The organism is Aromatoleum toluvorans (assembly GCF_012910905.1).
Classification (GTDB): domain Bacteria; phylum Pseudomonadota; class Gammaproteobacteria; order Burkholderiales; family Rhodocyclaceae; genus Aromatoleum; species Aromatoleum toluvorans.
In genome coordinates this window covers 1-57,671 of record NZ_WTVN01000024.1, presented here as the reverse complement: position 1 = coordinate 57,671, position 57,671 = coordinate 1, and the positions used below count along the sequence as shown (strand labels likewise).

Here is a 57,671-nt window from a genome sequence, read left to right as displayed (position 1 = left end):
TTCGAGCCCGATGACCGTCCCGAAAAATGCGCAGATCATCAGCGCGGCGTGCCAGCCGGCCAAGCCGGCGGCCAGGTCGGGCACTGCGGTCCCCAGGCGCGCGAGCCCGGATGCAACCCCGACGACGAGGGACAACATCGCCATCACGAGGCACAGCACACGGGGGAGGATCTTCGGCTCTACCGCCACGACGCCCGCCCCCCTTTCGGCGGGCCGATCAGCGGTCATCGTGCCCCTTCCAGCCGAAATGTCCGCGCGCCTCCTTGTTCATCATCTCGGGCGTCCAGGGAGGATCCCACACGAGATTGACCACGACGCCGATTTCGGGCGGCAGGGCCGCGTCGAGTGCAGCATCGATGTCGCCCATGATCATGTCGCCCATGGGACACGCGGGAGACGTCATCGTCAGCCGGATCGAGATCTGGTCCGGCGTGATGTCGATACCGTAGACCAGGCCGAGATCGACGATATTGACGCCCACCTCGGGATCGATGACCTGGCGAAGCACTGCCTTGACGGATTCCACATCGGGCATTGCGGGCATTCCGATATCTCCTTGTCCGCGGTTTGGAGGAGCCGATTATGAACGCAAAATCGGTTGCGACTCCAACCGGGTCGCATTCGGCATTTCTTCCGGCCCGCGCCTGCGGGCCGACCGCGGACTCGTTTCGCCCGGCAGCACCTCCCGCCCCTTAAAGCACCCGAACGCCACTGCCCCGATGAAGGTTCGCAGGGACACCGGACATTGCTCGCATTAATTCCACAAATGATTTCATTTCAACTATCAAAACTGGAAATGCCGCCGAGCAATTACGATGCGACCCGTTATCCGAGGCCCGGCATTGCGGCCACCCACATACGCATCAAGGAAGACACCATGAGCACGATCAAATACACCGAAGACCACGAGTGGCTGCGCGTCGAGGGCGATGTCGCGACCGTCGGGATCACCGACTATGCGCAGAACGCGCTGGGCGACATCGTCTTCGTGCAGCTGCCGGACGTCGGCGCGAGCTTTGCGGCGGGCGACGAAGCGGCGGTCATCGAGTCGGTGAAGGCTGCCGGCGAACTGAAGATGCCGCTGGCGGGCACCGTCGTCGAAGTCAACGCCGCGCTGGCCGATGCTCCCGCCACCGTCAACGAGGATCCGCAGGGCGCGGGCTGGTTCATCCGCATCCGCCTCGACGACGCGTCCGCGCTCGAGAGCCTGCTCGACCAGGCCGCCTACGACAAGCTGACCGCCTGATCGACCCCCGCCCCCAACGGAGACAGCCCCCGCCATGAACATGAACGATACCCGCTTCCCCGCGACGCTCGCGCAGCTCGAGCAGCGTGACGATTTCGTCGGCCGCCACGTCGGCCCCGACGCGGCCGAGACGCAGGCGATGCTCGCCGCCCTCGGCCTCGATTCGCTCGACCAGCTCATCGACAAGGTGATCCCGGCCTCGATCCTGTCGCCTTCGCCCCTCTCCCTCCCCGAAGGCCTGACCGAGGCCGCTGCGCTCGCGAAGCTGCGCGAGATCGCGGGGAAGAACCGGGTATTCCGTTCGTTCATCGGCACCGGCTACTACGACACCTACACCCCGGGTGTCGTGCTGCGCAACGTCCTCGAGAACCCGGCCTGGTACACGGCCTACACGCCGTACCAGCCGGAGATCTCGCAGGGCCGCCTGGAAGCGCTCTTGAACTTCCAGACCATGATCACCGACCTGACCGGCATGGAGATCGCCAACGCCTCGCTGCTTGACGAAGCGACCGCGGCGGCCGAGGCGATGACCTTCTGCCAGCGTCTCTCCAAGAACCCGGCCAAGGCCTTCTTCGTCTCGAGCGACTGCCACCCGCAGACGATCGAAGTCGTGCGCACCCGCGCCGAACCGCTGGGCTTCGAGGTGATCGTCGGCAACCCCGCGACCGAGCTCGACCAGCATGAATTCTTCGGCGTGCTGCTGCAGTACCCGGCCAGCACCGGCGAAGTCGTCGACTACGCCGCGATCGTCGCCGCCGCCCACGCCAAGAAGGCACTGGTCGTCGTCGCCGCCGATCTCCTCGCGCTGACGCTGCTGAAGTCGCCGGGTGAACTCGGTGCGGATGTGGCGATCGGCACGACGCAGCGCTTCGGCATCCCGCTGGGCTTCGGCGGCCCGCACGCCGCCTACTTCGCCACGCTCGACGCGCACAAGCGCGTGATGCCGGGCCGCGTCGTCGGCGTGTCGATCGACAGCCACGGCAAGAAGGCCTACCGCCTCGCGATGCAGACGCGCGAACAGCACATCCGCCGCGAGAAGGCCACCTCCAACATCTGCACGGCGCAAGTGCTGCTGGCCGTGATGGCGAGCCTGTACGCGTGCTACCACGGCCCGAAGGGCCTGACGACGATCGCACGCCGCGTGCATCGCCTGACCGCGACGCTCGCTGCCGGCCTGCGCCGCGTCGGTGCGGAAGTCGTCACGAAGTCCTTCTTCGACACCATCGCCGTGCGCGTCGCCGACGCCGCGACCGTGCATGCCGCCGCTCGCGCCAAGGAAATGAACCTGCGCGAGATCGACGCCACGACCGTCGGCATCTCGCTGGATGAAACCACGACCCGCGCCGATGTCGAGGCGCTGTGGGCGGTGTTCGCCAACGGCGCGGCAGTCCCCGTCTTCGCCGACGTCGAGCACCTCGAGCCGGAAGCGCTGCCGGCCGGCCAGCTGCGCAGCTCCGCGTTCCTGACGCACCCGGTGTTCAGCATGTACCAGTCCGAGACCAAGATGCTGCGCTACCTGCGCGCGATGGCCGACAAGGACCTGGCACTCGATCGCACGATGATCCCGCTGGGCTCGTGCACGATGAAGCTGAACGCCACCACCGAGATGATCCCCATCACCTGGCGCGAGTTCGGCGGCATCCATCCCTTCGCGCCGGCCGACCAGTCGCAGGGCTACGCGCAGCTCACCGCCGAGCTGGAGCAGATGCTGTGCGCCTGCACCGGCTACGACGCCGTGTCGCTGCAACCCAACGCCGGTTCGCAGGGCGAGTACGCGGGCCTGCTGGCGATCCGCGCCTACCACGCGAGCCGCGGTGAAGCGCAGCGCGACGTGTGCCTGATCCCGAGCTCCGCGCACGGCACCAACCCCGCCACCGCCAACATGGCCGGCATGCGCGTGGTGGTCGTCGCCTGCGACGACAAGGGCAACGTGGACGTCGCCGACCTCAAGGCGAAGGCCGAGCAGCACAGCGACAAGCTCGCCGCGCTCATGATCACCTACCCCTCGACGCATGGCGTGTTCGAGACCGCGATCCGCGAGATCACCGAGATCGTGCATGCCAACGGCGGCCAGGTGTACATCGACGGCGCCAACATGAACGCGATGGTCGGCCTGTGCGGCCCGGGCAAGTTCGGCGGCGACGTGTCGCACCTCAACCTGCACAAGACCTTCTGCATCCCGCACGGCGGCGGCGGACCGGGCGTCGGCCCGATCGGCGTGAAGTCGCACCTCGCGCCCTTCCTCCCCGGCAACACCACGGGCGGCCTCAAGGGCATCGGCGCGGTCGCGGCCGCGCCCTACGGCAGCGCCAGCATCCTGCCGATCACCTGGACCTACATCGCGCTGATGGGCCGCGACGGCCTGCGCCACGCCACCGTGATGGCGATCCTCAACGCCAACTACATCGCCCAGCGCCTCGACGCGCACTACCCGGTGCTGTACCGCGGCGAGAACGGCATGGTCGCGCACGAGTGCATCATCGACCTGCGTCCGCTCAAGGACTCGACCGGCGTCACCGTCGATGACGTCGCCAAGCGCCTGATCGACTTCGGCTTCCACGCGCCGACGATGTCGTTCCCGGTGCCCGGCACGCTGATGATCGAACCGACCGAGAGCGAGTCGAAGGAAGAGCTCGACCGCTTCTGCGACGCGATGATCGCGATCCGCCAGGAGATCGCCAAGGTCGGCAGCGGCGAGTACGACGCCAAGGACAACCCGCTGGTCAACGCCCCGCACACCGCGGAAGCGATCGCCGGCGAATGGACCCACCCGTACAGCCGCGAAGAGGCCGTGTATCCGCTCGCGAGCCTGCGCGCGAACAAGTACTGGTCGCCGGTCGGCCGGGTGGACAACGTGTATGGCGACCGCAACCTGGTGTGCGCCTGCCCGCCGATGTCCGACTACGAACAGGCCTGAGGCGCGCGCCCAGCGCAGCCCTTGTCCTCACTCACCCTGAGGGGCGATGTCCGGCGCGTGCCGGCGTCGCCCCGCTGATCCCCAGTTTCGGAGAATTCCCCATGTTCGACACCTCCATGCAGATCGCCGGTTTCGACCCCGAGCTGTGGGGCGCGATCGAGTCCGAGCGTCACCGCCAGGAAGACCACATCGAGCTCATCGCGTCCGAGAACTACGCCAGCCCGCGCGTGATGCAGGCGCAGGGCACGGTGCTCACCAACAAGTACGCCGAGGGCTACCCCGGCAAGCGTTACTACGGCGGCTGCGAGCACGTCGACGTCGTCGAGCAGCTCGCGATCGACCGCGCCAAGCAGCTCTTTGGCGCCGACTGGGCCAACGTGCAGCCGCACTCGGGCTCGCAGGCCAACGCCGCGGTGTATTTCGCGCTGCTGCAGCCCGGTGACACGATCCTCGGCATGAGCCTCGCCCACGGCGGCCACCTCACGCACGGCGCGAAGGTGAACTTCTCCGGCAAGGTCTTCAACGCGGTGCAGTACGGCGTCACCGACGACGGCGTGATCGACTACGACGCGCTCGAGGCGCTCGCGGTCGAGTCGAAGCCCAAGATGATCGTCGCCGGCTTCTCGGCCTACGCCCGTCACCTCGACTTCCCGCGCTTCCGTGCGATCGCGGACAAGGTCGGCGCGCTGCTGTTCGTCGACATGGCCCACGTCGCCGGCCTCGTCGCCGCGGGCCTCTACCCGAGCCCGGTGCCCTTCGCCGACATCGTCACCAGCACCACGCACAAGACGCTGCGCGGCCCGCGCGGCGGCATCATCCTCGGCCGCGCCAATGCAGACATCGAGAAGAAGATCGCCTCGATGGTCTTCCCCGGCACCCAGGGCGGCCCGCTGATGCACGTCATCGCGGCGAAGGCGGTGGCCTTCAAGGAAGCGCTCGATCCGTCCTTCAAAGCCTACCAGCAGCAGGTGATCGCCAACGCGCAAGCGATGGCGGGCGTGTTCGTCGAGCGCGGCTACAAGATCGTCTCCGGCGGCACCGACGACCATCTCTTCCTGGTCGACCTGATCGCCAAGGGCATCACCGGCAAGGCCGCCGATGCGGCACTCGGCGCCGCGCACATCACGGTGAACAAGAACACCGTGCCGAACGACCCGCAGTCGCCCTTCGTCACCAGCGGCATCCGCATCGGCACGCCGGCGGCGACCACGCGCGGCTTCGGCATCAATGAAGTCAAGGAGCTCGCAGGCTGGATCTGCGACGTGCTCGACGCCGTCGACAACCCCGCGGTGATCGAGGCGGTGCGCGCGAAGGTATCCGCGCTGTGCGCACGCTTCCCGGTGTACGGCCGGTAAAACAATAAAAGACAGGCAGCACGGGGGCGCGAGGGGCGCCCCCTTTTTCCGCACCAGAGAGAGACGTTTTTTCAAACTACAGAGGAAGGGACTGAAGGATGACACGCGTCAGTGACATGCTCGACGAAGAGCAGCGGCACGAAGGCAAGGACCTCGAACGAGGCCTCAAGGATCGGCACATCCAGCTCATCGCCATCGGCGGTGCGATCGGGGTGGGCCTGTTTCTCGGCTCGGCGAAAGCCATCAGCAAGGCGGGCCCCGCGCTGCTGGTGACCTACGCGTTCGCGGGCCTGGCGATCTTCTTCATCATGCGCGCGCTGGGAGAGCTGCTGATCCACCGTCCGGTGGCGGGCTCGTTCGCGACCTACGCCGAGGAGTACGTCAGCCCGTGGGCCGGCTACGTCACCGGCTGGACCTACTGGTTCACGTGGATCGTCACCGGCATGGCCGAGCTCACCGCAGTCGGCGTGTATGTACACTACTGGTTCCCCGACGTGCCGCAGTGGATCCCGGCGCTCGTCACGCTGCTCGTGCTCTACGGCGCCAACCTCATCGCCGTGAAGGTGTTCGGCGAGATGGAGTTCTGGTTCGCGATCATCAAGGTGGTCACGATCGTCGCGATGCTCGTGATCGGCCTCACGATCATCCTCTTCGGCGTGAGCGACCTGGGCAAGACCGCGAGCTTCTCCAACCTGTGGTCGCACGGCGGCTTCGCACCGATGGGCGTGGTCGGGGTCATCCTCACCTTGCAGATCGCGTGCTTCGCCTACACCGGCGTGGAACTCATCGGCGTCACCGCGGGCGAGGCGCAGAACCCCGAGAAGGTGCTGCCGCACGCGACCAACAGCGTCACCTGGCGGATCCTGATCTTCTACATCGGCGCGCTGATCGTGCTGATGTCGCTCGTGCCGTGGAACGAACTCAACCCCAACATGAGCCCGTTCGTCACCGTGTTCGAGAAGATCGGCATCCCCGCGGCGGCCGGCATCATCAACTTCGTCGTCATCACCGCGGCCGCCTCGTCGTGCAACAGCGGCATCTTCAGCACCGGCCGCATGCTCTACACGCTCGCCCAGTTCAAGCAGGCCCCGGCCGCGCTCGGCAAGGTCAGCAAGAGCCACGTGCCCGCCAACGCGATCACGCTGTCGGCCGCCGCGATGCTGGTCGGCGTCGCGCTGAACTACATCGTGCCCGAGGAAGCCTTCGTCTATGTCACGAGTGTCGCGACCGTGGGCGCCGTGTGGACCTGGGGCATCATCGTGTGGGCGCACCTCAAGTACCGCCAGGCGGTCGCGCGCGGCGAGGCCAAGGCGGTGTTCTTCCGCATGCCCGGCGCGCCCTACGCCAACTGGTTCGTGCTCCTCTTCCTGGCGCTCGTCGTCGTCTTCCTCGGCATGGATGCCGGGACCCGCGTCGCGCTCTATGTCGCGCCGGCGTGGTTCGCGCTCCTCACCGTGGGCTTCCTGATCTCCAGGGCGCGTAACGGCAACGGCAACGCGCTCGCCGCCGAAACCTCGAGGTAATTTCAATCATGGCCATCAGCGTTTTTGACCTGTTCAAGATCGGCATCGGGCCGTCGTCGTCCCACACCGTGGGGCCGATGCGCGCGGCGCAGGTCTTTGCGAACGGCCTCAAGGAGTCCGGCCTGCTCGCGCGGGTCGCAAGCGTGAAGGCCGAACTCTATGGCTCGCTCGGCGCGACCGGCAAGGGGCACGGCAGCGACAAGGCCGTGCTCCTGGGCCTCGAAGGCGAGGCGCCCGATCTCGTCGACACCGAGCAGGTGGAGGGCAAGCTCGCGCGCATCCGCGGCGAGCAACGCCTGCAACTGGCCGGCGAGCACCCGGTCGCCTTCGTCGAGCGCGAGCATCTCGTGATGCATCGCCGCCAGTCGCTCCCCTACCACCCCAACGGCATGCGCATCGCGGCCTTCGACGCGGCCGGCGAGACACTCGTGAGCAAGGTGTATTACTCGGTGGGCGGCGGCTTCGTGGTCGACGAGAGCGCCGCCGGCGCCGACCGCATCGTCGAGGACGCTACCCCCCTCGCGCATCCGTTCAAGAGCGGCGCGGAGCTCCTCGCGCAGTGCCGCGCGAAGGGGCTGTCGATCAGCCAGCTGATGCTGGAGAACGAGCGCGCGTGGCGCACGGACGCGGAGACGCGCTCGGGGCTGCTGCGCATCTGGGACGTGATGCAGCTGTGCGTGCGCCGCGGCTGCGAGAAGGAAGGCATCATGCCCGGCGGCCTGCACGTGAAGCGCCGCGCCGCCGAGATGTACCGCAAGCTCTCGAGCGCCCCCGAGGCGAGCATCCGTGATCCGCTGACGACGATGGACTGGGTCAATCTCTACGCCCTCGCCGTCAATGAGGAGAACGCCACCGGCGGGCGCGTCGTCACCGCCCCGACCAACGGCGCCGCGGGCATCGTGCCGGCGGTGCTGCACTACTACAGCCGCTTCATCCCCGGCGCGAGCGAGGAGGGCGTGATCCGCTTCCTCCTCACCGCGGCCGCGATCGGTATCCTCTATAAAGAGAACGCCTCGATCTCGGGCGCCGAGGTCGGCTGCCAGGGCGAAGTCGGCGTGGCGTGCTCGATGGCCGCGGGGGCGCTGGCCGAAGTGCTGGGCGGCACCCCCGAGCAGGTCGAGAACGCCGCCGAGATCGGCATGGAGCACAACCTCGGGCTCACCTGCGACCCGGTCGGCGGGCTCGTGCAGGTGCCCTGCATCGAGCGGAACGCGATGGGCTCGATCAAGGCGATCAACGCCGCGCGCATGGCGCTGCGCGGCGACGGCAAGCACTTCGTGTCGCTCGACAAGGTCATCAAGACCATGCGCGACACCGGCGCCGACATGAAGCTGAAATACAAGGAAACGGCCCGCGGCGGCCTCGCCGTGAACGTCATCGAATGCTGATGACCCCCTGACACCCAGACAAAGGAAACATGATGAGCGACACCCATTCCGACGCACCGCTGCTGCGCACCCCGCTGTACGACCTGCACGTCTCGCTGGGCGCCAAGATGGTGCCCTTCGCCGGCTACGAGATGCCCGTGCAGTACCCCGCGGGCATCATCAAGGAGCACACCCACACGCGCACCCAGGCGGGCCTCTTCGACGTCTCGCACATGGGGCAGGTGTTCCTCGTCGGCCCCGAGGCCGCTGCGGCACTGGAGACCCTCGTGCCGGTCGACATCCTCGACCTGCCGCAGGGCATGCAGCGCTACGCACTGTTCACCAACGAGACCGGCGGCGTGATGGACGACCTGATGGTCGCAAACTTCGGCGACCGCCTCTTCGTGGTGGTGAACGCCGCGTGCAAGGCGCAGGACATCGCGCACATGCAGAAGCACCTGTCCGGCCGCTGCCAGGTCGAGGTGCTCGCGGACCGCGCGCTGCTCGCGCTGCAGGGCCCCGCTGCCGCGACCGTGCTGGCGCGCCTCGCGCCCGAGGTGGCGAAGATGGTGTTCATGAACAGCATCACCGTGAACCTCCTCGGCGTGCCGTGCTACGTGAGCCGCTCGGGCTACACGGGTGAGGACGGCTACGAGATCTCGGTGCCCGCCGACAAGGCCGAGGCGCTCGCGCGCGAGCTGCTGAGCCACCCCGAAGTCGCCCCGATCGGCCTCGGCGCGCGCGACTCGCTGCGCCTGGAAGCGGGCCTGTGCCTGTACGGCCACGACCTCGACGTGAACACCTCGCCGGTCGAGAGCAGCCTGCTTTGGGCGCTGTCCAAGCCCCGCCGTGCGGACGGCGCGCGCGCGGGCGGCTACCCCGGCGCGGAGGTGATCCTCGGCCACATCGCCAACGGCGTCTCGCGCAAGCGTGTCGGCCTGCGCCCGAACGCCCGCGTGCCGGTGCGTGAAGGCGCCGAGATCGTCGACGCCAGCGGCACCGTCGTCGGCGTCGTCACCAGCGGCGGCTTCGGCCCGACGCTGGGAGCCCCGGTCGCCATGGGCTACGTCAGCACCGCGCTCGCCAAGGTCGGCACCCAGCTCTCCGCCATGGTCCGCGGCAAGCCCGTCCCGATCGAAGTCGCCGCCACCCCCTTCGTGCCGCAGCGCTACTACCGCGGCTGATGCCCCACCGGGCGCCCCGCATCCGCCGGGGCGCCCGCCTCTCATGCAGACCTGCGGGCGAGGACCTCACCTACATCGGCAAGGTGAATTGAAAGCGCGACCCGCCCTTGCCGATCCTCGAATACGAAAGCTGTCCGCCGTGCGACTCGACAATCGAGCGGCAGATCGTCAGGCCGATCCCCATTCCGTTGGTCTTGGTGGAAAAATAGGGCTCGAATACCCGCTTCGCGGAGCGCTTCTCGAGCCCCGTGCCGTGGTCCTGGACGAACACCTTTATCGCCCCGCCCCCGTCGATGATCTCGCTGCCGATGACGAGCTTGCGCGCCCCGGGCGGCAGACCCGTCATCGCCTCCATGCCGTTCTTCATCAGGTTGAACAGCACCTGCTGAATCTCGACCTTGCATAGCGGCACCAGCGGGGGGTCCTGCAGCAGCCGCAGGTCGACGCTGACGTCATGGCGGCGGACCTCGAAATTCAGGAACGCGAGCGCGTCCTGGATCACCTCGTTGATGTTCTCGGGCTCCTTGTCGGGCTTGTGCTTGCACACGAACTCCTTGACGTGACGCAGGATCTCGCCGGCCTGCTCGAGATACTTCAGCGCGAGCCCCATGGACTCGGAAATCTCGCCGACGCCGTCGACGCGCTCGAGACGCAAGCGGCAGCCGTTCAGGTAATTGACCGCGGACACCAGCGGCTGCCCCATCTGGTGCGCGAGCGCGGCCGCCATTTCGGCCATCGAGTTGATCCGCCCCAGGCGCGTGAGCTCGGCGTGGCGCAGCCGTTCGAGCTCTTCGATGCGCTTGCGGTAGGTGATGTCGGTGAAGGCGGCAACGACGTACTGCTCGTCCTTGCGCTCGATCAGCGACGAGCTGACGCTCAGCCAACGCAGCTTGCGCCCCTTCTCGTCGCGCATCCCGATTTCGATGTTGTCGATCGAATCCTTCTGAAAGTCGCGGATCTGCCAGGGCAGGCGATCCCTCGGGATCTCCGTGCCGTCGTGCAGGAAGAAGCGCAGCGGCAGTTTGCGCCAGTTCTCGGGCGAAGCGCGCCGAAGGCCGACCATTTCGGCGAATTGGCAATTCGCCTCGAGGATGCCGCCGTGCGTATCGGTGATCGAAATGCCGATCGGCAGCATGTGGAAGAGCTTCTGGTATTTCTCGCGGTTTTCGTTCGCGACCTCCTCCGCGCGCTGGCGCGTCGCGACTTCCTCCTCGAGGCTCGCGACGTGCCGGCTGAGCTCCACGGTCCGCTGCTGCACGACGAATTCGAGCTTCTCGACGTCGGCCTTCAATTCGTCCTCGATCCGCTTGTGCTCGGAGATGTCCTGCACCACCCAGATGCTGCCGAGCTTCGGCCTGGCCGGATCGAGCAAGGTGCCGGTGACGATGCACCAGATCAGCGTGCCGTCCTTGCGCACGAACGGACGCTCGTCCTTGAAGGTGTGATGAGACTCGAAGAAGTGCCCGAATTTCCGGCCGATCGTCAAAAACGAGTCCTCGCTCGGGTAATGCACGCCGACCGACTGGTTGTCGAGTTCGCCGGGTTCGTATCCGAACAACTCCTCGTAGCGCCGGTTACAGCGCCGGATCCTGCGGTTGAACAGGTGGCAGATCGCCACGGGCGTATTGCGAAAGATCGACTCATAGCCGACCGAGGCATCCTCAACCGGCTCGTCGTTCAATTCAATGTCGAACACCTCATCGCTCATGCGCACTACCTCCCCGCATCCACGGATATCAGGCTATTTGAACCAGCGCCAGCCGAATTGTCGGGTGATCTGACGTTCGGGTCCGAGCCTGATCCGATTGTGCGCCTGCGATGTGGCGCCCGCATTAGGGGCAACCCCCCATTTCGTTAAGTGTTCGCACCAATTGGTTTGGTTAAACGGGTGGTGCTTAATTCAATCCACGGTCGCCGGCCATGAGTGCATCGAAACCTGCGTCCTCCATAGCGTGATCGTCGCACCACTCATTGTTTGAAGTGCAACAAACCGCAGAGGCTGTCGTGAGAATTCCTCTTGTTACCGAAATACAGAGGTTCAGCCTGCAGGACGGGCCCGGGATCAGGACGACCATCTTCCTGAAGGGCTGCCCGCTACGTTGCCCGTGGTGCCACAACCCCGAAACCCAGGATGTGCGACAGGAGTTCTACTATTACCCGGCGCGCTGCGTCGGCTGCGGCCGCTGCGTGGCAGTCTGCCCCGCGGGAACGTCCCGCCTGGTGCTCAACCCGGACGGCCGCACGATCGTCGAGATCGACCGCACGGACTGTCAGCGCTGCATGCGTTGCGTCGCTGCCTGCCTGACGGACGCGCGTACCACCGTCGGGCAGCGCATGAGCGTCGACGAAATCCTGCGCGAAGCCCTGTCGGACTCCCTCTTCTATCGTAATAGCGGCGGCGGAGTCACCATCAGCGGTGGCGATCCCCTCTTCCATCCCGCATTCACGCTGGAACTGGCGCGCGGAATAAAGCAGCGCAACGTCCATGTCGCCATCGAGACGTCCTGTTTTCCAAAGAACTGGGCGGTTATTCAACCGCTGCTGGAAGTTGTCGATCTCTTCATCGTCGACCTGAAATCCCTGAATCCCAAAAAACATGAAGAAGTCGTCGGCTGGCCGCTTCAGCCGATTCTCGACAACATCGAGCGCCTCATTCAATCCGGGGCCAATATCCGCATCCATATTCCCGTGATCCCCGGATTCAACGATTCCTCCCAGGATTTCGACAACTACATCAGTTATCTGAGTCGTCATGCCACGCACCTGGAGGGGGTCGATATTCTCAATTACCACGTCTACGGAGAAGGGAAATACCTCTCCCTGGGCAGGGAAAAGGAATACCAGTACTTGGGCGTGGAAGAGAACCCGCCCGAGACGGTATTGCCCCTGGCAAAAGGCCTGAAGCTCGCGGGCATCAAGAGCGTGACGATCGGCGGGTTGGTTGGTATCACGACGGACAGACACGAGACGGTTCGCGATGCCGGGATCGGGTGTATGACATGAATCTAAGGAGACATATCCATGAAAACGACCACATGCAAGCAGTGCGCAAATTTCTTTCCTGTCCCCCCAGGCGCAGATGACTACGAAGCGGGCAAGGCAGATTGCGTGCGGCAAAAGGAAGATGAAAAAGGCAAATACTGGCTCTCCAGGCCGATCTTCGAGAACAGCACGCAATGCGACGCGTTTTGCGCGAAGCGATAAACATAATATTGGAGGAGACGGAAATGAATGACATCGCAAGCGCCAAGGTTCTGGAATACAAGGGGAAGGCGCTCCAGTTCACGCCGGAAAATCCGGCAGAAGCGAAAATTCCGGTCGACGAGCTGCACGAGCATTTGCAAAAGCCTTCGACCGCAAGAACCAAGCGTCTGAAGGAGCGTTGCCGCTGGAAACATGCATCCGCCGGCGAGTTCATCGAAAAGAGCGTCACGGCCGGCATCGAGCGCATGCGCTATCTGACCGAAGCGCACAAGGCCAGCGAAGGCCAGCCGGAAGCGATCCGTCGCGCGCTCGGCCTGGCGAACGTCCTGAACAAGTCGACCCTGGTGCTCCAGGAGGACGAATTCATCGTCGGCTACCACGCCGAAGATCCCAACATGTTCCCGCTGTATCCCGAACTTTCGCACATGGCCGTGCAGGACTACCTGCGGAGCGATTACTCGCCGCAGCCGGCCGACGAGGCGGCGGCGATCAACGAGTACTGGAAGCCGCATAGCCTGCAGAGCAAGTGTCAGCCCTATTTCGATCCGGCAGACCTCGGGCGCATGTACCAGGTGAGCAGCATGGAGGCGCCGTCCTTCGCTTCCGGTTACAACAGCATCGTGCCGCCCTACGAAACCGTGCTGGAAGACGGGCTGCTGGCGCGCATCAAGCTCGCCGAGAAGCATATCGCCGAAGCCCAGGCCGACATGTCCACCTTCCCGTGGGACGGCACCAAGGGCCTCGACAACATCGCCAAGATCGACAACTGGAAGGCGATGGTCATCGCCTGCAAGGCGGTGATCAGCTGGGCGCGCCGGCAGGGCCGCCTATGCAGGATCGTCGCCGAGAACTTCGAGACCGATCCGAAGCGCCAGGCCGAGCTGCTCGAAATCGCCGACATCTGCCAGCGCATTCCCGCCGAGCCGTGCAAGGGCCTCAAGGACGCGATGCAGGCGAAATTCTTCACCTTCCTGATCTGTCACGCCATCGAACGTTACGCGAGCGGCTACGCGCAGAAGGAAGACACGCTGCTGTGGCCGTATTACAAGGCCTCCGTCGTCGACAAGAAATTCCAGCCGATGAGCCACATGGATGCGGTGGAACTGGTCGAGATGGAACGGTTGAAGATTTCCGAGCACGGCGCCGGTAAGTCGCGCGCCTACCGCGAAATTTTCCCGGGCTCGAACGATCTGTTCATCCTCACCGTCGGCGGCACCAACGCCAAGGGCGAGGATGCGTGCAACGACATGACCGACGCCATCCTCGAAGCGGCCAAGCGCATCCGCACGGCCGAGCCCTCGATCGTTTTCCGCTATTCGAAGAAGAACCGTGACAAGACGCTGCGCTGGGTTTTCGAGTGCATTCGCGACGGTCTCGGCTATCCGTCGATCAAGCACGACGAGATCGGCACGGCGCAGATGAAGGAATACGCCAAGTTCAGCCTCAACGGCAACGGCGCCACCGACGAGGAAGCCCACAACTGGGTTAACGTGCTGTGCATGTCGCCCGGTATCCACGGCCGGCGCAAGACGCAAAAGACCCGTTCGGAAGGCGGCGGCTCGATCTTCCCGGCCAAGCTGCTCGAAATCACGCTCAACGACGGCTACGACTGGTCGTACGCCGACATGCAGCTGGGCCCGAAGACCGGCGATCTCTCGTCCCTGAAGACTTTCGACGACGTCTGGGAGGCCTTCCGCGAGCAGTATCAGTACGCGATCAACCTGTGCATCAGCACCAAGGACGTGTCGCGCTACTTCGAACAACGCTTCCTGCAGATGCCCTTCGTGTCCGCGATCGACGACGGCTGCATGGAACTCGGCATGGACGCCTGCGCCCTGTCCGAGCAACCCAACGGCTGGCACAACCCGATCACGACGATCGTCGCGGCGAACTCCCTCGTGGCCATCAAGAAGCTGGTGTTCGAGGACAAGAAGTACACGCTCGAACAGCTCAGCCAGGCGCTGAAGGCGAACTGGGAAGGCTTCGAGGAGATGCGCGTCGACTTCAAGCGGGCACCGAAGTGGGGCAACGACGACGACTACGCCGACAGCATCATCACGCGCTTCTACGAGGAAATCATCGGCGGCGAGATGCGCAAGATCACCAACTATTCCGGTGGTCCGGTGATGCCGACCGGTCAGGCTGTCGGACTGTACATGGAGGTCGGTTCACGCACCGGCCCCACGCCCGACGGCCGCTTCGGGGGCGAGGCGGCAGACGACGGCGGCATTTCTCCCTACATGGGCACCGACAAGAAGGGGCCAACGGCGGTGTTGCGCTCGGTGTCCAAGGTACAGAAGAACCAGAAGGGCAATCTGCTGAACCAGCGTTTGTCGGTACCGATCATGCGCTCCAAGCATGGTTTCGAAATCTGGAACTCGTACATGAAGACCTGGCACGACCTGAATATCGACCATGTTCAGTTCAATGTCGTCAGCACGGACGAAATGCGTGCCGCGCAGCGCGAACCCGAGAAGCATCACGACCTCATCGTTCGCGTCTCGGGCTATAGCGCCCGGTTCGTCGATATTCCGACCTATGGGCAAAACACGATCATTGCCCGTCAGGAACAGGACTTCAGCGCATCCGATCTCGAATTCCTGAACGTCGAAATCTGAGACAAGCCATCAATCAGAGGGGCAGCGTTCCGCTCCCCTCTGTCTTGAATCGCACAAAAAGATATTGGAGACAAATCATGCAAGCAGAAAAGAGCCTACAAAATCAGCCGCACACGGAAGCCGGAACAGCCAGGCCGTGCCGGAGCTGCAAGTGGCAAACCCCCGATCCCACCGATCCGCACCGCGGCCAATGCACCGCCAACCGTCACGCGATGGGGGGCGTCTGGAAACGCTGGCTGAGGGACGTCGAGAACACGACCTGTTCCCGGCATGAGGAAGGAAAACTGAGCTTCCGCGACCACGTCTGAACATCGGACGAATGTTGCTCACCTCTCGATGAGAGTAAGAAAAGATCATGAAAACTTCTTCTAGCGCAAATGGCCTGTTCGTCCCGGAAGTTGACCCTTACTACTATGTAAGTACGGAAAACCAGAGCTTTCTCGATAAATTCTCGAAGATATCCAAAAAGCATCCCGTCAATGTCCTGGTGGTCGGGAAGCAGGGTTGCGGGAAGTCTTCGCTGGTACGGCAATACGCTGCCGTCAATGGGCTGCCTTTGGCGACTTTCCAGATCGGCATCCTGTCCGAGCCGGGGCAATTGTTTGGTGAATACGCGCTCGAGAACGGGGAGACCCGCTACAAGCAGTTCCTCTTCCCTCAGGCGATCCAGACACCCAACTGCGTCATTCATCTCGAGGAGATCAATCGCCCCGAGCACCCGAAGGCGTTGAACATGCTGTTCTCGATCCTCTCCGATGATCGTCAGGTGTGGATGGACGAACTGGGACTGCTGCAGGTGGCGCCCGGGGTGGTGTTCTTCGCGACCCTCAACGAAGGCGCCGAATTCGTCGGCACCGAGCTGCTCGACCCGGCCCTGCGCGACCGCTTCTATGTCACGACGATGGATTTCCTGCCGAACGAAGTGGAAATCGAGGTGCTGGAAAAGAAGACCGGCGTGACGCATGAACAGGCGAGGGAAATCATCACGGTGGCGAACAGCATTCGCGCCAATGCCGACCTCGGCGTCGACGTTTCCACACGCAAGATCCTGATGCTCGGCGAGATGATCGCCGCCGGCGGCACGCTGCGCGAAGCCATCGTAACGAGCCTGCAGACCGACAAGAAGACGCTCGAATCGGTCCTGCTGTCGCTGCACGTGAATCAGGGGAAGGTGGAAAAGAGCAAGACGGAATACGTTCAATACATCGCCGCCTAGGGTCTTCCTGCCATGAGCTACGACACCACGCTCCGCCTGATGAACGACGCCGGGGACGTCAAGCGTTTCGTCATTCCCGGCGAGGAGGGCTATTCGGATTTCTGGCGTCGCGACAAGTCGCCGATCGAATCCGTCGAGTTGGTGAAGCTATTGGTCGCCATTCGCAAACTGTCGACTTTCATCGGCCGCAACGTCGGAGAGATCGTCTGGTCGGGAATGGAGCGCGACAACGCGCTCGCCCTCGATCCGACACCGATCATGGGGACGTATCCGGTGCCGGCGGGAAAGACCGATCTGATGGTCGGCATCATGGTGCAGGAAGCCTACAAGCGCGTCGAATGGTCCGAGCGGCTGCACGAAATGTTGAGGCTGCGCGTGCAGCCGCCGACGCAGTACGAATACAAGTTCGACATGTTCTTCAGCGTGTGCGAGTCGGTCTACGTGGACGGCCTGGCGAACAAGAGCGTGCTCGGCTATTACGCCGAGGTGGCACGCGACTGGCGTATCACCAAGACGCTGAAGAGCCTGATCAAGCCCCCCACCCTGTCCGAGATGCTGCACCTGTGGTGGCGTCTGGCGGCCCACCGCGATCCGGAACTCTACAAGAACGGCCACAGCGATCTCACGCTGGGCGGCCTGGTCATGCGCGGCAGCCTGGACCAGTACTACAGCAAGCCGATGCAGACCATGAACAGCATCGTGCCGGCGCTGCGCGAAGACTGCCCGGCCCTCCCGAGCGTGAGCGACCGCTGCGATCTCCGCCTCGATCTCTATGAACAGCTCTGGCGCGAAGTGCTTGGCCACATCCGCTTCTGGCCCGGCGACCGCAGCGACCGCTTCATGATGCCCGACATGGGCGAAGACGAGGAACTGGCCCGGGAAGAGGCCGAGCAAGCGGCCGTCAAGGCCACCATCGTCAATTACGCCAACCTGATCGAGGCGGCGCTGCCGCAGAAGAACCGCGATTACACCGATCAGATCAAAGGCAACGTCGCAAACTTCGAGAACGTCGCGCGCGTCGAGGGCAACGACATCGTGATGCTCGCGCGCAACCGCGTCGATCGCCAGCTGTTGCACAAGCTCGAGCAGGTGGTGCGGAACGCCACCGATCGCCGCAGCGTTTTCAACCGCGGCCTCAGTTCGGGGAAGATCCACAGCCGCCGGCTTTACCGCGCCCACACCACCGGTGCGGTATTCCAGCAAAAGAAGCACGAGTTCGACATGCGCAAGAATGTCGTTCTGCTGGTCGACGCGACCGGGTCGATGGCCGACCCGACTCATTGGGACCAGGCGGAGATGATCTACCAGACGCTGTTCACGGCGATCCTGGAGTACACCAGCAACGCGCGGCTGTTCGCCTACAACGAAGTCAGGAACGCCTGCCGCATCACCGAGATCTATCGTGGCGGCCGCATGCTGACGGTGCTGCCGCACGGCAGGACGGCGTCCGGGGAAGCCATCATCGCCACGGCCTTGAAGACCCGCATCCCGGGAAAGAAAACCCTGCTGGTGCATATCACCGACGGCGCCTCGAATTGGGGTTGCGGCGTGGCCGATGCCATCAAGTACTGCAAGGGCAACGATGTCAGCCTGCTCACACTGGGCGTCAGCTGCAGTCTGTCGGCCAAACAGTCACTGCGCGACGAATACGGCAGCCTCGTGAAGTTCGTCGACAAGACCGAGCAATTGCCCAAGTTGTTTGGCGAATTGATCATCAGCGAGATGCGTGAGTCGAGGGCGCAGCAGCAATGAACGCGTCCCTGCTCGACCACATCCTGGCAGCCGAGTGGCAGATGTTCGTCCGTGTCAGGAGCGCGCGGCACGCCCCCTGCCAGAGCGCCCCCGACAACTTCAAGACAATCCGTTCCAGCCTGTTCGAGACCTGGACGCGGCCAATGCTCGCCTCCTATCTGGCCGACCTGGAACAGGCCGAGGCCGCCGGACGTAACCTGCTCGCAGAAAAATACGCGCGCATGGACAAGCTGATTCCACCACTGTCAGACAATCCGTTGATCGACATCATCGTCACCGTGGAAAGTAATTGGCAGGAAGAGTTGGAACGCCGCTATCCCGCCCTGTATCGGCGCTGTTGCCGCAGCATGGATGAAACCGGCGACGGCCGGAACTTCGGAATCTATCTCGGCTGCGAACTGGAAACCTACGGCGACCATACCTTGCAGCTGTATTTCGAGAATATCGAGGCCGCCGTCGCCGCCAACCGCAATCTCGCGGTCGAGGCTCTGCATCGGCTGGTCTGCAAGAACGGCTATCGCGACGTGGATCACGCCGAGAGCGTGCTGAAATACGGAGAAACGGCATGAACATCGACGTCAGGCTGAATCTGCTCGGCGTACTGGGCATCAAGCAAAGCGAGCTCGCCCTCGACACCCCGGCGGACGCCACGGTCGCAACATTGATCGGCTTGATCGATCAGCATAATCCGGGCTTCGCTGCGGCGCTGTCGAACGCCGACGGCGGCCTCTCACCCCAGTTCGTCGTCTTCATCAATGGTCGCAATGCTGTTCACCTCGAAGACATGAAGACCCGACTGAACGCCGGCGATGTCGTCAACGTGATTCCGGCCATTGCCGGCGGCTGAGCGGGAGGCGCCACATGATCGTCGATCGGCCGGAATCGCACTTCATCTTCGTCGTTCCCCTGGATCACATCGAGTACCGATACAACTACATCGCCCTGCGCGGCGAGCCGCTGACCAACAAGCAATATCTCGAGCACTGGGGAAAATGGCTCGTGTTCGGCCTGCGCGAGGAAGTCGAGGAACTGGCGAGGAAGCTCGATCCCTATGTCGAGGAAAAGAAAATTCCCGCTGTCAAATACGACCGCAAGCTGATCACCGAATTCCAGCTCAACCGCTGCGTCATGTGCGTCTATTGCCACGACGAAACCAGGGACGAGGTCTGGGAAATCCTGGCCGCATTGGGCGTAAGGGACAAGGCCTGGATGTATGAACGGGAGACGCTGGAGAAATGGCTGCCCGGCGGCGTCAATCTGGAGAAATGGATTGAGGGGCGCGGGCTGGATCATGAACATGCCGAACGCGTGCGCGCGGATGCACGCGCGAAATTTAGGAAGATGTTTGCCGACGAGAATGAAATTTTCACCGGCGTCTATCAATAATCTGAACCGCGTTCGGCCCTCGGCCCGCTGAAGGCCCGGACGCCGCTTTGCCTATGCCCCTTCCCACCCCCGGCCGAGAAACCGCGTGGATCGCCGCACGCGCCGGCGAATCGCGCTACGTCCTGTCCGAGCACGTGATCCGTTCGCTGATGGCGGGGCACATTGCCGTGCCGCAAATCGAAACAGCCCTGCGCTCCGGCCGCATCATCGAGGAGCACCGGCACTCCGGGCGGGATCCGGCCTACCTCCTGTGCGCGGTCCACGAGCGCAAACCGGTGCATGCAGTCGCAGCGCCACGCACCGACGGCTGGCTCGCTGTCATCCATGCCTACGTGCCCGCGCCCCCTTTCTGGCGCACGGCCCTGCAGCGTTCCCCCGGAGATCCGGCGATGTCCGATTCGACCACGACCTGTTATTTCTGCGGCGGCGCCATCAAGCAGGTGACTGTCGGCAATTTCGACTACCGTCTGGAAGGCCGGATGTATGTCATCAAGAAGGTGCCCGCCGGCCTGTGCGAGCAGTGCGGCGAGAAATACGTCGCTGCCGAGGTCGGGCGACGCCTGAATGCGCTGATTGCCGAGCAGGCCTTTACCGGCAGCGAGACAGTTGAAGTAATCGATTACGCGATTGCGCCATGAACGGTTTGACGCTCGCCGAACGGTATTTCGACCGTTACGGCCGGGACCTGCTAGCCGGCGAATTCGCCGCGTGGCGCGACCGCATCGCTGCCGGGCTCTCCGGCGACGGCTCGGACTGCCTCGGTTTCGACGACGAGCAATCGCGCGACCACGATTGGGGGCCGGGATTCTGTCTGTGGCTGAGCGAAGACGATTACGCGGCGATTGGCGCGTCGCTGCAGCAAGCCTACGACCGTCTGCCGAAGTTCTTCGACGGCTTCGCACGCTCGACCACCGAATGGGGCGAAGGGCGCGTAGGCGTGCTCCAGACCGGAACCTGGTACAAGCAGTACCTCGGCCATCCGGACGGCCCACAGACGCTTTTCGATTGGCTGCGCATCCCGGAAAAGTACCTCGCGGCCTGCACCTCCGGACGCGTCTTCCGCGACCCGCTCGACGATTTCTCGCAGCGTCGGCGGCGCTTGCTCGCGTTCTATCCCGACGACGTCCGGCTCACGAAGATCGCCGCGCGCTGCATGTCGATCGGCCAGGCGGGCCAGTACAACTTCACGCGCGCGCTCGTCCGCGGCGAAGCGTTCGTCGCGCAATATGCGGAAACCTCGTTCTGCAACGATCTGATGTCGCTGGTCTATCTGCTGAACCGTCGCTATGCGCCGTATTACAAGTGGCGGCACCGCAGCCTGCCGGCACTGCCGCGACTGGGCCGCATCGTGCATGAGCGGATCGCCGCGATGATGTCCACGGCCGACGCGGACGAGAAGCGCGAGCACATGGACGCGCTGTGCGCAGTGACCGTGGCCGAACTGCAGGCCGAAGGGCTGACCGGTTCCGACAGCCCCTTTCTCGTCGATCACGGTCCGCTCATCCACGAACACATCCAGGATCCGGCCCTGCGGCGCCTGAGCGTACTGGTGGGCTGAAGCACCACCGGGGGAGTCCCATATGTCTAAACGGGTATTGGTGATCGGGGGCAGCTATTTCTGCGGGCGCGTCTTTGTCGAGGAAGCGCTGAAGCTCCCGGGCGCGGAGATTCATGTGTTCAACCGCGGCAACCTGCCCTTGCGCATGGACAGCGTCACCGAGCATGTCGGCGACCGCGAGCGGGCGGGACAGGTGCGCGACGGGATTCCGGCTGGCGAATGGGCCGCGGTCGTCGACTTCTGCGCCTACACGCCGGCGCACGTGGAGACCCTGCTCGACAACCTGCGCGGAACGGTGCGGCAGTATCTGCTGGTCAGCACCACGACCGTCTACCGCAAGGGGGGGCGCCTGCCCTTGGACGAGAACGCGCCGACTCTCGACGGTCCGCAGCCGGAACTGGGCGAATATGCCGAGTACGGTTATCAAAAATGCCTCGCCGAGCAGGCCGCGCACCGTGCTTGCGAGCGGCTCGGCATCGCACTGACGGTGCTACGGCCGGCCATCGTCTACGGCTATTACAATTACGCGCCGCGCGAGACCTACTTCTTCGACCGCCTGCGCAACCGCGAGCCCATCGTCGTTCCCGAACCGGATACGTCCGTGTTCAACTTCGTCTGGGTCGTCGACATGGCGCATCTGATCTGGCAGTGCATCGGCGAGCCGCGCGCGTTCGGCGAAACCTTCAATCTGGCCTCGGGCGAGCCGGTGTCCTACGCCCGCATCGCCGAAGTGCTGGGCGAAATCACCGGCAAGGCGGTCGAGACGCTCCACCTGCCTGTCGCGGAGATCGCGCGCCGGAACCTTACGCTGCCCTTCCCCATCGACGAGGATCTGGTCTATGACGGCGCAAAGATCGACCGCCTGTTCGACTTCGAGCACACCCCGTTCCGCACCGGGCTGCGCGAAGCCCTCAAGTACTACTTGACGGTAAAACGGCGCGAGGCGGCCGCAGCCGGCGTGCAATGAACGCCGACCTGATCCTGGACAACCTTGTCGCCTTCACGCCGGAGTGGATGGCCGGGAGACGCGGCGATGACCTGATCGCGATCCGGGACGGCCGCATCCTGTACGTCGGCGACCGCGCCGCGCGCCCCACCCTCACCGGGCCGCACACGAAACTCGTCGACTGCCGGGGCGCGACCGTCATTCCCGGATTCAACGACGCGCACTGCCATCCGGTCGCCTTTGCGATGACGACGCGCTACATCGATTGCTCGCCGCTGCGCGACATCGCCGGCCTCATCGACGCACTACGATCCCGTGCGGCCACGACGGGTTACGGGCACTGGCTGCGGGCGGCCAATTGCGACCCGGCCCGCCTCGCCGAGCAACGGCTTCCGACGCGCTGGGAACTCGACCTCGCCGCCCCGGGGCAGCCGGTGATCGTGGTGGAGCACGCCGGGCAGCACTGCGTGCTCAACAGCCGGGCACTGGCGCTGTGCGGCATCGACGAAACGGCGGAGTCCTCCGATGCGGGGAGCGTACACCGCGATCCAACAACCGGCCGCCTCAACGGCATCGTCTCGGGCAACCATGCGCAGGTGGCCGCCGCAATCCCACCCCTTGCCTCCGATGAGATCGAAGCGGGCCTGCGCACGGCCGACCGCATCTTCCTCGAATCCGGCATCACGTCCTTGCAGGACACGAGCTGGTCGAACACGCCCGCACACTGGCACGCGATGGCCGATTACAAACGCCGCGGCCTCGTCAGCCCGCGCGTATCGCTGTGCGCGGGCGCCGACAGCGTGGCCGAATTCGCCGCGTCGGGGATGCGTACTGGCAGCGTCCATCCCGACTGCCCGCCCGGCGAGTTGCGCCTAGGCGCAGCGAAAATCGCGCTCGACGAAAGCACGGGCGACGCGAACCCGCCGCAAGACCTGCTCGACGCGGTCGCGCTGGCCGCCCACGGCGCCGGCTTCCAGCTCGCCTTCCACGTGCCGGACCCCACGCTGCTCGACCGCTCGCTGAACACGCTCGCGTGGCTCGACGCCGCCGGCCTCGCGCCCCGCCTGCGCCCGCGCTTCGAACACTGTCCCGCCTGCCCGCCCGAATGGATGGACCGCGTCGCCGCGAGCGGTGCGGTCGTCGTCGCGCAGCCCGCACTACTGCCGCTGGCCGCGCCCGCGCTGCACGCGCGCGCACCGGACCCGGCACGGCCCCCGCTGTTTCCATTCCGTTCGTTCCTGCATCACGGCATCCCGCTCGCGTTCGGCTCCGACGCGCCGCTCGTCCCCTGCGCGCCGCTCGAAGGCCTGAAAGCGGCCGTCACACGACGTGACGCTGCGGGGTACTGCGTTGCGCCGGAGGAATCAATCCCCCTCGCCGACGCGCTGCGCCTCTATACCTGGGGCGGAGCGTATGCGGCCGGGGAGGAGGATGCGACGGGAACGATCGAAGCGGGCCGGCGTGCCGACCTCGTCCTTGTCGAAGGCGCGGGAGAGTGGGCGACGCCCGACGATCTCTCGCGTGCGCAGATCGTCATGACGCTGATCGGCGGGAAGATCGTCTGGGCGCGATAACCGCGCCCAGCATCGGAAGATTCGGAGAGCGCTCACGGGACGATGACGAAATCGGGATTGGCGACCGCAAAAGCCGCCTCGCGATCCGGAGCCGGCGGATAAATCCATTTCGTCGTGATTTCGCGCTTGAGTGACTTGGCATCGTCCCGCACCAGGGAGACTTGCTGGTCCCAACCCTCGGTGTAGAGTGCACCCCAAGGGCCCAGGTCCAGGCACGTCACATACTTCGGCTGGCTATAGGCGTGCAGCGGCAGACCGACCAGTTCCGCGGCCGCGTTATGACCGGCGACGCGGCCGAGACTCATCGCGTGCTGGCAGGACATCAGGGCGAAGTGGCCGAGATCGTCCGAGGCCGCGCGGGCGACATCGCCGGTCACGAAAATATCGGCCGTACCGTGGGCATGCAAGCAGGCGTCGGCGACCAGCCGGCCGAGTCGATCATGTTCTCCGGGTATCTGAGCGGCCAGGGCATGCGCCCTTGCACCGGCAGTCCAGACAATGGTGTCGCTCTCGACACGCTCCCCCGACGACAGCTCGATGCCCTGCGCGTCGATCGACGCGACGGCGGCACCGACCTTGAACTCGACGCCGCACTCGCCAAGCGCCTCCTCGACCACGGCGCGGGCGGCGGCGCTCAGGTGCGGGGCGATAGTCGATGCCTGCTCGACCAGAATGACCCGGATTCCCGCATCGTCACCCAGCACTGCCTTCAATCGCCCCCCCATGTCCGCCGCAGTCTCGATGCCGGTCAACCCGCTTCCTGCGATCACCACGGTGTTGCGCGCCTTGGTCGGCGAACGGGTCGGCAGCGATTTGATGTGGGCTTCGAGTTTCCGCGCATTTTCCAGTTGGTCCACGTTGAACGAATGTTCGTGGAGGCCCGGAATGGGCGGTGTGAACAGCTGGCTGCCCGCGGCAAGCACGAACTTGTCGTAGTGCATCGGCACCGCGTGGCCATCGGCCCCGGCAACGGTGACCTGGTGCGCGTCAGACCTGATTTCGGTCACGGTGCCCGCCACGTGCTGCACGCCGACCGCGTCGAGCAAAGGCTTGATGTCCGGGTTCATGTCCTCGATCGCCGCCTCATAGAGACGGGGGCGGATCACGAGGTTCGCGGAAGGTGAAACGACGGTGATGGCGACCTCCACTTCCTTCCCCGCCAGCGCGACCGCGCGAGCAGCCGAGATCGCGGCCCAGGTGCCGGCGAAGCCCGAGCCGGCGATAAGGATGTGTTTTCGCATTGCTGTTTTCCTTTTCAGAATTCCGGACGAAGGAATCCCTGCCGCGTAGGCGCGACAGCACGCTCACGGCCCGTCCGGCGAAGGACCGTGACTCAGATCTGAACGGTGTTGTTGGGGGAGCCCCGCCTGGGTCGTGTCAGGAAGGCGGCTTGGAGGCCTTGGGGGGACGTCCCGGTTTGCGGCTCTCGATACGGTCGCTGACCCAGTCGTGGACCTTGACGATGAATTCGGCGGGCGCCTTGCGCTCGAAGGAGGTGGCGACATCGGCCAGGGTATTCGCGGCCAGCTCTGCCCGCATCGCCTGTTCGGCCTTCAGCATGACGGCGTGGATCGCGCAGACGCCAGAGACGGCCCACTGGGGAGCCTCGTCATCGAAGACTGCGCAGCGATCCCGGATTTCCTGGCAATCGAACAGCGGCTTTTCGCCTTCGATGGCATCGACGATCTGAAGAAAACTGATCTGCTCGGGCGGTCGTGAAAGGCGGTACCCGCCACGAACGCCTTCGTTCGCGACGACGATGCCCGCCTTTTCCAGCTTCGGCAGGATCTTTGCCAGGAAACTGGAGGAGATCCCCTGCAGGTCCGCGAGGTCCCGGCTGCTCAGGGCTCTGCCGTCGGAGCCGGCGAGCCACAAGAGACAATGGATCGCGTATTCAACGCTGGTTGTGATGTGTGCCATAACCAGGACTGTATAACTCCGCGTTTAACTGCGCAAGAAAAACGTGGAGCCACACAGTCGCAGTTATTGATTCACGCCACCTCAGTCAGCGCTGCGCAGGGATTAAGCGCATACCGCCCCGTCAATGAGGCCTCGCCGAGGACATGCCCCTGGATGGCCCGTAGCACATCAGGGCCGGTGAATCGCCCTTCGACCGGGCAGCGCTCCAGATCCACGGCGTACAGCGTGAACACGTAACGGTGCACGCGCTCGTCGTTCCACGGCGGGCACGGACCGTCGTAGCCAAAGTAGTCGCCCGCCATGTGCGCGTCGCCGGCGAAACCGCGCGTGAAGTCGTTGAGTCCGTGCCGCGCGCCGAACCGCGTCGCTGGGCCGGGTTTACCGCGCGGCATGACGCCGCTCGAGAATTCGCCCTCGGCAAACCCGCGGCACGCGGGGCGCAGATCGACGAGCACCCAGTGGAAGAAATCGATCCGCGGCATCGCCTCGGGAATCACGAAGTCCTCGCGATTGATGTGCTCGAAACGGCTCGGCGCGTCGGGATCGTGGCACGTGAGCACGAAGGATCGCGTACCGGCCGGCGGATCGCTCCACGTCAGGCCGGGATTGCGGTTGGCGCCGAAGCGAAACCGCCGTTCAGGATCGGCCATCGCGAAGGCGATGTTGTCCGGCAGGCGCCGGTTGTCGTCGAAACTGCTGGTCAGACGCATGATGTGTCTCCCGCATGCGGAGCGGCCTTCGTCGGGCCGCCCCGCCCTTCAGGTCGTGCCGCCGGTCACGCGCCGCGGAATTCCGGCGTGCGCCGTTCGCCGAAGGCCTTGAAGCCTTCCTTGCGGTCCTCGGTATCGCGCAGCACGCCCCACAGCAGGTGCGAATACAGGATGCCGTGCTCGAGCGGCATGTCCTTGCCGAGCACCGCGGCCTGCTTGGTCGCCTGCACGCTCAGGGGCGCGGCACTGGCGATCTTCTCCGCGTACGTGCGCGCGAGGTCCGCGAGGGCCGACGGTTCGACGACGTCGCTGACGAGCCCGTAACGCAGCGCCTCTTCGGCCGAGATCATCTCGCCGGTAAGCAGCATCTTCATCGCAACTGCCTGCGGCACCGCGCGCGGCAGCGCCTGCGTACCGTTCAGCCCGGCGAGGCTCGCTACCTTCACTTCGGTAAGCCCGAACTTCGCGTTTGACGACGCGATGCGCATGTCGCACGCGAGCGCGATCTCGAGCCCGCCGCCGACAGCGTAGCCATTGATCGCGGCGATGATCGGCTTCCACATCTTCATGTGCGGCAGCAGGGGCTGACCTTCGCGCAGGTAGGTCGCTGCCATGCACTCGGTCGGCGGCGGCGCCTTCTTCATGTCGGTGCCGGTGCAGAACGACTTCTCGCCCGCGCCGGTCAGCACGGCAACGCGGATGTCCGGGTCGGTGCGCACGCGCGCCCAGATTTCGGCCAGATCGGCGATCGACTCCGGGTCCAGCGAGTTCATCGCCTCGGGGCGGTTCAAGGTGACGTAGGCGACGTGATTCTTTACTTCCAGCGTTACCGGCATTGCTGTTCTCCTTTCGTTCTTGTGTTCTGTGACGGCTCACGCCGCCATGAAGGGGCTGTAGGTCGTGCCGTCGCTCAGCAGCTTCTTCGCGATCGACATGCGATGGATTTCGGAGGCGCCCTCGACGATCCGCCAGATGCGCACCATGCGCGCCACGTATTCGACGCCCAGTTCGCGCGACAGGCCGAGCCCGCCGTGCAGCTGGATCGCGCGGTCGGCGACACGCGTGAGCATTTCGGTCGCGGCGATCTTCAGCGAGGACGCTTCGATGCGCAGGTCCTTGTGTCCCTGATCGGACTTCCATGCGGTGTAGTAGAGCTGCAGGCGGACCTGCTCCAGTTCCATGGTCGAGTCGGCGATCCAGTTCTGCACCGTCTGGCGTTCCGCGAGCGGCTCGCCGAAGGTCTTACGCAGGTTCGCCTGGTCGATCATCATCTGGATCAGCCGTTCGGCCATGCCGGTGCAATGCGCCGCGAGCTCGATGCGCCGCACCCCGAAGCGGTTCTGCAGCGGGATGAAGGCGTCGCCGACCTCGCCCAGCACCGCTTCATCACCGACGCGCACGTTGTCGAGATAGACGGTCCAGGACGGCATCGCGCCGATGACCGGAATCTCGGCGCCGATGCGCAGTCCCGGCGTGTCCTTGTCGAGGATGAAGGCGGTGAAGCGCCGCTTGGTCGGCGCCTCCTTGTCCGTCACGGCAATGCAGATGAAGAACAGGTTGTCCTTGTCGCATTTGCTGATGAAGATCTTCGACCCGTTGATCACCCACTTGCCGTCCTGACGCACGGCGGTCGTCGTGAGGCCGCTGATGTCGGAGCCCGCGCCCGGTTCGGTGGCCATCATCGCCGAATCGATCTCGCCCCGGCAGTAGGGGCCGAGAAGCTTCTCGCGCTGCGCGGCGGTGCCGCATTCGTTGAGGTAGTAGAGGTTCGGGGCATCGGGCGGCAGCGTGAAGCCGTGATGCGAGAAACCGACGAGCGACTTCGACATTTCCTCGACGACCAGGGTCTTGGCGAACATGCCCAGACCCTGGCCGCCGAACTTCTCGTCGACCTCGATGCCCCAGAAGCCCATGTCCCGGGTGATGTTCATCAGACGCTCGTGATCGGCCTTCGGCAGCAGCGTGTACCCGTCGGTCCACATCCGCATCTCCCGCTCCAGCAGGACCTTCTCAAGGGGCATCAGCTCGTTGGTGGTGAAGCGCCTGGCCACGTCCTTGAGCATCGTCTGTTCTTCGGATAGGGAAAAATCCATGTCTCGTCTCTCGTCCTGTATTTATCGGATCCCGGCCGCCGATACCCGCCTTCAGTCGGCGTCCGAGCGCATCAACAACTCGATCTTGTCCGCGATCGTTGCGCCACCATTGCTACGGCATTTCTCCGCGGCCACCCGCACCCCGTCCTCGAACACGGCCATCAGTGCCTCGCGAATCGTTGCGCCGTCGTGGCAGCCGGCCACCATCAGGCAGGCGGCATAGGGGTGGTATTCGCCGACGGCTACGGACATGCCGCACTCGGGGCACTCGTACACCGAAGATCCGGCGGGCACGTATCTGGCAGTCCCGGCTTGCCGCGCTTGTTGCTCATACATGATTCGTCCTCCTCCTGGCTGGAATTGCGGCCCCGGCGCGTTTCGCGTCATTGGCCGCCCACATCACTGGCCGACAGTGCTCACACCAACACTTCCTGACTGACCAGATCCTCGATTTCATCCTGCGAATAGCCCAGCTTCCCGCCCAGCACCTCGCGCGTGTGCTGCCCGATCGACGGCGCGGCGGTCTTCATTTCCAGCGGCGTGCGCGAGAACACGATCGGCGCGCGGTTGTAGAGCGTGATGCCGACCTCGGGGTGGTCGAGGTAGGCCCAGAAGCCGCGGCTGCGCAGTTGCTCGTCCTCGATGGCCTCGCGCGCGTCGCGCACTTCGCCCGCCGGAACGCCCGCCTTCAGCAGCGCTTCCATCAAGTGGTCGCCGTGTTGCGTAGCCGTCCAGCACTCGATGCGCTCGTCGAGTTCGGCCACGTGGCGGCGGCGCGACTCGCTCGTCGCAAAGCGGTCGTCCTCGGCCCAGGGGGGATTGCCCATCACGCGCCGCATCGCCGCCCACTGCGCGTCGTCAAAGACCGCAATCGCGATCCATTTGCGGTAGCCGAGGGTCGTATAGACGCCGTGCGGCGCGGCTTGTGGATCGCCGTAGCCGAGCGGGCCGAGCGTCTCGCCGTTGGCCGCGAAGGCCATCGGCGCGCTCGGGGTCATGCAGATCGCCGAATCCAGCTGCGAGATGCTGACGGTCTGGCCGCGGCCGGAGACCTCGCGCTCGAGCAGCGCCGCCATGATCCCGAACAGGGTGTGCGTCGGCACCATCACGTGGTCCGTGTAATTCGTGCCGGTGCCGAACGGCGGTTTGCCTGGGAAGCCCGCGCGCGCTGTCAGGCCGCACAGCGCATTCAGGTTCACGCCATAGCCCATGAATCGACTGTGCGGCCCCTCGATGCCCTGCAGGCTCATCGTGACGTAGATCGCCCGCGGGTTGATCTCCCGCACCTCGTCCCAGCCCAGCTTCCACTTCTCCATCTGCCCGACGCGGAAATTGTTGATGACGATGTCGCTCTGGGCGATCAGCCGGACGGCGACGTCCCGCGCGCGCGGGTTGTTCATGTCGAGCGCGATGTCGCGCTTGTTGGCGTTGCGCGCGGCGAAGTAGCCGCTGCGGTCGAGGCCGGTGCCGATACCGTCCTTGAACGGCTCGCCGCGACGCAGCGTGTCCGGCCGCTTCACGCTCTCGATCTTGATGACGTCGGCGCCGCACTGTGCCAGCACGCTCGTGGCGATCGGCCCCGCGCCGACCCACGAGAAATCGCACACGACGATGCCCTCCAGGGCCCGCTCAATGCTGTTCGGCATATACCGCTCCCACCCGTACGAGTTTGTCGATCTCGAATGCCGAATAGCCGCATTCGGCGAGTATTTCCCGCGTGTGCTCGCCGATCCGCGGTGCGTTGCGCCCGAGCTGCCACGCCAGTTCGCCGAATTCGTACGGCGCACCGGGATAGGTGATGTCCGCCCCCAGCGTGTCGTTGAACTGCGTCTGCCAGAAATTCCTGTGCATCAACTGCGGGTTGGCGAGCAGATCCTGTCCATCGCTGACCGGTGTCACCGCGACGTTGAAGCGCTGTGCGATCTCGTACAGATGGGCCTTGCTGCGGGTTCGCGTGTAGCGCTCGAAGACACGGCAGAAAGTCGCGTAGCCCGCCTCCGAAGTGCGGTACGCATAATCGATCCACCGGTCGTCGTCGAAGACCTGCCACTCCTCGACGCCCTCGGCTTCCATCCAGCGCACGAAGGGCGTCCACATCTCCTTGTTGCGCCCCATGATGGCGACCAGCGCGATGTAGCCGTCGGCGCATGGATGCAGCGTCGCGCTGCCGGCCTCGCGTCCGCGCCCGCGCCGGATCTTGCCCTCGAGGTCCCAGAACTGCGCGGCGTTCTCGAGCGCCATGGCCTCGGCCTCGATGCAGGCGACGTCGACCACCTGCCCCTTGCCCGTGCGCTGTGCGCTGAACAGCGCGATCGCGCTGCCCACGGCCGCATACGCCTCGGCCATCCGGTAGGCCTGGTTGTCGGGTGCCCGCACGGGCTTGTCGCCGTTGACGCCGGCGAGATAGAGAAAGCCGCTCAGCGCCGAACAGGTCAGGTCCGAGCCGGGATAGGCCGCCAGCGGACCGGTGCGCCCGAAGGGCGTGATGGACGTCTGCACGAGGCGGGCGTTGTCCTTGCTCAGCGCTTCCCAGGACAGCCCGCTCCCGTCCAGCCAACCCGGGCGGCAGCTTTCGATGAGCAGGTCGGCGTCGCGGCACAGCCTGCGGAACACCTCGCGTCCCGCCTCGTTCTCGAGATCGAGCGCGAGGCCGCGCTTGCCGGCGTTGTAGTAGAGGTACGGCAGGCTCGCCTGCACGCCCGGGTCGTTGTGGAAAAACGGGCCGACGCGGCGCAGCGGGTCGCCTGCGGGCGGCTCGACGTGGATGACGTCGGCACCGAGGCCGGCGAACATCTTGGCCGCGTAGGGACCGAGTTCGCCCGTCATGTCCAGCACCCTGAATCGGGAAAAGTTCTGTGCCATCTCACATTCCTCCAGCCGCCCGCGTCCCTCGCTCAACCCGCGAACAGGCTCCGCCCGCCGCACACGTACAGCACCTGTCCCGTAACGAAGCCGGTTTCGTCGTCGGCGAGGAACAGCAGGGTGTTCGCGATGTCGTCGGGATCGCCGAGCTTGCCGGTCGGCTGGCGCGAGAGCAGGAACTGCTGGTTCTTCTCGGGCAGCTCGTCCCACATCGGTGTGTGGATGAGGCCCGGCGCCACGCAATTGACGGTGATTCCGGAGCGTCCCAGCTCGATCGCCAGCGACCGCGTCAGCCCCACGACGCCCGCCTTCGCGGACGAATACGGGGCCTGGCCGGCGCCACCGAGCCAGGCGCGGGAGGCGATATTGACGATGCGTCCGTGGCCGTTCTCGACCATGTGCCCATGGACGGCCTGCGAGCACAGGAAGGTGCCCTTCAGATTGACGTTGATCGTGACGTCCCAGTCCGCCTCGCTGAGCTTGCGCAGTGCGCCCGCCCGCTCCATGCCTGCGTTATTGACAAGGATGTCGATGCGCCCGAAGGCGTCGACCGTCTGCTGCACCATGCCGTCGACCGCCGCCTTGTTGCTGATGTCGGCGACCGCGCCGAGCACGCGATGGCCCATCCGCGTGAACTCCTCGACCGTCGAACGCACCTTCTCCGCGTCGATGTCGTTGATGACGACCGCGGCGCCCTGCTCCGCAAAGCGCAGCGCCGTCTGCTTGCCCATGCCGCTTGCCGATCCGGTGATCAGCGCGACCCTGTTCCGAATACCCATTGCCGCCTCCCTGATCAGATCGACATCGAAAAATAGGCGCTCTTGCCGCCGCAGACGAAGAGCGTCTGCCCGGTGACGTATTTGGAGCTATCGGCCGCCAGGAACCCGACCGCGTTCGCAACATCCGCGGGCGTACCGATCCGCTTCACCGGAATCCCCCCGACGAGCGTCTCCCGCTCGGCATCCGTGACAGTCCCGCTATCGACGTCGCCCATCACGACGGTATTCACCGTCACGCCGTCGCGCGCCGACTCCAGCGCCAGCGCCCGCGTCAGTCCGAACAGGCCCGAGCGCGCGGCAGCGACGTTGGCGGTCCGGGCGAGTCCCAGGTAGTTGATGTCGCTGATGGCGACCACACGCCCGAAGCCGCCCTTGCGCATCGCCGGCACGACCTCGCGCAGGTAATGGAACGGGCCCGCGACGCCGGCTTCGAGCGCCACGCCGACGTCCGCGTCCGAAATTTCCTCCAGCGCCTTCGCCGCGAGCACGCTCTCGTTCTGCACCAGGATGTCGATCCGCCCGAAACGCGCCATCACTCGCGCGACACTTTCGCGGATCTCCCCCGGGTCTGCTGCACGGGTCATGACCGCAATCACCGGCACGCCCCGGTCCACAAGCCGCGATGCGATCCGGTCGAGCCGGCCGGCGTCCGAGCCGGTCAGCGCGATCTGCGTGCCGGCGTCCGCCAGGCGCATGGCCACCGCCTCGCCGACCGGATCGTCGGCATTGACGATCAATGCCACCCTTTCCCTGCCTTTGGTTTCCATCTCGTATCCCCCCGCTTACCAGTCGCTCACCAGCATGTGCATCGTGCACGCCGCGTGCTCCGTGCCCGACAGCCCCCCGCCCGTCACATGAGTCATGGCCACGCGGGGCACCGGATCGACCTGGTAGCCCGGACATTGATTGCGCATCTGCTTGACGCTCGCGGCGATCTGCGCCGCACCCGAGGCGCCGATCGGATGTCCGTACGAGAGCATTCCGCCGCGCGGACTGACGACGCACTTGCCGCCGTGCGTCGAGTTGCCGTCGCGCAGGAACTTCAGGCCTTCGCCCTTCGGGCACAGCCCGAGGCATTCGTAATAGAGCAGTTCGGCAATCGTGAAGGCGTCGTGCAGTTCGACGATATTCACGTCCTCGGGACCGATGCCCGACTCCTCGTAGAGCTGGTGCGCGGTCTCTTCCGTGATGTCGTCGCCGGTGATGTCGCGCGGCCGGTTGTGGTACGGCCCGGAACGCACGACCGACCCGGCCACCAGAATCGGCTTCTGGATGCCGAGCTTCTTCACCATCTGCTCCGAGCACACCACGATCGCGCCGGCGCCGTCGGCGATGCCGCAGCACTGCTGCAGCGTCAGCGGCGACGCGACGACGCGCGACTTGACCACCTCCTCGACCGAGATCTCGCCCTTGAACCAGGCATAGGGGTTGTTGGTCGCGTGGCGGCGGTTCTTCACCGTGATCATCGCGAGGTCCTCGGCCGTCGCGCCGGTCTCGTACATGTAGCGCTGCGCGCGCATCGCATACTTGCCAGTCATGACCGCGCCGTGCACCGTTTCGATGTCCGACATCGCCGTGGCAAAGGCCGTACCTTGCGCCATATGCAGCGTGTGGTTCTCGCAGCCGATACCGATCGCCACATCGGCGAGACCCATCGCCACGTCCCGCACCGCCAGATGCACCGCCATGCCGCCTGCCGAGCAGGCGCTTTCCACCGTCATGATCGGAAGATGGCCACACATGCCCAGATCCTTGAGCACGGTCTGCCCGACGACCATTCCGTTGGTGCCGTTACCGACATAGGCGCTCTGCACCATTGTCGGACGGTCGATATTCGACGCTTTCAGCGCCTCGAATGCAGCGGAGCGACCGAGCACATCGAAATCGACTTCGTGTCGCCCGAATTTCGTCTCGCCTACCCCGGCGATATAAACCTTGCGTTGCAATTTCATATTCGTTCACCCGGTGGAAGATTAGGCTTTGCGGAACTTGTAGCTGATCAGCGGTATGCCGTCGCGGTTGTCGCGCACCGGCCCGACCGTCAGCTCGACCTCTTCGTCGCAGCGGAAGCTGCCGGGTTCGCCTTCCAGCTGCGCGAAAATCCGCAGGTTTTCGGGCAAATCGATATAGCCGAACGAATATGGCGTTTTCATTCCAGCCTGGCCGATGAAATTGTCGGAGAAGCTATAGAGCTTTCCGCGCCGGCTGAGCGGCACGACCTCGAACTCCTCGCCCCAGCAGCTCGGGCACGGGCTCAGCTTGGGAAAATCCAGTTGGCCACAACCCTTGCAGCGATAGCCCTTCAGGTACGGCGCCTTGCCGTCTGCAGGGACTTCGAGAAGGTCCGGATGAAAGAAGGTGATATCCGGTTTCTTTTCCGGCTTCTTGTTCGGCTTTTGATCTGACATGACGCCTCCACAGCATTAGTTTCGTCTTCAACGTGGATTCAATTAGACGCGCCGGGCTGCGCTGCAACAATTGGTGCGGACACCTAACGCCTAAGGGGCTACCCTCACCTGCAGGTGCAAGGCGGAAACCGCGGTCGACTGGTCGTTTCAGCGATCCGGCCGCAGCTCCGCCGATCTCCCGCCGGTTTCGAAGACCTCCCCCCCCCCAAAAAAAAAAGCGCGCCAACAGGCGCGCAAAATTTTCCAGGGAGGAGAGTGATCCCGAGGAAATCTGTCGGCTCAGCTTCCGCCGCGCATGTTCTGGACGTTGAACAGGTTGACCGGAACCATCTGGGCATCCAGCTGCCCCTTGAACTGGCCGGTCGTACAATGCTTCGCCTGGACGTCGATCATGCTGAACGCATCGAACAGGACGATGCCGCTGCCCTTGTTCTTGGCCAGATGCGAATCGGGATGCGTCATGCCGAGCATGAAGATCTTCCACAAGTCCCCCTTGCGGTCATACACAAGCGTCTGGGACATCGCCGAGGTCTGCGCGTCCATGTAATGCACGCGTTTGCTGACCGGATGATTGGGGTCGACCGGGGACGATTCGACGACGTGCACCTTGCGCAATTGCCACGTGATGTTCGGGAAGCATCCGCCCTGGCCGCCGAAGGCCACATACTTGTAGCCGTCCGGCTCCCTGTATTCGTCCGACAGCTTCATGTCGTTGTGGTTGTAAAACGGCATCAGCATGTTCACCGTGCCCTTGTACTTCCAATTCATGTCCGAAATGCGGCCGTTGTAGCCCTCGAAGTCCTCGATCATGATGTCCGACCCGAGGAAGGCGTCCGTGGTCTGCCCGGTCGACAATCGGCGCACACGGCGCTGGAACCCGAGGTAGAGGTAGGCATCATCCTGCTTCAGGTCGTCCTCGTAGCGCTGAATCAGCAGCTGCGTGTTCTTGACGTCCTGCGGTTCCTGCACGTTCACGTAGGTTGCGCGATACAGCTTCGACGGGTTCGGCGATATTTCCGGCGTCGGTGCCTGATTCAGTCGATGCGTGTATTTGATGAAATGGAAATTGAACAGGATATTGCGCTCGACCTTGCCGCTCTCCATGTTGCGGTACTTCCAGTAAAACGGCGAAATTGCCAGGCTGTCGCCCCAGTTCATGCCATAGCGGAAATTCCACGCGAGCTTCTCGCCGGCGCGCGGGTCCTTTGCATCGGGCTCTTCGGGAAACGGACGTCCCGCGACATAGCCCACCAGCTCACCCGGTTTTGCGCCGAGTTTGACCTTGCCGACGTTCTCCCGGGTCGCATCGACATAACTCTTGTTGATATCGAACGACGTCGTTGCGCCGACGGTGATCTCGACGGCCCCTTCCTGGATGTGCCGTTGCAGCGCCGGATCAAGCACCGCCGCGAAATTCGCGACGTTCGCCTTGCTGATCACCGTACCTGCCGCCAACCCGGCCGCGGTCGGCAACCCATTCTTGTATGGAAAGAAGGACTTCTCGATGTCCGCCTCGCTTGCTGCGTGCAACGTACCTGCCGCACAGGCCAGTGCCGCCACAATCACGCTTTGCCTTGCAAAATATCCGCTCATTTCCACTGTCTCCTCTTATAGGTGCGTCAGAACTTGTAGCGAAGGGTCACGTAGATATCGTCTTCCGCGACTGCTGCGCCGATCGGGCCCGCACGGAAGCGTCCGAGCGGTTCGAGGCCGGACAAACCCGCCGATCCGGGCACGAAGGGCTGACCCGATGCCGTGTAGGTCGTAAAGGGCGGATACGGGTTGGCCGAACGGGTGTCGTCGAACTTGTAGTGGTTGTCGCCGTTCGCATATTTGAAGTTGGCCCCGAACGTGACCTTGAAGTCGTCGGTGACGCTCCATTCGATCTGCGGCGCAATCGTGAAGGCTTTCGCGCGGAAGTCGCGCGCCATGATCACCTGAGGGCTGACACGGTCACCCGCCAGAAAGCCCTTGATCAGCAGCGTGCCGATGAAGTTGTCTTCCCAATCGACCATGCCCACCTTGCCAAGCGGGGCGTCGTGCTGTTCGTGATCGAATATGTGCTGCCAGAACAGCTGAGCCGAAATCAGCGTCGCACGCGTCTTGCTGATGAAGGGAATGAAGGTGGGACGATCGACGCCGATGACTGTGCGCAGGACCCTGTTCTCCGAGAACAGCTCGCGACGCGCCGTGTTCTGGAACTCCTCGCCATGCGTTAGAGCGGTTTCCATTCGAATGGCGGCATTCGCATCGGGAATCTGGAAATCCAGCGATCCGCCGATGAGGTTGACCCGCGGGTAATGGACGTCGAACGCGATCAGGCGGCTCACCGGCACACCGGCCGCAGGGGGCGTCGTATTGCCGCTGCCGCCGGTGAAGGGGTTCACCGTACCGGCGCTGAACGCGTGCAGGCTGGGCAGTTGCGAACGGTAGGTCAGCGCATTGAGGGAAAACGCGAGCCCGTCCTTCGTGATCCCCTCGTACTTGACGCCCAGTTGCGTGTTCGAGAGCGACCATTCGGGCAGATGAACCTTGCGGATGCCGATCTGGTGCGGCCCGAAGTCCGTTGCCGCCCATGCACCGGCAGTCCCGGGCGGAACGGCGGCGAAATTCGCGACGGTACCGCCGTTGTCCCACAGGTTGGCCATGCCGCGGAAGAAGCAGCTGGCGTCGAGGATCACGTTCGGCGAACCGCACTGCCCGAGATTGTTCGGCCGGAATTTGTCGAAATTCCATACGACCTGGACGTTCCGGTCCTGCATCGCATCGCTCGCGCCCATGCGGTATTCGCCTTGGGCAATCCACATCGGAATGCGGATGTCCTGAAGTTCGTCGTAGATGTTGTTGCGCGAATAGTCGATGGGGTTGATGACATCCAGCACGCGGAACAGGTCGGTACGCCCCCACACCACTTGCTGCCGTCCCAGCTTCACGAAAAGCTCGGTCCCGTCGGCGAACGGGAACGTCTTCTTCGCATAGATTTCGCGCAGGAAATCGAGCCGGTCGTTGAACTCCGGCGCCTCCAGTTCGCTCAGCTTCAGATCTCCGTAGCCGCCGAAGTCACGACAACCGCGCTTGTCCGTGTCGCACGGGCGAACGGGCACACCGAAGGCCACACCACCTTCCGTCCTGTGCCAGCGGTCGCCCAGAACCCGCATCCCGTCGTTCGGATTCGCCGCCTGGTCGAAGCCGAAGGCGTTGGTCGGCGGCAAGCCGATGGCCGTGCCGATCGGGTTGTTGATTCCACCCCCGTGCGGAACCTGGGGCCGGTTGAGGGGCGTGCCTGCGTTCGTCGGCACGGGCGGCAGCAAGGGCGCCGCCGTGTTTTCGAGCTCGATCGATCCGCCGGCGCGGCGGCCGTATTCGTCCCGATTCAGGCGATACACGCCGTCCCAGCTTCCCCGCAGAATGCTGCGGAAAGCCCAGCCGTTGCCCATCGGCTTGTCGGCTTCGACCTGAAGCGTGTTGCGGAACTTGGCGAGTCCCGCATCGTGGCGACGCACGGTATGGTTCTCGTAATACACGTCCGCGACCCAGGGCGAAGCGCCACCGCCCAGATCCGGAAGGTTTTGGTCCGCCGCCTGCACCGGCCCACCCGCGACCAGCGACAAGGCCGCGGCGAGAACGCTCAATTTCGGACGCGAAAAATCCCCTGCTGCCTTCATACAGCATTTCCTCCCTTGGTGAACCCGAATCGATTTGTGTTGGAGTCTTGCGCCGGGTTGTGCGCGTTACACCGGTTGTGCCACCGCCGTGCAGGGCGGTTCCGGTTCCTGCTCGCGGACCTGGATGACCTGGTCCTCGTCGAGATAGACCGCGGTGATGAAGCGCGGCTTGAAGATCATGACCCACGCCGGAACGAGGAGCATGGCGGCCACGACGTTGAAGAGCAGCATCAGGCTGAGCAGGAGCGCGGCATCCGACTGGAAGCGCAGATCCGACAGCACGATCCACATCACGACACCGGCGATCAGCGTCGCCGCGGTGAAGGAAACCGCGAAGCCCGTGGTCGCGATCGCCTTGAGCACCGCCTTGGCGAGATCCTGCATCGCCGCCATCTCCTCGCGGATGCGATTCATGATGTAGATCGCGTAGTCGATGCCGACGCCGATGCCGACCGCGATCACCGGGACGGTATTCACGTTCATGCCGATGTGCTTGACGCTCATGTACGCGTAGGTCATCACCGTGGCGAAGAGCATCGGCAGCACCATCAGCCAGCCCGCATGGAGCGAACCGTAGAAGGCCCAGACGAAGGCGAACGAGAGCGCGAGCACGAGCGGGACGATGAGGAAGTTGTCGTGGCGGACCGCGTCGTTGATCGCCGCATTGACACCGACGTTGCCCCCGGCGAGTTCGATGCTCAGGCCCGGCACCTTGTCCGCCAGCCCGGCGGCGCCTTCCCGCGCCAGCGCAATGGCGCGCTCGATCGTCTGAGCCTGGTGGTCCTTGTAGAAGAACACGACGTTGGCGAGATTCTCGTCCGTGTTCGTGTATTCGTTCAGGGCACCGGGAATCGGACTCGCGGCCATGAAGGTGAACATCAGCCCGCCGATTTCGTTCGGGTCGGACGGGATCTGGTTCCAGCGCGGATCCGTGTTGTGGATCAGGCCGTTCACCGAGCGGATGAGGCCCGGCAAGGCCTTCGTGCCGCCGACGTTCGGATCCTGCAACATCGTGTTCTGGAAGGACTCGATCGCACGCAGCACCTCGGGATTCTTCAGTCCACCCTTGTCCGCCGTCCGTGCCACGATGTAGAGCTCTTCCGACCCCGGAAAGCGCTCGTTGATGGCGCGCGACGACACGTTGTAGTCGTGCTGCGGATACAGCAGCGGGCTCCCCGGCTCGGCTTCGCCGATCTGCACCCCGAGGCTCAGCCACGCGCCGACGAGGACGAGGACCGCGGCCCCGACGAGCACCGTGATCGATCCCCCGCGGCTGCCGACCACTCCGAACAGTGCAACGACCACGTGCCGCAGGCCACCCTCCCGCACCGCGGCGACGCGCGGCTGAGGCAGGACCAGCAGCAGCAGTGGCACGACCAGCAGCACCGTGAACACCACCGAGAAGGCCCAGAACCCCGCGTAGTAGCCCATCTTGGTATTGATCGGCGCCGCACCGAGGGCGAGCACGAGAATACCCACGGTGTCGACGACGATCGCCAGCGAACCGGGGCGGAACAGGTCGTCGAAGGCGTTGCGTGCGGCCTGCCGCGAATCGTGGGTCTGGGCGAGTTCGAAGTAATAGCGCTCGACTAGCTGGATGCTGTGCGACATCGCGCGCGCTGCGATCAGGAATGGAATCACGAGGTTCAGGGGGTCGAGGTTCCAGCCCATCAACGAGATGAAACCGAGTCCCCAGATCGAAGACAGGGTAATTCCCAGCAAAGGCAGCAGCACGCCGTACAGACGCCGGAAATAGATCACCAGCAGGGCCACCATCAGCCCCAGCGTGTACAGGAAGATCTGGATGATCTGCGGCAGGTAGGTGTACACCCAGCCGATCAGCACCGGATTTCCGGCCGCGTGGATCCGGACCCCGTCGGCGACCTCCTTCGCCCGCACCGCCTGCAGCTCCGAGAAGACCCTGGCGTAATCGATGTCGTCCGCTTCGTTCAGCTGCGCCTTGATCATCGCCGACTTGAGATCGGGCGACACCAGCAGGCCGTAGACCCGCGGGTTCGCCTTCACATCCTTCCTGAGCGTCTCGAGCTCTTCCTCGCTCAATTTCGGCTGCGCCGGATCGTAGTACAGGCGGGAAATCATCTCCCCGCTTTCCGTCAGCCAGATCTTGCGCACCGTGCGATGCGTGAGGCTCGCGACCTGGTTGTGATTGACGCCCGGCAGACTGTCAACGCCCTGCGTCAGCCGATGCAGGCGCGACAAGGTTTCATTGGTAAAGATGTCGCCCTTGTCGACCTCGAGCGCGACCACGATCTGACTCGCACCGCCGAAGCTGCCGCGGATCTCGTTATGCAGTTTGATGTACGGGTGGTTCTGCGGCAGCAGATCCTCGAAAGCCGAATAGATCTGGATGCCGGGCAGCTTGAATGCGAAGAACACCGTCACGAGAAGGATCGCCGCGAGGATCGTGCGCGGGAATTCAAAGGCGATGTTTTCGAGTTGATGAACTGCGTGGGTAAAGCGATGGCGCATGATGGGATCTCGCTCAGTTTTTCGCGGTGACCGTGCGGTCGCCGTCGAGTGTCGTCACTTCCACCCCCCCTGCCCCGCCCGCAACCAGGACCCGGCCGTCGCCGAAGGGCAGCGCAGCACGCAGATAGGTGGCGTTACGGGCGTCAGCGAGCTTCCACTGGTCCCCGCTCGCCCGGAACACGAGCCCGTTGATCCCCACGCCCAGCGGCGTGCCCCGGTCAAGCGCCAGCCCATAGATCGGCGCGCCCGCTTCATTCATCCGCTTGCTCCAGCTCTTGCCGCCGTCGGTGGTCTGCATCACCACTCCGGCGAGGCCGGACACCCAGCCGCGGTCGCGATCCGCAAAGACCGCTGCATACGGATAGAAATCCTCGCCGATCTTCGGCAAGGCTTCCCAGGTTGCCCCGCCGTCGCCCGTGCGGTAGACCGCGCCGAATTCGCCGGTGATGAATCCTTCGCGCGCACTCACGAACTGGACGCTGGCAAGCATCGCGTCGTCACCGACGATCGTCGTGCGCCAGCTCGCACCACGGTCGCTGCTCGACGCGATCGTGCTGCCCCCGCCCACCACCCACAGGCGGTTCTCACTGTCACACGTGATAGCGAGCGGATTGACCGGCTCCGCGATCGCGCGGGCTTCCCAGTTGTCGCCCGCAGCGCCCGCAATCCAGACCCGGTGGAAAAAATCGAGTGCGGCGAAGCTTCCGTCTGCACAGGCCGTGACACCGACGAACGAGCCGAGGGGATCGAGCTGTTGCCGCGACCAGCTGTTTCCGCGATCGGCCGATGTCAGCACAACTCCCGTTGCGCCGACGACGACCGTCGTCTTCCCGTTATCCGCCGCTGCCTGAAACGCATCGGATCGTTTCACGCCCTTCGAACCGCCGTCGACAATGTTCGACGTATTCGCCGATGCTCCGCATCCGTACAGCATCACGCAAAGCAATGCACCCAAAGAGCCGGCGCACCATGACTTCATGGACCCATTCATGTTATGTCTCCTCCGTTCGGGTCGACGCGGCTCTCGCGATCATTAGGATCGCGACATGAACCGCCCCACCCGACGGCACGAATGTAGGCTCCGCCCGGCTGACCAACAATTGGTGCGCACACCTAATCAGTAGGGAGTTATCCCTGCCTCCTCCGAGGCCGGTTTTCGGCGTAATCTGCCGTTCGCAAGCGCGGGACGGGCCGTGTGCGGGGGATATGCGTGGATGACACGAGCGGCAGGCGGCATGCCGACGTAGCGCTGCACCAGCCAATGCGACCGGGGCAACGCCACACCCTGAGCATGCACAGGGACGGCCCTTACCATTCGTCGTCGAAGGCCTGGATTTCAAGCCCGACGACGAGGACGACAATGAGTGATGTTCGCGTCGCTTAGGGCGCCCAGCCTCAGTTGGGGCGTCGCGACGCCCATTTGCACTCGAGGCAGTGGCTGTTCGTGAGCATCGACAGCTGAATCAACTCGCCCGACGAGCGGACACCCAACTTGCTCATCAGCCGCCCGCGGTGCGCCTCCACGGTCTTCGGGCTGATTCCCAGGATTCTGGCGATCTCCTTGCTGCTGTTTCCCTCGACGACGAGATCGAAGATTTCCTTCTCCCTCAGCGAGAGGCTTTCAAGACAGCTGCGGTACTTGTGCCGCTCGCTTTGCTGCCCCATCGCCTCCTTGCTCTGGGTCAGGGCCGCATTCACGGCATCGAGCAGATCCTGATTGCGGTAAGGCTTCTGCAGAAAGTCGATGGCGCCCTTTTTGATGGCCTGCGCGCCCATCTGGGCGTCCCCGTACGCCGAAAGAAAGATGATCGGCAGGTTGAAGGCACGCTCGCACAGCATCTCCTGAAGCTGCAGACCGCTGAGCGCCTGCATCCGCACATCGAGGATCAGGCAGCCGTAGTCACATGAAATATTGCCGTCGAGAAACGACTGCGGCGAATCGTACATTTTCACGTCGAGGGAAATCGAATCGAGCAACCACTTCAAGGAATGACGCACCGACTCTTCATCATCGACGACGAATACGGTGGGCGAAACTTTTTCGACCTGCATGGACTCCTCCTTTTGTGTATGGTCTTCGCCGCCCGAGACTCTTCGGTCTTCTAGGCGGCGAGACCCTCCCTACATCGGCAAGGTGAATTGAAAGCGCGATCCGCCCTTGCCGATCCTCGAATACGAAAGCTGTCCGCCGTGCGACTCGACAATCGAGCGGCAGATCGTCAGACCGATCCCCATCCCGTCGGTCTTGGTGGAAAAGTAGGGCTCGAACACCCGCTTCGCAGAGCGCTTCTCGAGCCCCGTGCCGTGGTCCTGCACGAACACCGTCATCGCCCCGCCCCCGTCGATGATCTCGCTGCCGATGACCAGCTTGCGCGCCCCGGGCGGCAGACCCGTCATCGCCTCCATGCCGTTCTTCATCAGGTTGAACAGCACCTGCTGGATCTCGACCTTGCATAGCGGCACCAGCGGGGGGTCCTGCAGCAGCCGCAGGTCGACGCTGACGTCATGGCGGCGGACCTCGAAATTCAGGAACGCGAGCGCGTCCTGGATCACCTCGTTGATGTTCTCGGGCTCCTTGTCGGGCTTGTGCTTGCACACGAACTCCTTGACGTGACGCAGGATCTCGCCGGCCTGCTCGAGATACTTCAGCGCGAGCCCCATGGACTCGGAGATCTCGCCGACGCCGTCGACGCGCTCGAGACGCAAGCGGCAGCCGTTCAGGTAATTGACCGCGGACACCAGCGGCTGCCCCATCTGGTGCGCCAGCGCGGCCGCCATTTCGGCCATCGAGTTGATCCGCCCCAGGCGCGTGAGCTCCGCGTGGCGCAGCCGTTCGAGCTCTTCGATGCGCTTGCGGTAGGTGATGTCGGTGAAGGCGGCAACGACGAATTGCTCGTCCTTGCGCTCGATCAACGACGAGCTGACGCTCAGCCAGCGCAGCTTGCGCCCCTTCTCGTCGCGCATACCGATTTCGATGTTGTTGATCGAATCCTTCTGGAAATCGCGGATCTGCCAGGGCAGTCGATCCCTCGGGATCTCCGTGCCGTCGTGCAGACAGAAGCGCAGCGGCAGTTTGCGCCAGTTCTCGGGCGAAGCGCGCCGCAGGCCGACCATTTCGGCGAACTGGCAGTTGGCCTCGAGGATGTCGCCGTGCGTATCCGTGATCGAAATGCCGATCGGCAGCATGTGAAAGAGCTTCTGGTATTTCTCGCGGTTCTCATTCGCGGCCTCCTCCGCGCGCTGGCGCGTCGCAACCTCCTCCTCGAGGCTCGCGACATGCCGGCTGAGCTCCACGGTCCGCTGCTGCACGACGAATTCGAGCTTCTCGACGTCGGCCTTCAATTCGTCCTCGATCCGCTTGTGCCCGGAGATGTCCTGCACCACCCAGATGCTGCCGAGCTTCGGCCTGGCCGGATCGAGCAAGGTGCCGGTGACGATGCACCAGATCAGCGTGCCGTCCTTGCGCACGAACGGCCGCTCGTCCTTGAAGGTGTGATGAGAATCGAAGAAGTGCCCGAATTTCCGGCCGATCGTCGAAAACGAGTCGTCGCTCAGGTAATGCACGCCGACCGACTGGTTGTCGAGTTCGCCGGGTCCATACCCGAACAATTCCTCGTAGCGCCGGTTACAGCGCCGGATCCTGCGGTTGAACAGATGGCAGATTGCCACGGGCGTATTGCGAAAGATCGCCTCGTAGCCGATCGAGGCATCCTCGCCCTGCTCGTCGTCCGGTTCCACGTCGAACGCGTCATCCCTCATGAGCACTGCCTCCTTGCCGAGGTAGCGCGCGGACTCCGATCGCCGCAATGTCGTTGGGGATGTCATGGATATGTCCCATTCGTGGTTTGACGGACCTGCACCTGCAACTGCACGGTGACGGTGGTTCCCAGCAGAAGATGTGCCAGCGGTCGAGCAGGCCGGCAGGAGTCAGGATATTTGGAAGGAAAACCGCCCAAACCCGCAGACAAACGAAGACGGGAGAAACCTTGCCAGAGGACGCAGAAGGACGGAATCTCGCGGCGCACAGCCGCTATTTCATGATTTGACCGAATCGATCCAGGGGCTTTTTCCATCAAATGATCGATTCCCCGCGTGCTCCCGAACAAGGTTCGCTTGCTCGCCTCCCGATATTCTTTATTATTTGACGCAAAACAATCGCCCCTCCGGCCGCAAGGCATAAGCTCTTTAAACCGCGCCGGCCGCGATCGAGGAAATCATGGCGAAAAGGCATCCCGAAGGACGCGAGCCCGACTCACCCACGCAAACTCACCGAGAGCTACACGCGACTTCCAGGGGAATTCGGGTGCCGGCGTTCAATGATCTCGCCAAGCGCCTGCGTTTCGCGCCCCAGCAAGGCCGCATCTGGCTTGACGACCAGCGAATGATGCTGATGCATATCAGCTCGCTTGGCGCCTTGCGGCAGGAGCTGATCGAGAGCCTCGACAAGGAAACGGCGCGCGGGCTGATCACCCGCATCGGCTACCAGGCGGGTACGCGAGACGCGGCAATGGCGCGCAAGGTCCGCGCCGGTTTGAATACCTATGACGACTTCCTGGCCGGTCCGCAACTCGTGTCGCTGGAGGGCATGGTGCATTGCGAGCCGGTGGCGCTGGATATCGACGTCCAGCGTGGCCACTATTTCGGCGACTTCTATCTCGAGGACAGCTCCGAGGCGGAGGCCCACATCGCCGGCTACGGTATCGGCAACGAACCGGTGTGCTGGATGCTGATCGGCTATGCGTGCGGCTACACCAGCGCCTTCATGGGCCGCCCCATCCTGTGGCGGGAAACCGAATGCCGCGGGATGGGGCACGCGAAATGCCGCGTGGTGGGCAAGCCGGTGGAGGAATGGGAGGACGCCCAGGATGACCTGCGCTTCCTGCGGATCGGCGATTTCGTCAAATGGGCGCCGCCGGCCAAGGCGCCATTGCCCGCCACGAGCCGCATCGCCGCCGGGCTCACCAGCGCACCGGAGAACAGCTTTGGCGTGGTCGGCATCTCCGCCGGTTTCAACACGGTCTGCCACATGGTCAACAAGGTCGCGCCCACCGACGCGACCGTGCTTTTCCTGGGCGAGAGCGGTGTCGGCAAGGAAGTCTTCGCGAATAACCTGCATCGCCTGAGCAAGCGCGCAGACGGCCCCTACGTGGCGGTGAACTGCGCCTCCATTCCGGAACATCTGATGGAATCGGAACTGTTCGGCGTCGAGCGCGGCGGATTTACGGGTGCGACCACGTCTCGCGCCGGACGCTTCGAGCGGGCCGACCACGGCACGCTCTTTCTCGACGAGATCGCCACGCTGAGCTTCACGGCGCAGGGCAAGCTGCTGCGCGCGCTGCAGCAGGGCGAGATCGAGCGCGTGGGCGATACGCGCACGCGCCAGGTAGACGTCAGGGTGGTTGCCGCCACGAACGTGAACCTGCGCGAAGCCGTCAAGGCCGGACAATTCCGCGAGGACCTCTTTTTCCGCCTCAACGTCTTCCCGATCGAGGTGCCGCCGCTGCGCGAGCGCCGCGACGACATCCCGCTGATGATGAACTGGTTCCTCCAGCGCATGGGCCGCAAGCACGACAAACATATCACCGGCTTCCGCGAACGCGCGGTGGATGCGATGTTCGCCTACGACTGGCCAGGCAACGTGCGAGAGCTGGAGAACATGATAGAACGTGCGGTCATCCTCGCCGAAGATGGCGGTGCGCTCGACTTGTGCCATCTCTTCACCGGCGGCGAGGAAGTCGATACCACCGCGTTCATATTGAAGCGCAGCGGCAGCATCGGGCGTGTCAGCAAACCAGGGGGAGCGGAATCGCTGTCGGCCGCGACCGTCGGACACTCGGGACTGGCGGAAACGGAGGTGGCGATGTTGCGGGCTGCCGTCGCGGAGGCTAACGGCAACCTGTCGCAGGCCGCCCGCGTACTGGGCATCAGCCGTCCGACACTGGTATACAGGCTTCGTAAATACGACGTCATGCCTGAAGCACGTTGATGGGAGCAGCAGGGCGCGTTCGAGCCGGCTCCCGGCGCGCGCATGCTCGATCGAACAACGCGCCCTGCTCCAGCGGCGGCACGGCACCCAGGCTGAGCATTATCACCCCGCCGACGATTCGTGCGATCCCCTCGCTCCGTTCCATCTTCGTCCGCTCGCAAGCAAGCGGCCGGCCGACTCGGCGTCGAGCGGGCGCGAGAAGAGGAAGCCCTGACCGAAGGCTACGTTCAGTTCGCGCAGCCGCGCGAGCGTCGTCACGGTCTCGAGGCCTTCGGCCACCACGGTCATGTTGAGGCTGCGCGCGAGCGCGACGATCGCCTGCACGATTTCGTCGTGCCGGGCCTCGACGTCCATCCTCCGCACGAAGGAGGCGTCGATCTTGAGGATGTCCAGCGGGAAGCGGTGCAGATACGACAGACTCGAATAGCCGGTACCGAAATCGTCCATCAGGAACTCGATCTGCTCGCCCTGCAGCCGTTCGAGCATGGCGCGGACGGCGTCGCTGCCGTCCATGAGGACGCTCTCGGTGATCTCGAGCTTCAGGTAACGGGCCTCCAGCCGCGCCGTGGCCAGCGACTGAAGGACGGCCTCGGCGAGGTCCGGCTGCGCGAACTGGACCGCGGAGACGTTGACGCTCACCTTGGGGCGCCGCTGCGGAAACTGCGCCTGCCACGCGCTGATCTGGCGGCAGGCTTCCTGCAGCGCCCAGCGTCCGATGGGCACGATCAGGCCGGTGTCTTCGGCGACCGGGATGAATTCGGTCGGCGGCACCAGACCGCGCTCGGGATGGCGCCAGCGCATCAAGGCCTCGAAACTCTCGATTTCGCCGCTCGCGAGATTGACCAGCGGCTGGTAGTAGAGCTCCAGTTCGCCGCGCTCGAGCGCTCGGCGCAGGTCGGTTTCCAGCCCCAACAGGTTGACCGCGAAGGTGTGCATCGTCGTGTCGAACACCTGGCAACGCCCCTTGCCCTGCGCCTTGGCGCGCTGGTTGGCGGTATCGGCGTCGCGCAGCATTTCCTCCGGCGTGGCGTAATCGCCCGGCCCCATGACGATGCCGATGCTCGCCGAGGTGAATATCTCGTGGCCGTCGATGGCCAGCGGGCCCGCGAGCGAGGCCTGGAAATCGCGGGCGAAGGCGATCGCCGCATCGGCGCTGGACAGCCCCTCGACGAGCAGCGCGAACTCGTCGCCGCCCAGACGGGCGACCGTGTCCCGCGGGCCGATGCGCAGCTTGAGCGCGCGTGCGATGGCCAGCACCAGCGCGTCGCCGACGTTGTGGCCGAAGCTGTCGGTGATGATCTTGTAGCGGTCGAGGTCGACCAGCATCACGGCGAAGCGGCATCCGCCCGCGCCGGCGAGCGCACAGTGCAGCCGTTCCATGAACAGGGTGCGGTTGGGCAGACCGGTCAGCGCGTCGTGCAGGGCCTGGAAGCGCAGCCGCTCCTCGGCGAGCTTGCGTTCGGTGATATCGGTCTGCGAGCCGGCGATGCGGTACGGCTGGCGGGCCTCGTCGCGCACGGCGAGACCGCGGGTGAGCATCCAGAGCAGCTCGTTGCGGTGGTTGCGCATGCGGTGCTCGCTTTCGAAATGCGCCGTGCTGCCCGAGAGGTGCGCCTGCAGCCGGGCCTGCACGGCAGGCCGGTCCTCTTCGTGCACGCGCGAGAACCATTCTTCGATCCCGTCGCCGATCTCGTCGCCGGCGTAACCGAGCATGCTCTTCCAGCGCGGCGAGTAGTAGACGCACCCGGAACGCAGGTCCCAGTCCCACAGGCCGTCGTTGGCGCCCTGCGCGGCGAGCGCGTAGCGTTCCTCGCTCTCGCGCAGGCGCGCCTCGGCGAGACGGCGCGCGCGGCGCACCGCGACCTCGCGCAGTTCGCGCTCCACCGCCGGCACCAGCCGGGCGAAATTGCTCTTGAGGATGAAGTCGTGGGCGCCGGCCTTGAGCAGGCGCACCGCGGTTTCCTCGCCGATGGTGCCCGAGACCATGATGAACGGCAGATCGCAGCCGCAGCTGTTGAACAGCTCCAGCGCCGCGGACCCGGAAAAGTGCGGCAGCGTGTAGTCCGAGATGACGAGATCGAAGCTGCTGCAATCCCCGAGGGCGGCCTGCATGGCCGGTGCGGTTTCGACGCGCGTCGGCAGCGGATCGTAGCCGCCGCGGCGCAGCTCGCGCACGATGAGCAGCGCATCGTCCTCGACGTCCTCGACGATCAGCACCTTGAGCGGCTGGCCGGCCATGATGGCTATCCCTGCACGGGCGGCGGTTCGTTGAGTTCGAGCCAGTACACACCCAGCTGGCGCACGGCCTCCATGAACGCGACGAAATCGACGGGCTTGCGGATGTAGCTGTTTGCGCCGCACCCGTAGCCTTCGAGCAGGTCGCCTTCCTCCCGGGACGAGGTCAGGATCACCACCGGCAGGATGCGTGTGCGCGCATCCGCGCGCAGCTGCCGCAGCACTTCGAGCCCATCCACCTTGGGCAGCTTGAGATCGAGCAGCACGACCGCCGGCAGGGGCGCGTGCCCGCCGAGCAGGTAGTCCAGCGCCTCCGCACCGTCGCGCGTGACCGCAACGTTGGTGATGTTGTGTTTGCGCAAGGCGCGCAGGGTCAGCGCCTCGTCGTCCGGGTTGTCCTCCACGAGGAGTACGATTCGGTTTTCCATTGCAGTGTCTCCCGATGGATGCGTGTCGGTCCGGTCACTCGATCGCGGCGTCGTCGGGGAGCGTGAAGCGGAACGTCGCCCCCGCCTCCACCGCCCCTTCCGCCCACACCTCGCCGCCATGGCGGTGCACGATGCGTTGCACGCTGCTGAGACCCACGCCGGTGCCGGGGAATTCGGCCGCCGTGTGCAGCCGCTGGAACGCCCCGAACAATTTGCCGACGTAGGCCATATCGAATCCGGCACCATCGTCGCGCACGAAGTACACGGCGGAACCGTCCTCGCGCCGTTCGGCGCCGAACTCGATCTGCGCGCGCGGGTGGTGGGCGGTGTACTTCCACGCATTGCCCAACAGGTTCTCGAGCACGACGCGCAGCAGCCGCGGATCGGCCGCCGCGGTGACGCCGTCGGCGATGACGAATTCCACCGCGCGCTGCGGATCGGCCTCACGCAGCTCGTCGGCAACCGCGCGGGCCATGGCCGAGACGTCGACCGGCTCGCGCCGCAACTCCGCGCGCGACAGGCGCGAAAGCTTGAGGATGTCGTCGATCAGCTGCGCCATGCGCTGGCTGGCCGCGCGCACGCGCCGCAGCGAGTCGCGCCCTTCTTCGTCGAGGCGATCCGAATAGTCCTCCAGCAACACCTGGCTGAAGCCGTCGATGCTGCGCAGCGGCGCGCGCAGGTCATGCGACACCGAGTAGGAGAAGGACTCCAGCTCGTGATTGACCGCTTCGAGTTCGGCCGCGCGCCGCTCCAGGGCGCGGTTGAGGTGCTCGATGGCGGCCTCGGCCTGCTGGCGCTCGGTGATGTCGCGCAAGGTCGCGGTAAAGATCGTTTCGCCGGTCAATCGGAGCTTGGAGATCGACGCCTCGGCCGGGAACTCGGTACCGTCCTTGTGGCGCCCGAAGACCGCCCCCCGCGCATTCATTTTCCGCGTGACGTCTTCGGACCGACCGAACGCGGCGACGTGTTCCCGATGCACTGCCCGCAGCCGCTCGGGAAGCAGAATGTCGAGGGGCTGGCCGAGGACTTCGTCTGCGCGGTAGCCGAAGATCTTCTCCGCCCCCCTGTTGAACAAGGTGATGCGCTGCATCTCGTCGATGGAAACGATGGCATCGGCGGCGATCTCGAGGATGCCGGCGAACCGGGCGCGCGCCGCATGCGCCTCTTCCTCCGCGTGCTTGCGCTCGGTGATATCGCGGCCTTCGGGAATGAGCAGCACGACTTCGCCGTGCTCGTCGTACACCGGCTTGAGCGAGAAATCCAGGGTGCGGATGGCGTTGTTCGCGCCGAAGGCCTCGATCTCGTAGCGCACGAACCTGCCTTGCGCGGCCTCGGCGATGGCCAGCCGCAGCCGATCCTGCACTTCCTGCGAAATGCGCCACCACCGCGTCTCCCAGAAAGGGCGGCCGACCACGTCGATACGCTCGGCGCCGATAAAGTCGAGCGCCGTCTGATTGGCTTCGAGCAAGGTGCCGTCCGGCGTGAGCAAGCCGGTGAACTGGAACGTCTGGTCGAAGATGGCACGAAAGCGGCGCTCTTGCTCGAGCATTGCCTGCTGCGCCCGCTTGCGCTCGGTAATATCCGAGGCGATGCCAAGGTAGCCGGTAATCTCTCCTTGCCCATCCCGCAGCGCAGTGATGGAAATCCGTACCGGAACGCGCACGCCGTCCTTGCGCACGTAGGTCCACTCTTCCTCGTCGAGCTGCTCGCGCCGCGGCTTCACCGTGAAGACCTCGAAGCCCGCAGCCACCGGTTCGCCCAGTTCGCGCGACAGCGCCGCCGCGCGTTGCGCGATTTCCTCCGCGTCATGGAAGATCTGCGGCGTCGCCCGGCCCACCAGTTCCGCGGCCGAATACCCCAGCATGCGTTCGGCCGCGTGGTTGACGGTCAGGATGGTGCCCTGCGTGTCGGTGGAGATGATCGCGTAGCTCGCGCTGTCCAGAATCGCCTGCAGCACGGTGAGCGTCCGCATCAGTTCGAGCCGGATCCGCCTGCGCTCGGTGACGTCGGTGGCGATGCCGCACAAGGCGAGGATGTGTCCGTCGGCGTCCCGGACGGGGAACTTCATCGCCAGATAGGTGCGCGGCTCGCCTTCCTGCTGCACGACTTCCTCGACTTCCATCGGCGCGCCTCCCTCCAGCACGCGACGGTCGTCCTCACGCAGCCTTTCGGCGACGTCCGGCGGAAAGAGCTCGGCACAGGTCTTACCGACGATACCCTCGCCCCGCAGATTGAAGACCCGCTCGAAATAGCGGTTCACGAGCAGGTAGCGCCCATCGAGATCCTTCATGAAGATGATGGCCGGCGTATTTTCGAGCAAGGCCTCCATCTGCCCCTCTTTCGCCCTCAAGGCGGCAGCGGTCTGTTCCAGCCGCCGCGACTTCTCCTCGAGGCTGGCGGTGCGTTCCCGGACCCGCAGTTCGAGCTCCTCGCGGACCTCCCGCTCCCGCTGCGCCGCCTGCCGCAGCGCGCGGCTCAGGGTGTCGAGTTCCTCGATCCGGGTGTCCGGGATGGCGGGCGCGGTGCCATGCTGCAGCGCCTCTGCCGAAGCGGCCAGCGCGGCGAGCGGCAGCGCCATGCGCCGTTGCAGCCGATGCGCGAGGTAGGTGGCTGCGCCGAGAAGCAGCACTGTCGCAATCAGCCACGGAATGAACATGCGCAAGACGGGCGCAAGGATTTCCTCACGGGGTATCGCGATCACGACCGTCCAGTCGGCGGGCGCCACACGCCGATACGCGTACAGGACGGGCACGCCTTCGAGATTGCGGCTTTCGCCAACGCCTTCGCGGCCCGGCGCAATGCCCCGATCGAAAGGGGCCGGAGCCCGGACACCGAGATATCGGGCCTGGTCCGCGTTGCGCGCGATGATGCGGCCGTTGGCATCGACCACCGCTGCGTTTGCCGTGCCCGAGCCGCGCTGACTAGCCAGCAGTGAGGCCAGTGCGTCGGGCGTGAAACCCATGTTGAGCGAATAGCGTGGCTCGCCGTTGCGCAGCACCGGCACGCTCGCACTCAGCACCGGCCGTCTGATCACCGGACCATAAAACAGGCTCGTGACATTGGCACGCCCCGAGGCCAGCGGCTCCAGGATGCGCGTGTCGTAGGAAGGCAAGTGCCGCCCCTCCCACTCGACCTCCTGCTGTTTCGCAGACATCTCCAGCAGGTTGGGCAGCGGGGCACCGACAGGCGCCTGCGTATTGACCACCATCTGCCCGGACGGCTCGACCAGCACGATCCAGCCGAGCGCGTGCGGCGACATCGCCGCGGCGGCGACGCGGTGGAACCCGGCCCAGTCTCCCCTGTCGATTTCCGGCAGCGCGGCGAGCGTATCGAGGATCGCCACATTCATGCCGAGTTCGCGCTCCACCGCCAGCGCCAGCGTCTGCACGCGTTCACGCAGCCCCTCGACGGCCGCCGTGCGATGCGTGCTCCACTGCAGCCACAGGAAGCCGGCGGTCACCAGCACAAGGGGCACGAGCGAAGCCAGTACCAGCCGCAGCAGGGCGGCGCGCAGCGATATCCTGCGCTGGCCGGTGGCCGGCAGCGGGCCCGGAAATCGCACGGAAGACGGTCCGAGGTCCATGTTCCCCCCAGAAACGGCGGCGGCGCCTGCCGTCACCCCCCCGGCACGCACCACGTCGCTGCGCGCCGCCCGGTGTACAACCCGGCCCGGTCCGGGACTGGAACGCGGTGAAGAATGAGATATCACTTTCGGCCTATTCGTCCGGCTTGTCCAGCGACTTGCCGGCGAAATGGCGGGAGCGGCCTGACCGGCGAGCCCCCGGCAACAGGCTTGGGTGACCGGGTGCCCGGGCGCGGTGAAGATATGCCCGGTCGCTCCGCTCTCGACCACGTCGCGCCAGAACGACGGACCGGGATATGAGCACCGGATACCCGGAGGCATGAAACACTTGCTGTCCAATCCTCCACTCGGGGCTGTATCGTCACCATCGACGCGATGGGCACGCAGACCGACACGCCGGCACCATGCGCGCGCAAGGCGGGCTACGTGATGTGCGTAAAGGATAACCATCCGAAGTTTGCCGCGTCGATCCTGCTCGCCCAGACCGGTGTCGACGACAAATACGCGTAAGTGTCCCGTTCCGAGACCACCACCGGGGACGGGCGTACCGAACTGCCGGGAATCAGGGCATGACATTAGATTGTGCAAGCCCTGCCCCACCGAAGCCTTCGATCCTCAAGTCCGCAAGCGCCCTGAAGCCGCATGCGTCAACGCTCTTGGTGAACGTCGTCATGACTTCACCCTCCGAGCTTCAATTCGAAATTACCTTTTCAAGGCTGCGCCTCGTCGAGCAGCGCGGTCAGCCCGGCGCGAACGACTTCGCTGTCGCCTGGCGACAGCTTTCCGATCTGACCTCTGACCAGGCGATGGTCGAGCGTAAACAACTTGAAGCGCACCTTGGAGGGCGCCGGCAGGCCCGCTGCATCCAGGTCGGCGATCCTGCAATCAAGCGGCCAGGGAGCATTTGCCTCGGACGTGATCATGGCCATGACCGAATGACCCGCGGGCGTGTTGAAAACCGCCGCGCCCGAGAGCACCAGCGCGGGGCGATTCTTGGTGGCGTTGCGGTCGGTGAACGGAAAGGGCACGCGCACGATCGCAAAGCGCTCAAAGCTCACGGTAGGCTTCCTCGTCGGCCTCGCCGGCCCATTCGGACAGCGTGCCCTCGACAGCGCGCAGGTATTCGACATCCAGCGGTTGCACCCGACGCACCGTCGCCGTTCCGTCAGCGTCGACGTCCCAGGCGATCAGGTCCCCCGGCTTCACATGCAATGCGGCGCGCACGTCCTGGGGGATGGTGGTCTGCCCCTTGGCAGTGATCTTGCCAACAGCAAGCATTTCGCTCTCCAGTAAGGATGGCATTACATTCTTACTCTATATCGTTCATGCTTGTGCATCAAGACGACGTCCGAACGTCAGTCGTTATGCCCGCGTCCGGTAGGCAAAAGACTCTCTTCAATATGCTGCGACAGGCTCCGTTTGTATCCCGGAAACGGCTTCAGCCTGCCCGTCTCCCGCCGCCGTCCTGATCTTGAACCAGATGGAATACATGGCCGGCAGGAACACCAGGGTCAGGACTGTCCCGGCGAAGGTGCCGCCGATCAAGGTATAGGCCAGCGTTCCCCAGAACACCGACTGGGTGAGCGGGATGAAGGCGAGGATGGCGGCGAGCGCGGTCAGGATGACCGGGCGCGCGCGCTGCACGGTGGCCTCGACCACGGCGTCGAAGGGCGCCAGGCCGTCCTTCTCGTTGCCGCGAATTTGGCCGATCAGGATGAGCGTGTTGCGCATCAGGATCCCGGACAACGCAATCAGACCGACCAGCGCGTTGATGCCGAACGGTTGCCCGAACACCAGCAGCGTGGGCACGACACCGATCAGGCCGAGCGGCGCGGTGGCGAACACCATGGTCATCGCGGAGATCGAGCGGACCTGGAAGATGATGGTGATCAAGGTCAGGGCGATCATGATGGGGAACAGCGGCGCCAGGGCGCGATTGGCCTTGCCGGACTCCTCGATGGAACCCGCCTGCTCGATCCGGTAGCCGGCCGGGAGCTTCGCAATGATCGGCTGAAGATCCTTCAGCACGGCGGTGGACACGTCCGGCGGCTGCAAACCCTCGGCGATATCACCCCGCACGGTAATCGTCGGCGTGCGATCGCGACGACGCAGGATGGGGTCTTCCATGCGCACCTCCACGCTGCCGACCTGCGACAGCGGAATCCGCTGGCCGTTGGCTCCAACCAGAGTGAAATCCGCAATTCTGCCCGGATCGAGCCGCGTGCTTCCGGCCGATCTGGCGGTGACCTGCACCGAACGGATGTCTTCGCGCACATCGGTCACCGGAATGCCATTCAGCAGGAACTGAAGCTGTTGGCCCACGTCGCTGGAGCTCAGGCCGAGGCTCTGGAGCCGGTCCTGGTCGAGCGAGAAATGCAGTGCGGGCACACGCTCGCCCCAGTCGGTGTTGACCGTCCGCATCTGTGCAGAGGCCTGCATCACGGCACGCACCTCTCCCGCGATGTCACGCAGCTTGTCGGGGTCCGGCCCCATCACGCGGAAGGCCACGGGAAACGGCGAAGGGGGGCCGAACACGATCTGGGTCACGCGCACCCGCGCCTCGGGCGCCAACCCGTCGGCCGCCGCCTGGCGCAGTCTGAACTTGAGCGCTTCCCGTTCCTTGTCATTCCCCGTGAGGACCACGATCTTGGCGAACGACGGATCGGGCAATTCAGGTGACATCGCCAGGAAGAAGCGTGGCGCGCCCTGGCCGATGTACGCAGTGACGACCTTGGCTTCCGCTTGCTTGGCCAGCCAGGTCTCGACCTTCGCGGTGGCCGCACTCGTCTGCTCGATCGAGGTGCCATACGGCATCTGCACCTCGACGAGCACTTCCGGCCGGTCCGAGGTCGGGAAGAACTGCTTGTTGACCGCGCCCATGCCCAGAACCGCGACCACGAAGGCGCCGATCACGCCCGCCGCGACCAGCCATTTGCGCCGGATCACGCCTCCCAGCAGTCGGCGGAAGCGCTCGTAGTTCGGCGTGGCGTAGATGGCCACGTGCGCGCCCGCGTGTCTTTTGAAGTTCGGCAGTAGCTTCACCCCCAGGTAGGGCGTGAACACGACGGCAACGATCCACGATGCGATCAACGCAATGCCGACGATCCAGAACATGTTGCTGGTGTACTCGCCGGCGGTCGATTTGGCGAAGCCGTTCGGCATGAAGCCGATCGCTGTCACCAGCGTCCCGGAGAGCATGGGCGCGGCGGTATGACTCCACGCATAGGCGGCGGCGCGGATGCGGTCGTAACCTTCCTCCATCTTCACGACCATCATCTCGATGGCGATGATCGCGTCGTCGACCAGCAGCCCCAGGGCGAGGATCAACGAGCCCAGCGTGATCCGGTCGAAATTCTTGCTGGTCGCCGCCATGATGATGAAGACTGCGGCCAGGGTCAGGGGAACCGCGGCCGCGACCACGATGCCGGCGCGCCACCCCATGCTGAGAAAGCCGACCAGCATCACCACGCCGAGGGCGACCAGGAACTTGACCATGAACTCGCCGACGGCGGCGCGGATATTGACCGACTGGTCCGTGACCTTGGACAGGCTCATGCCGAGCGGCATCTCGGCGTTGATTGCCGCCGCCTCCGCCTCCAGCGCCTTGCCGAGATCGAGTCCGTTCCAACCCTCGCGCATGACCACGCCGAGCAGCAAGGTCGGCTCGCCATTGTTGCGGATGAGGAAAGTGGCCGGATCCTCGTAGCCTCGCTTCACCTCGGCGATATCGCCGAGCTTCAGCGTCCGGCCGCGCGCCGCGACCGGCGTATTCCTGATCGCTTCCAGATCGTCGATCGCGCCATCCAGGCGGATGAAGACCTGCGGGCCCTTGGCTTCGATCGAGCCGGCGGGCGTCATGACGTTGCGCCCGTTCAGCGCAGCGAAGAGGTCGCGCGGCGAGACGCCCAGGGTCGCGAGGCGGTCATGAGAGAACTCGACGAAGATCCTTTCGGCCTGCTCGCCGATGATGTTCACCTTCTTGACGCCCGCCACGTGAAGCAAGCGCTGGCGCATGGTCTCCGCGTCGCGCACCAGCTGCCGATGCGGCTCGCCCTTCGCTTTCAGGGCATAAAGCGCAAAGGTCACGTCGGCGTACTCGTCGTTCACCATCGGACCGATGACGCCACGCGGCAGCTTGAGCCCCTCGTCGCCGAGTTTCTTGCGCGCCTGATAGAACTGCTCGGGGACCTCGGCGGGCGGCGTGCGGTCGAGCAGGAACACCGTCGTGAAGGCCAGGCCCGGTCGCGTAAAGGTCTCGGTCCGGTCATACCAGCGCAGTTCCTGCATGCGCTTTTCCAGCGGCTCGGCGACCAGTTCTTCCATCTCCTTGGCCGTGGCCCCGGGCCAGGCCGTGACCACGGTCATCTGCTTGATGGTAAAGGCGGGGTCCTCCGCCCGGCCGAGCGTCAGGAAGGCCACGACGCCGGCGACGAAGATCGCCAGCATCAGGAACAGGGTGACCGAGCGCTCGCGTACGGCGAGGGCGGAGAGGTTGAAGGCGCTCATTTCCGTTCCCCACCGTCAGCGAGTCGCACCTGCTCGCCTTCGTGCAGCAGATGCGCGCCCAACACGACGACGCGATCGCCCGCTGCCAGGCCGGCGACGACCGAGGCGCCTTCGTTACTCAGGCCGGCCAGCTGCACGGCGCGCCAGCTCACCCGAGGCC

The 57,671-nt window shown here is 64.6% G+C and carries 47 protein-coding genes and 1 pseudogene (1 of these 48 running past the window's edge); 21 read left to right on the top strand and 27 right to left on the bottom strand.

The window, feature by feature from the left end:
- Together GPA22_RS15280 and GPA22_RS15275 are read right to left on the bottom strand one after the other, a co-directional pair.
- Nucleotides 1-228 carry the 5' portion of a hypothetical protein gene (locus GPA22_RS15280; RefSeq protein ID WP_246264424.1) on the bottom strand. The gene continues 903 nt to the left of window position 1, outside the view, so the window shows 228 of its 1,131 coding nt (coding positions 1-228); the start codon lies at nt 226-228; its stop codon lies beyond the left edge, outside the window.
- Entirely contained in the window at nt 218-535 is a 318-nt protein-coding gene (locus GPA22_RS15275; RefSeq protein ID WP_211169153.1) for a metal-sulfur cluster assembly factor, read from the bottom strand. The genes GPA22_RS15280 and GPA22_RS15275 overlap by 11 nt, the downstream gene beginning before the upstream one ends.
- Before the next feature lie 342 nt (nt 536-877).
- Here GPA22_RS15275 and gcvH point away from each other — a divergent pair, with 342 nt between their 5' ends.
- From gcvH to gcvT, 6 genes are all read left to right on the top strand, one after another.
- Nucleotides 878-1,246, top strand: coding sequence for a glycine cleavage system protein GcvH (gene gcvH, locus GPA22_RS15270; protein ID WP_169256926.1), 369 nt, complete (start codon nt 878-880; stop codon nt 1,244-1,246).
- Nucleotides 1,247-1,280: 34 nt separating this feature from the next.
- Entirely contained in the window at nt 1,281-4,163 is a 2,883-nt protein-coding gene (gcvP, locus tag GPA22_RS15265) for an aminomethyl-transferring glycine dehydrogenase (RefSeq protein ID WP_169256925.1), read from the top strand.
- 101 nt (nt 4,164-4,264) lie between these two features.
- Nucleotides 4,265-5,518: a serine hydroxymethyltransferase gene (gene glyA / locus GPA22_RS15260; RefSeq protein ID WP_169256924.1), complete on the top strand. Its 1,254-nt coding sequence runs from the start codon at nt 4,265-4,267 to the stop codon at nt 5,516-5,518.
- Between the two features lie 98 nt (nt 5,519-5,616).
- Entirely contained in the window at nt 5,617-7,041 is a 1,425-nt protein-coding gene (locus tag GPA22_RS15255) for an amino acid permease (protein ID WP_169256923.1), read from the top strand.
- 8 nt (nt 7,042-7,049) lie between these two features.
- Nucleotides 7,050-8,429, top strand: a complete 1,380-nt coding sequence (locus GPA22_RS15250; protein WP_169256922.1) for an L-serine ammonia-lyase — start codon at nt 7,050-7,052, stop codon at nt 8,427-8,429.
- A gap of 32 nt (nt 8,430-8,461) precedes the next feature.
- On the top strand, nt 8,462-9,592 hold the full coding sequence (gene gcvT / locus GPA22_RS15245) for a glycine cleavage system aminomethyltransferase GcvT (protein ID WP_169256921.1): 1,131 nt from the start codon (nt 8,462-8,464) through the stop codon (nt 9,590-9,592).
- A gap of 70 nt (nt 9,593-9,662) precedes the next feature.
- Here the strand turns inward: gcvT and GPA22_RS15240 are convergent, their stop codons facing one another.
- Nucleotides 9,663-11,300 (bottom strand): PAS domain-containing sensor histidine kinase, encoded by a 1,638-nt coding sequence (locus tag GPA22_RS15240; RefSeq protein WP_169256920.1) that lies wholly within the window; start codon nt 11,298-11,300, stop codon nt 9,663-9,665.
- 272 nt (nt 11,301-11,572) lie between these two features.
- On the opposite strand from GPA22_RS15240, the gene bssD reads away from it, so the two are divergent.
- The 13 genes from bssD (at nt 11,573) to GPA22_RS15175 (ending at nt 23,846) form a co-directional block, all read left to right on the top strand.
- Nucleotides 11,573-12,595: a [benzylsuccinate synthase]-activating enzyme gene (gene bssD / locus GPA22_RS15235; RefSeq protein ID WP_343036061.1), complete on the top strand. Its 1,023-nt coding sequence runs from the start codon at nt 11,573-11,575 to the stop codon at nt 12,593-12,595.
- A gap of 18 nt (nt 12,596-12,613) precedes the next feature.
- Nucleotides 12,614-12,796, top strand: coding sequence for a benzylsuccinate synthase gamma subunit family protein (locus GPA22_RS15230; RefSeq protein ID WP_169256919.1), 183 nt, complete (start codon nt 12,614-12,616; stop codon nt 12,794-12,796).
- A 23-nt stretch (nt 12,797-12,819) separates the two neighbouring features.
- The gene (locus GPA22_RS15225; protein WP_169256918.1) at nt 12,820-15,414 is read left to right on the top strand and encodes a glycyl radical protein; all 2,595 of its coding nucleotides are present in this window, start codon (nt 12,820-12,822) and stop codon (nt 15,412-15,414) included.
- Between the two features lie 77 nt (nt 15,415-15,491).
- Entirely contained in the window at nt 15,492-15,722 is a 231-nt protein-coding gene (locus GPA22_RS15220) for a benzylsuccinate synthase beta subunit family protein (protein WP_169256917.1), read from the top strand.
- A 47-nt stretch (nt 15,723-15,769) separates the two neighbouring features.
- A complete protein-coding gene (locus GPA22_RS15215; protein ID WP_169256916.1) occupies nt 15,770-16,630 on the top strand; it encodes an AAA family ATPase in 861 nt (286 codons plus the stop codon).
- A gap of 12 nt (nt 16,631-16,642) precedes the next feature.
- Complete coding sequence (locus tag GPA22_RS15210) at nt 16,643-18,382, top strand: vWA domain-containing protein (RefSeq protein ID WP_246264422.1); 1,740 nt, start codon at nt 16,643-16,645, stop codon at nt 18,380-18,382.
- A complete protein-coding gene (locus GPA22_RS15205; protein WP_169256915.1) occupies nt 18,379-18,951 on the top strand; it encodes a DUF4125 family protein in 573 nt (190 codons plus the stop codon). The genes GPA22_RS15210 and GPA22_RS15205 overlap by 4 nt, the downstream gene beginning before the upstream one ends.
- Nucleotides 18,948-19,229, top strand: coding sequence for a MoaD/ThiS family protein (locus tag GPA22_RS15200; protein ID WP_169256914.1), 282 nt, complete (start codon nt 18,948-18,950; stop codon nt 19,227-19,229). Before GPA22_RS15205 ends, GPA22_RS15200 begins: the two co-directional genes overlap by 4 nt.
- 14 nt (nt 19,230-19,243) lie before the next feature.
- Nucleotides 19,244-19,768, top strand: coding sequence for a hypothetical protein (locus GPA22_RS15195; protein ID WP_169256913.1), 525 nt, complete (start codon nt 19,244-19,246; stop codon nt 19,766-19,768).
- Nucleotides 19,769-19,821: 53 nt separating this feature from the next.
- Nucleotides 19,822-20,406 (top strand): DUF4258 domain-containing protein, encoded by a 585-nt coding sequence (locus GPA22_RS15190; RefSeq protein WP_169256912.1) that lies wholly within the window; start codon nt 19,822-19,824, stop codon nt 20,404-20,406.
- A complete protein-coding gene (locus GPA22_RS15185) occupies nt 20,403-21,326 on the top strand; it encodes a DUF4037 domain-containing protein (protein ID WP_169256911.1) in 924 nt (307 codons plus the stop codon). The genes GPA22_RS15190 and GPA22_RS15185 overlap by 4 nt, the downstream gene beginning before the upstream one ends.
- Before the next feature lie 22 nt (nt 21,327-21,348).
- Nucleotides 21,349-22,293, top strand: coding sequence for an SDR family oxidoreductase (locus tag GPA22_RS15180; RefSeq protein ID WP_169256910.1), 945 nt, complete (start codon nt 21,349-21,351; stop codon nt 22,291-22,293).
- Nucleotides 22,290-23,846, top strand: coding sequence for an amidohydrolase (locus GPA22_RS15175; RefSeq protein ID WP_169256909.1), 1,557 nt, complete (start codon nt 22,290-22,292; stop codon nt 23,844-23,846). Before GPA22_RS15180 ends, GPA22_RS15175 begins: the two co-directional genes overlap by 4 nt.
- Before the next feature lie 32 nt (nt 23,847-23,878).
- Here the strand turns inward: GPA22_RS15175 and GPA22_RS15170 are convergent, their stop codons facing one another.
- The 18 genes from GPA22_RS15170 to GPA22_RS15085 all read right to left on the bottom strand — a co-directional run bounded on the left by GPA22_RS15170 (nt 23,879) and on the right by GPA22_RS15085 (nt 44,532).
- Entirely contained in the window at nt 23,879-25,087 is a 1,209-nt protein-coding gene (locus GPA22_RS15170; RefSeq protein WP_169256908.1) for an NAD(P)/FAD-dependent oxidoreductase, read from the bottom strand.
- Between the two features lie 136 nt (nt 25,088-25,223).
- Nucleotides 25,224-25,766, bottom strand: a complete 543-nt coding sequence (locus tag GPA22_RS15165; RefSeq protein ID WP_169256907.1) for an RrF2 family transcriptional regulator — start codon at nt 25,764-25,766, stop codon at nt 25,224-25,226.
- Nucleotides 25,767-25,837: 71 nt separating this feature from the next.
- On the bottom strand, nt 25,838-26,476 hold the full coding sequence (locus GPA22_RS15160; protein ID WP_169256906.1) for a YbhB/YbcL family Raf kinase inhibitor-like protein: 639 nt from the start codon (nt 26,474-26,476) through the stop codon (nt 25,838-25,840).
- Nucleotides 26,477-26,541: 65 nt separating this feature from the next.
- Nucleotides 26,542-27,312, bottom strand: coding sequence for an enoyl-CoA hydratase/isomerase family protein (locus GPA22_RS15155; protein ID WP_169256905.1), 771 nt, complete (start codon nt 27,310-27,312; stop codon nt 26,542-26,544).
- A 36-nt stretch (nt 27,313-27,348) separates the two neighbouring features.
- Nucleotides 27,349-28,569, bottom strand: coding sequence for an acyl-CoA dehydrogenase family protein (locus tag GPA22_RS15150; RefSeq protein WP_169256904.1), 1,221 nt, complete (start codon nt 28,567-28,569; stop codon nt 27,349-27,351).
- A 51-nt stretch (nt 28,570-28,620) separates the two neighbouring features.
- Complete coding sequence (locus GPA22_RS15145) at nt 28,621-28,821, bottom strand: hypothetical protein (RefSeq protein WP_169256903.1); 201 nt, start codon at nt 28,819-28,821, stop codon at nt 28,621-28,623.
- A 164-nt stretch (nt 28,822-28,985) separates the two neighbouring features.
- A complete protein-coding gene (locus GPA22_RS15140) occupies nt 28,986-30,215 on the bottom strand; it encodes a CaiB/BaiF CoA transferase family protein (RefSeq protein WP_169256902.1) in 1,230 nt (409 codons plus the stop codon).
- Entirely contained in the window at nt 30,199-31,431 is a 1,233-nt protein-coding gene (locus GPA22_RS15135; protein ID WP_169256901.1) for a CaiB/BaiF CoA transferase family protein, read from the bottom strand. Before GPA22_RS15135 ends, GPA22_RS15140 begins: the two co-directional genes overlap by 17 nt.
- Before the next feature lie 32 nt (nt 31,432-31,463).
- Nucleotides 31,464-32,210 carry an SDR family NAD(P)-dependent oxidoreductase gene (locus GPA22_RS15130; RefSeq protein ID WP_169256900.1) on the bottom strand — a complete coding sequence of 249 codons (747 nt, stop codon included), beginning with the start codon at nt 32,208-32,210 and terminating at the stop codon, nt 31,464-31,466.
- Nucleotides 32,211-32,224: 14 nt separating this feature from the next.
- Nucleotides 32,225-32,977 (bottom strand): SDR family NAD(P)-dependent oxidoreductase, encoded by a 753-nt coding sequence (locus GPA22_RS15125; protein ID WP_169256899.1) that lies wholly within the window; start codon nt 32,975-32,977, stop codon nt 32,225-32,227.
- Between the two features lie 15 nt (nt 32,978-32,992).
- Nucleotides 32,993-34,162: a benzoylsuccinyl-CoA thiolase subunit BbsB gene (gene bbsB / locus GPA22_RS15120; RefSeq protein WP_169256898.1), complete on the bottom strand. Its 1,170-nt coding sequence runs from the start codon at nt 34,160-34,162 to the stop codon at nt 32,993-32,995.
- Between the two features lie 21 nt (nt 34,163-34,183).
- Complete coding sequence (gene bbsA / locus GPA22_RS15115; RefSeq protein ID WP_169256897.1) at nt 34,184-34,618, bottom strand: benzoylsuccinyl-CoA thiolase subunit BbsA; 435 nt, start codon at nt 34,616-34,618, stop codon at nt 34,184-34,186.
- A gap of 279 nt (nt 34,619-34,897) precedes the next feature.
- Nucleotides 34,898-36,211 (bottom strand): DUF1329 domain-containing protein, encoded by a 1,314-nt coding sequence (locus GPA22_RS15110; protein ID WP_211169149.1) that lies wholly within the window; start codon nt 36,209-36,211, stop codon nt 34,898-34,900.
- Nucleotides 36,212-36,237: 26 nt separating this feature from the next.
- The gene (locus GPA22_RS15105; protein WP_169256896.1) at nt 36,238-38,283 is read right to left on the bottom strand and encodes a DUF1302 family protein; all 2,046 of its coding nucleotides are present in this window, start codon (nt 38,281-38,283) and stop codon (nt 36,238-36,240) included.
- A 66-nt stretch (nt 38,284-38,349) separates the two neighbouring features.
- Nucleotides 38,350-40,773 (bottom strand): efflux RND transporter permease subunit, encoded by a 2,424-nt coding sequence (locus GPA22_RS15100; RefSeq protein WP_169256895.1) that lies wholly within the window; start codon nt 40,771-40,773, stop codon nt 38,350-38,352.
- A 13-nt stretch (nt 40,774-40,786) separates the two neighbouring features.
- On the bottom strand, nt 40,787-41,764 hold the full coding sequence (locus tag GPA22_RS15095; protein ID WP_169256894.1) for a sialidase family protein: 978 nt from the start codon (nt 41,762-41,764) through the stop codon (nt 40,787-40,789).
- A 404-nt stretch (nt 41,765-42,168) separates the two neighbouring features.
- Nucleotides 42,169-42,825, bottom strand: a complete 657-nt coding sequence (locus tag GPA22_RS22960; RefSeq protein WP_169256893.1) for a response regulator transcription factor — start codon at nt 42,823-42,825, stop codon at nt 42,169-42,171.
- Nucleotides 42,826-42,894: 69 nt separating this feature from the next.
- Entirely contained in the window at nt 42,895-44,532 is a 1,638-nt protein-coding gene (locus tag GPA22_RS15085; protein ID WP_169256892.1) for a PAS domain-containing sensor histidine kinase, read from the bottom strand.
- A gap of 544 nt (nt 44,533-45,076) precedes the next feature.
- On the opposite strand from GPA22_RS15085, the gene GPA22_RS15080 reads away from it, so the two are divergent.
- Nucleotides 45,077-46,759, top strand: coding sequence for a sigma 54-interacting transcriptional regulator (locus GPA22_RS15080; RefSeq protein WP_169256891.1), 1,683 nt, complete (start codon nt 45,077-45,079; stop codon nt 46,757-46,759).
- A 102-nt stretch (nt 46,760-46,861) separates the two neighbouring features.
- Here the strand turns inward: GPA22_RS15080 and GPA22_RS15075 are convergent, their stop codons facing one another.
- Genes GPA22_RS15075 through GPA22_RS22805 form a run of 3 tightly spaced genes read right to left on the bottom strand, consistent with a single transcriptional unit; the run spans nt 46,862 to nt 52,000 of the window.
- A complete protein-coding gene (locus GPA22_RS15075) occupies nt 46,862-48,997 on the bottom strand; it encodes a two-component system response regulator (protein WP_169256890.1) in 2,136 nt (711 codons plus the stop codon).
- A gap of 5 nt (nt 48,998-49,002) precedes the next feature.
- Nucleotides 49,003-49,422, bottom strand: a complete 420-nt coding sequence (locus GPA22_RS15070) for a response regulator (protein WP_169256889.1) — start codon at nt 49,420-49,422, stop codon at nt 49,003-49,005.
- Nucleotides 49,423-49,456: 34 nt separating this feature from the next.
- Nucleotides 49,457-52,000: a PAS domain-containing sensor histidine kinase gene (locus GPA22_RS22805; protein WP_281374144.1), complete on the bottom strand. Its 2,544-nt coding sequence runs from the start codon at nt 51,998-52,000 to the stop codon at nt 49,457-49,459.
- 1,329 nt (nt 52,001-53,329) lie between these two features.
- On the opposite strand from GPA22_RS22805, the pseudogene GPA22_RS22800 reads away from it, so the two are divergent.
- Nucleotides 53,330-53,497, top strand: a pseudogene (locus tag GPA22_RS22800) (ISAs1 family transposase); the annotation flags it as partial.
- 218 nt (nt 53,498-53,715) lie between these two features.
- Here the strand turns inward: GPA22_RS22800 and GPA22_RS15060 are convergent.
- From GPA22_RS15060 to GPA22_RS15050, 3 genes are all read right to left on the bottom strand, one after another.
- Nucleotides 53,716-54,063 (bottom strand): type II toxin-antitoxin system PemK/MazF family toxin, encoded by a 348-nt coding sequence (locus tag GPA22_RS15060; protein WP_169256887.1) that lies wholly within the window; start codon nt 54,061-54,063, stop codon nt 53,716-53,718.
- A complete protein-coding gene (locus GPA22_RS15055; RefSeq protein WP_169256886.1) occupies nt 54,053-54,283 on the bottom strand; it encodes an AbrB/MazE/SpoVT family DNA-binding domain-containing protein in 231 nt (76 codons plus the stop codon). Before GPA22_RS15055 ends, GPA22_RS15060 begins: the two co-directional genes overlap by 11 nt.
- Nucleotides 54,284-54,400: 117 nt before the next feature.
- Nucleotides 54,401-57,511 carry an efflux RND transporter permease subunit gene (locus GPA22_RS15050; RefSeq protein WP_169256885.1) on the bottom strand — a complete coding sequence of 1,037 codons (3,111 nt, stop codon included), beginning with the start codon at nt 57,509-57,511 and terminating at the stop codon, nt 54,401-54,403.
- Between the last annotated feature and the right edge of the window lie 160 nt (nt 57,512-57,671).

Excerpts from the sequence above, each read along its gene's own strand:
- GPA22_RS15275 (WP_211169153.1), bottom strand. The coding sequence starts at position 535 with ATGCCCGATGTGGAATCCGTCAAGGCAGTGCTTCGCCAGGTCATCGAT.
- gcvH (WP_169256926.1), top strand. The coding sequence starts at position 878 with ATGAGCACGATCAAATACACCGAAGACCACGAGTGGCTGCGCGTCGAG.
- gcvP (WP_169256925.1), top strand. The coding sequence starts at position 1,281 with ATGAACATGAACGATACCCGCTTCCCCGCGACGCTCGCGCAGCTCGAG.
- glyA (WP_169256924.1), top strand. The coding sequence starts at position 4,265 with ATGTTCGACACCTCCATGCAGATCGCCGGTTTCGACCCCGAGCTGTGG.
- GPA22_RS15255 (WP_169256923.1), top strand. The coding sequence starts at position 5,617 with ATGACACGCGTCAGTGACATGCTCGACGAAGAGCAGCGGCACGAAGGC.
- GPA22_RS15250 (WP_169256922.1), top strand. The coding sequence starts at position 7,050 with ATGGCCATCAGCGTTTTTGACCTGTTCAAGATCGGCATCGGGCCGTCG.
- gcvT (WP_169256921.1), top strand. The coding sequence starts at position 8,462 with ATGAGCGACACCCATTCCGACGCACCGCTGCTGCGCACCCCGCTGTAC.
- GPA22_RS15240 (WP_169256920.1), bottom strand. The coding sequence starts at position 11,300 with ATGAGCGATGAGGTGTTCGACATTGAATTGAACGACGAGCCGGTTGAG.
- GPA22_RS15230 (WP_169256919.1), top strand. The coding sequence starts at position 12,614 with ATGAAAACGACCACATGCAAGCAGTGCGCAAATTTCTTTCCTGTCCCC.
- GPA22_RS15225 (WP_169256918.1), top strand. The coding sequence starts at position 12,820 with ATGAATGACATCGCAAGCGCCAAGGTTCTGGAATACAAGGGGAAGGCG.
- GPA22_RS15220 (WP_169256917.1), top strand. The coding sequence starts at position 15,492 with ATGCAAGCAGAAAAGAGCCTACAAAATCAGCCGCACACGGAAGCCGGA.
- GPA22_RS15215 (WP_169256916.1), top strand. The coding sequence starts at position 15,770 with ATGAAAACTTCTTCTAGCGCAAATGGCCTGTTCGTCCCGGAAGTTGAC.
- GPA22_RS15210 (WP_246264422.1), top strand. The coding sequence starts at position 16,643 with ATGAGCTACGACACCACGCTCCGCCTGATGAACGACGCCGGGGACGTC.
- GPA22_RS15205 (WP_169256915.1), top strand. The coding sequence starts at position 18,379 with ATGAACGCGTCCCTGCTCGACCACATCCTGGCAGCCGAGTGGCAGATG.
- GPA22_RS15200 (WP_169256914.1), top strand. The coding sequence starts at position 18,948 with ATGAACATCGACGTCAGGCTGAATCTGCTCGGCGTACTGGGCATCAAG.
- GPA22_RS15195 (WP_169256913.1), top strand. The coding sequence starts at position 19,244 with ATGATCGTCGATCGGCCGGAATCGCACTTCATCTTCGTCGTTCCCCTG.
- GPA22_RS15190 (WP_169256912.1), top strand. The coding sequence starts at position 19,822 with ATGCCCCTTCCCACCCCCGGCCGAGAAACCGCGTGGATCGCCGCACGC.
- GPA22_RS15185 (WP_169256911.1), top strand. The coding sequence starts at position 20,403 with ATGAACGGTTTGACGCTCGCCGAACGGTATTTCGACCGTTACGGCCGG.
- GPA22_RS15180 (WP_169256910.1), top strand. The coding sequence starts at position 21,349 with ATGTCTAAACGGGTATTGGTGATCGGGGGCAGCTATTTCTGCGGGCGC.
- GPA22_RS15175 (WP_169256909.1), top strand. The coding sequence starts at position 22,290 with ATGAACGCCGACCTGATCCTGGACAACCTTGTCGCCTTCACGCCGGAG.
- GPA22_RS15170 (WP_169256908.1), bottom strand. The coding sequence starts at position 25,087 with ATGCGAAAACACATCCTTATCGCCGGCTCGGGCTTCGCCGGCACCTGG.
- GPA22_RS15165 (WP_169256907.1), bottom strand. The coding sequence starts at position 25,766 with ATGGCACACATCACAACCAGCGTTGAATACGCGATCCATTGTCTCTTG.
- GPA22_RS15160 (WP_169256906.1), bottom strand. The coding sequence starts at position 26,476 with ATGCGTCTGACCAGCAGTTTCGACGACAACCGGCGCCTGCCGGACAAC.
- GPA22_RS15155 (WP_169256905.1), bottom strand. The coding sequence starts at position 27,312 with ATGCCGGTAACGCTGGAAGTAAAGAATCACGTCGCCTACGTCACCTTG.
- GPA22_RS15150 (WP_169256904.1), bottom strand. The coding sequence starts at position 28,569 with ATGGATTTTTCCCTATCCGAAGAACAGACGATGCTCAAGGACGTGGCC.
- GPA22_RS15145 (WP_169256903.1), bottom strand. The coding sequence starts at position 28,821 with ATGTCCGTAGCCGTCGGCGAATACCACCCCTATGCCGCCTGCCTGATG.
- GPA22_RS15140 (WP_169256902.1), bottom strand. The coding sequence starts at position 30,215 with ATGCCGAACAGCATTGAGCGGGCCCTGGAGGGCATCGTCGTGTGCGAT.
- GPA22_RS15135 (WP_169256901.1), bottom strand. The coding sequence starts at position 31,431 with ATGGCACAGAACTTTTCCCGATTCAGGGTGCTGGACATGACGGGCGAA.
- GPA22_RS15130 (WP_169256900.1), bottom strand. The coding sequence starts at position 32,210 with ATGGGTATTCGGAACAGGGTCGCGCTGATCACCGGATCGGCAAGCGGC.
- GPA22_RS15125 (WP_169256899.1), bottom strand. The coding sequence starts at position 32,977 with ATGGAAACCAAAGGCAGGGAAAGGGTGGCATTGATCGTCAATGCCGAC.
- bbsB (WP_169256898.1), bottom strand. The coding sequence starts at position 34,162 with ATGAAATTGCAACGCAAGGTTTATATCGCCGGGGTAGGCGAGACGAAA.
- bbsA (WP_169256897.1), bottom strand. The coding sequence starts at position 34,618 with ATGTCAGATCAAAAGCCGAACAAGAAGCCGGAAAAGAAACCGGATATC.
- GPA22_RS15110 (WP_211169149.1), bottom strand. The coding sequence starts at position 36,211 with ATGAGCGGATATTTTGCAAGGCAAAGCGTGATTGTGGCGGCACTGGCC.
- GPA22_RS15105 (WP_169256896.1), bottom strand. The coding sequence starts at position 38,283 with ATGAAGGCAGCAGGGGATTTTTCGCGTCCGAAATTGAGCGTTCTCGCC.
- GPA22_RS15100 (WP_169256895.1), bottom strand. The coding sequence starts at position 40,773 with ATGCGCCATCGCTTTACCCACGCAGTTCATCAACTCGAAAACATCGCC.
- GPA22_RS15095 (WP_169256894.1), bottom strand. The coding sequence starts at position 41,764 with ATGAATGGGTCCATGAAGTCATGGTGCGCCGGCTCTTTGGGTGCATTG.
- GPA22_RS22960 (WP_169256893.1), bottom strand. The coding sequence starts at position 42,825 with ATGCAGGTCGAAAAAGTTTCGCCCACCGTATTCGTCGTCGATGATGAA.
- GPA22_RS15085 (WP_169256892.1), bottom strand. The coding sequence starts at position 44,532 with ATGAGGGATGACGCGTTCGACGTGGAACCGGACGACGAGCAGGGCGAG.
- GPA22_RS15075 (WP_169256890.1), bottom strand. The coding sequence starts at position 48,997 with ATGGCCGGCCAGCCGCTCAAGGTGCTGATCGTCGAGGACGTCGAGGAC.
- GPA22_RS15070 (WP_169256889.1), bottom strand. The coding sequence starts at position 49,422 with ATGGAAAACCGAATCGTACTCCTCGTGGAGGACAACCCGGACGACGAG.
- GPA22_RS22805 (WP_281374144.1), bottom strand. The coding sequence starts at position 52,000 with ATGGCGCTGCCGCTCGCCGCGCTGGCCGCTTCGGCAGAGGCGCTGCAG.
- GPA22_RS15055 (WP_169256886.1), bottom strand. The coding sequence starts at position 54,283 with ATGCTTGCTGTTGGCAAGATCACTGCCAAGGGGCAGACCACCATCCCC.
- GPA22_RS15050 (WP_169256885.1), bottom strand. The coding sequence starts at position 57,511 with ATGAGCGCCTTCAACCTCTCCGCCCTCGCCGTACGCGAGCGCTCGGTC.